37 protein-coding genes and 1 pseudogene (1 of these 38 running past the window's edge) are annotated in these 44,719 nt (G+C 61.7%); 24 read left to right on the top strand and 14 right to left on the bottom strand.

The window, feature by feature from the left end; genetic code table 11:
* Window positions 1-272 precede the first annotated feature (272 nt).
* Genes mutL through ACVOLZ_RS07065 form a run of 3 tightly spaced genes read left to right on the top strand, consistent with a single transcriptional unit; the run spans window position 273 to window position 4,011 of the window.
* Window positions 273-2,138: a DNA mismatch repair endonuclease MutL gene (gene mutL, locus ACVOLZ_RS07075; RefSeq protein ID WP_481515564.1), complete on the top strand. Its 1,866-nt coding sequence runs from the start codon at window positions 273-275 to the stop codon at window positions 2,136-2,138.
* The gene (locus ACVOLZ_RS07070; protein ID WP_481515563.1) at window positions 2,138-3,079 is read left to right on the top strand and encodes a DUF1684 domain-containing protein; all 942 of its coding nucleotides are present in this window, start codon (window positions 2,138-2,140) and stop codon (window positions 3,077-3,079) included. Before mutL ends, ACVOLZ_RS07070 begins: the two co-directional genes overlap by 1 nt.
* Window positions 3,076-4,011, top strand: a complete 936-nt coding sequence (locus ACVOLZ_RS07065) for a TraB/GumN family protein (protein ID WP_481515562.1) — start codon at window positions 3,076-3,078, stop codon at window positions 4,009-4,011. The genes ACVOLZ_RS07070 and ACVOLZ_RS07065 overlap by 4 nt, the downstream gene beginning before the upstream one ends.
* 172 nt (window positions 4,012-4,183) lie before the next feature.
* On the opposite strand, the gene phaR is transcribed toward ACVOLZ_RS07065, so the two are convergent.
* From phaR to gluQRS, 3 genes are all read right to left on the bottom strand, one after another.
* Window positions 4,184-4,711, bottom strand: a complete 528-nt coding sequence (phaR, locus tag ACVOLZ_RS07060; protein ID WP_481515561.1) for a polyhydroxyalkanoate synthesis repressor PhaR — start codon at window positions 4,709-4,711, stop codon at window positions 4,184-4,186.
* A gap of 160 nt (window positions 4,712-4,871) precedes the next feature.
* Window positions 4,872-5,612: an acetoacetyl-CoA reductase gene (gene phbB, locus ACVOLZ_RS07055; protein ID WP_481515560.1), complete on the bottom strand. Its 741-nt coding sequence runs from the start codon at window positions 5,610-5,612 to the stop codon at window positions 4,872-4,874.
* 55 nt (window positions 5,613-5,667) lie between these two features.
* A complete protein-coding gene (gluQRS, locus tag ACVOLZ_RS07050) occupies window positions 5,668-6,555 on the bottom strand; it encodes a tRNA glutamyl-Q(34) synthetase GluQRS (protein WP_481515559.1) in 888 nt (295 codons plus the stop codon).
* Between the two features lie 92 nt (window positions 6,556-6,647).
* On the opposite strand from gluQRS, the gene htpX reads away from it, so the two are divergent.
* Window positions 6,648-7,514, top strand: a complete 867-nt coding sequence (gene htpX / locus ACVOLZ_RS07045; protein WP_481515558.1) for a protease HtpX — start codon at window positions 6,648-6,650, stop codon at window positions 7,512-7,514.
* 237 nt (window positions 7,515-7,751) lie between these two features.
* Complete coding sequence (locus tag ACVOLZ_RS07040; RefSeq protein ID WP_481515557.1) at window positions 7,752-8,525, top strand: hypothetical protein; 774 nt, start codon at window positions 7,752-7,754, stop codon at window positions 8,523-8,525.
* On the opposite strand, the pseudogene ACVOLZ_RS07035 reads toward ACVOLZ_RS07040, so the two are convergent.
* A pseudogene (locus tag ACVOLZ_RS07035) lies at window positions 8,526-9,754 on the bottom strand (IS701 family transposase).
* A 330-nt stretch (window positions 9,755-10,084) separates the two neighbouring features.
* Between ACVOLZ_RS07035 and ACVOLZ_RS07030 the strand changes: the two are divergent.
* From ACVOLZ_RS07030 to ACVOLZ_RS07010, 5 genes are all read left to right on the top strand, one after another.
* The gene (locus tag ACVOLZ_RS07030; protein ID WP_481515556.1) at window positions 10,085-11,377 is read left to right on the top strand and encodes a beta-barrel domain-containing protein; all 1,293 of its coding nucleotides are present in this window, start codon (window positions 10,085-10,087) and stop codon (window positions 11,375-11,377) included.
* Window positions 11,364-13,472: a peptidase domain-containing ABC transporter gene (locus ACVOLZ_RS07025; protein WP_481515555.1), complete on the top strand. Its 2,109-nt coding sequence runs from the start codon at window positions 11,364-11,366 to the stop codon at window positions 13,470-13,472. Before ACVOLZ_RS07030 ends, ACVOLZ_RS07025 begins: the two co-directional genes overlap by 14 nt.
* 243 nt (window positions 13,473-13,715) lie before the next feature.
* Window positions 13,716-13,925, top strand: a complete 210-nt coding sequence (locus ACVOLZ_RS07020; protein WP_481515554.1) for a hypothetical protein — start codon at window positions 13,716-13,718, stop codon at window positions 13,923-13,925.
* A 321-nt stretch (window positions 13,926-14,246) separates the two neighbouring features.
* Complete coding sequence (locus ACVOLZ_RS07015; protein ID WP_481515553.1) at window positions 14,247-15,275, top strand: ATP-grasp domain-containing protein; 1,029 nt, start codon at window positions 14,247-14,249, stop codon at window positions 15,273-15,275.
* Window positions 15,272-16,108, top strand: coding sequence for a DUF6624 domain-containing protein (locus ACVOLZ_RS07010; protein WP_481515552.1), 837 nt, complete (start codon window positions 15,272-15,274; stop codon window positions 16,106-16,108). Before ACVOLZ_RS07015 ends, ACVOLZ_RS07010 begins: the two co-directional genes overlap by 4 nt.
* Window positions 16,109-16,146: 38 nt before the next feature.
* Here the strand turns inward: ACVOLZ_RS07010 and ACVOLZ_RS07005 are convergent, their stop codons facing one another.
* Both ACVOLZ_RS07005 and ACVOLZ_RS07000 read right to left on the bottom strand, forming a co-directional pair.
* On the bottom strand, window positions 16,147-16,806 hold the full coding sequence (locus ACVOLZ_RS07005; protein WP_481515551.1) for a transposase: 660 nt from the start codon (window positions 16,804-16,806) through the stop codon (window positions 16,147-16,149).
* 868 nt (window positions 16,807-17,674) lie between these two features.
* The gene (locus ACVOLZ_RS07000; RefSeq protein WP_481515550.1) at window positions 17,675-18,502 is read right to left on the bottom strand and encodes an inositol monophosphatase family protein; all 828 of its coding nucleotides are present in this window, start codon (window positions 18,500-18,502) and stop codon (window positions 17,675-17,677) included.
* Window positions 18,503-18,621: 119 nt separating this feature from the next.
* Between ACVOLZ_RS07000 and ACVOLZ_RS06995 the strand changes: the two genes are divergently transcribed.
* The 3 genes from ACVOLZ_RS06995 to ACVOLZ_RS06985 are packed head-to-tail and all read left to right on the top strand — an operon-like array spanning window position 18,622 to window position 22,511.
* Entirely contained in the window at window positions 18,622-19,389 is a 768-nt protein-coding gene (locus ACVOLZ_RS06995; RefSeq protein ID WP_481515549.1) for an RNA methyltransferase, read from the top strand.
* A 60-nt stretch (window positions 19,390-19,449) separates the two neighbouring features.
* Window positions 19,450-20,367 carry a phosphate/phosphite/phosphonate ABC transporter substrate-binding protein gene (locus ACVOLZ_RS06990; RefSeq protein WP_481515548.1) on the top strand — a complete coding sequence of 306 codons (918 nt, stop codon included), beginning with the start codon at window positions 19,450-19,452 and terminating at the stop codon, window positions 20,365-20,367.
* Window positions 20,364-22,511: a putative bifunctional diguanylate cyclase/phosphodiesterase gene (locus tag ACVOLZ_RS06985; protein ID WP_481515547.1), complete on the top strand. Its 2,148-nt coding sequence runs from the start codon at window positions 20,364-20,366 to the stop codon at window positions 22,509-22,511. The genes ACVOLZ_RS06990 and ACVOLZ_RS06985 overlap by 4 nt, the downstream gene beginning before the upstream one ends.
* A 42-nt stretch (window positions 22,512-22,553) precedes the next feature.
* On the opposite strand, the gene epmB is transcribed toward ACVOLZ_RS06985, so the two are convergent.
* Window positions 22,554-23,582 carry an EF-P beta-lysylation protein EpmB gene (gene epmB / locus ACVOLZ_RS06980; RefSeq protein WP_481515546.1) on the bottom strand — a complete coding sequence of 343 codons (1,029 nt, stop codon included), beginning with the start codon at window positions 23,580-23,582 and terminating at the stop codon, window positions 22,554-22,556.
* Window positions 23,583-23,682: 100 nt separating this feature from the next.
* Between epmB and efp the strand changes: the two genes are divergently transcribed.
* From efp to ACVOLZ_RS06955, 5 genes are all read left to right on the top strand, one after another.
* Window positions 23,683-24,249 carry an elongation factor P gene (gene efp / locus ACVOLZ_RS06975; protein ID WP_481515545.1) on the top strand — a complete coding sequence of 189 codons (567 nt, stop codon included), beginning with the start codon at window positions 23,683-23,685 and terminating at the stop codon, window positions 24,247-24,249.
* Window positions 24,250-24,547: 298 nt separating this feature from the next.
* Entirely contained in the window at window positions 24,548-25,885 is a 1,338-nt protein-coding gene (locus tag ACVOLZ_RS06970) for a TRZ/ATZ family hydrolase (protein ID WP_481515544.1), read from the top strand.
* Between the two features lie 43 nt (window positions 25,886-25,928).
* Window positions 25,929-26,651 (top strand): bifunctional 2-polyprenyl-6-hydroxyphenol methylase/3-demethylubiquinol 3-O-methyltransferase UbiG, encoded by a 723-nt coding sequence (ubiG, locus tag ACVOLZ_RS06965; protein WP_481515543.1) that lies wholly within the window; start codon window positions 25,929-25,931, stop codon window positions 26,649-26,651.
* On the top strand, window positions 26,648-27,337 hold the full coding sequence (locus tag ACVOLZ_RS06960) for a phosphoglycolate phosphatase (protein ID WP_481515542.1): 690 nt from the start codon (window positions 26,648-26,650) through the stop codon (window positions 27,335-27,337). The genes ubiG and ACVOLZ_RS06960 overlap by 4 nt, the downstream gene beginning before the upstream one ends.
* Before the next feature lie 19 nt (window positions 27,338-27,356).
* Window positions 27,357-28,037, top strand: a complete 681-nt coding sequence (locus ACVOLZ_RS06955) for a phytoene/squalene synthase family protein (protein WP_481515541.1) — start codon at window positions 27,357-27,359, stop codon at window positions 28,035-28,037.
* Between the two features lie 395 nt (window positions 28,038-28,432).
* Here the strand turns inward: ACVOLZ_RS06955 and ACVOLZ_RS06950 are convergent, their stop codons facing one another.
* From ACVOLZ_RS06950 to yidD, 3 genes are read right to left on the bottom strand one after another with little or no spacing between them, the layout of a single operon-like run.
* Window positions 28,433-29,284 carry a M23 family metallopeptidase gene (locus ACVOLZ_RS06950; protein ID WP_481515540.1) on the bottom strand — a complete coding sequence of 284 codons (852 nt, stop codon included), beginning with the start codon at window positions 29,282-29,284 and terminating at the stop codon, window positions 28,433-28,435.
* The gene (locus ACVOLZ_RS06945) at window positions 29,284-30,630 is read right to left on the bottom strand and encodes a dihydroorotase (RefSeq protein ID WP_481515539.1); all 1,347 of its coding nucleotides are present in this window, start codon (window positions 30,628-30,630) and stop codon (window positions 29,284-29,286) included. The genes ACVOLZ_RS06950 and ACVOLZ_RS06945 overlap by 1 nt, the downstream gene beginning before the upstream one ends.
* 1 nt (window position 30,631) lies before the next feature.
* Window positions 30,632-30,904 carry a membrane protein insertion efficiency factor YidD gene (gene yidD, locus ACVOLZ_RS06940; RefSeq protein WP_481512077.1) on the bottom strand — a complete coding sequence of 91 codons (273 nt, stop codon included), beginning with the start codon at window positions 30,902-30,904 and terminating at the stop codon, window positions 30,632-30,634.
* A gap of 259 nt (window positions 30,905-31,163) precedes the next feature.
* On the opposite strand from yidD, the gene dksA reads away from it, so the two are divergent.
* Window positions 31,164-32,306, top strand: coding sequence for an RNA polymerase-binding protein DksA (gene dksA, locus ACVOLZ_RS06935; protein ID WP_481515538.1), 1,143 nt, complete (start codon window positions 31,164-31,166; stop codon window positions 32,304-32,306).
* Between the two features lie 66 nt (window positions 32,307-32,372).
* The gene (locus ACVOLZ_RS06930; protein ID WP_481515537.1) at window positions 32,373-32,828 is read left to right on the top strand and encodes a nucleoside deaminase; all 456 of its coding nucleotides are present in this window, start codon (window positions 32,373-32,375) and stop codon (window positions 32,826-32,828) included.
* A 24-nt stretch (window positions 32,829-32,852) separates the two neighbouring features.
* Here ACVOLZ_RS06930 and ACVOLZ_RS06925 read toward each other — a convergent pair whose 3' ends face one another.
* Window positions 32,853-33,518 (bottom strand): TetR/AcrR family transcriptional regulator, encoded by a 666-nt coding sequence (locus ACVOLZ_RS06925; RefSeq protein ID WP_481515536.1) that lies wholly within the window; start codon window positions 33,516-33,518, stop codon window positions 32,853-32,855.
* A 678-nt stretch (window positions 33,519-34,196) separates the two neighbouring features.
* Between ACVOLZ_RS06925 and ACVOLZ_RS06920 the strand changes: the two genes are divergently transcribed.
* The 3 genes from ACVOLZ_RS06920 (at window position 34,197) to ACVOLZ_RS06910 (ending at window position 40,907) form a co-directional block, all read left to right on the top strand.
* Window positions 34,197-35,324: a carbohydrate porin gene (locus tag ACVOLZ_RS06920; RefSeq protein ID WP_481515535.1), complete on the top strand. Its 1,128-nt coding sequence runs from the start codon at window positions 34,197-34,199 to the stop codon at window positions 35,322-35,324.
* Window positions 35,325-35,521: 197 nt separating this feature from the next.
* The gene (locus ACVOLZ_RS06915) at window positions 35,522-37,843 is read left to right on the top strand and encodes a beta-glucosidase (RefSeq protein WP_481515534.1); all 2,322 of its coding nucleotides are present in this window, start codon (window positions 35,522-35,524) and stop codon (window positions 37,841-37,843) included.
* Window positions 37,844-38,588: 745 nt separating this feature from the next.
* On the top strand, window positions 38,589-40,907 hold the full coding sequence (locus tag ACVOLZ_RS06910) for a beta-glucosidase (RefSeq protein ID WP_481515533.1): 2,319 nt from the start codon (window positions 38,589-38,591) through the stop codon (window positions 40,905-40,907).
* Between the two features lie 62 nt (window positions 40,908-40,969).
* Here the strand turns inward: ACVOLZ_RS06910 and ACVOLZ_RS06905 are convergent, their stop codons facing one another.
* The 3 genes from ACVOLZ_RS06905 to cysS form a co-directional block, all read right to left on the bottom strand.
* Window positions 40,970-42,205 (bottom strand): MFS transporter, encoded by a 1,236-nt coding sequence (locus ACVOLZ_RS06905; protein ID WP_481515532.1) that lies wholly within the window; start codon window positions 42,203-42,205, stop codon window positions 40,970-40,972.
* On the bottom strand, window positions 42,202-42,639 hold the full coding sequence (locus ACVOLZ_RS06900; RefSeq protein WP_296251620.1) for a SufE family protein: 438 nt from the start codon (window positions 42,637-42,639) through the stop codon (window positions 42,202-42,204). The genes ACVOLZ_RS06905 and ACVOLZ_RS06900 overlap by 4 nt, the downstream gene beginning before the upstream one ends.
* A 200-nt stretch (window positions 42,640-42,839) precedes the next feature.
* Window positions 42,840-44,207, bottom strand: a complete 1,368-nt coding sequence (cysS, locus tag ACVOLZ_RS06895) for a cysteine--tRNA ligase (protein WP_481515531.1) — start codon at window positions 44,205-44,207, stop codon at window positions 42,840-42,842.
* Between the two features lie 164 nt (window positions 44,208-44,371).
* Here cysS and ACVOLZ_RS06890 point away from each other — a divergent pair, with 164 nt between their 5' ends.
* Window positions 44,372-44,719 carry the 5' portion of a hypothetical protein gene (locus ACVOLZ_RS06890; protein ID WP_481515530.1) on the top strand. 210 nt of this gene lie beyond the right edge of the window, so the window shows 348 of its 558 coding nt (coding positions 1-348); it begins with the start codon at window positions 44,372-44,374; its stop codon lies beyond the right edge, outside the window.

Raw genomic sequence — 44,719 nt, 5'->3', positions numbered from 1 at the left:
CCCCCCGCCCCCCCCCGGGGGCGCTGGGTTTTTTGTGCGCCCCCGCCCCCCCCCCCCACCCCCCTCCCGCTCCTGCAACCTTTGCCTGCGCGGCTCCCCCCGCTCCTACAAAAGAATGCCCGGGGTGCTGCGGGCTCTCAGCGGGCAGCGCCAGTCTCGGTGTTCGGGCCATGCTCGGCTATCATCGTCGGCATGCATGAAGTCAGCCTGATCCTCCTCCAATCCTCGTTTCCGTGCCCCGCCAAGGCCCCGCAATGCTCTGGCGGTGCGGCATGAATGCGATCCGTCCGTTGCCGGAAATCCTGATCAACCAGATCGCCGCCGGCGAAGTGGTTGAACGTCCCGCTTCGGTGGTCAAGGAGCTGGTCGAGAACGCGCTCGATGCCGGCGCCACACGTGTCGATATCGACCTGGAAGAGGGCGGCGTACGCCTGATCCGCATCCGCGACAACGGTGGTGGTATCGCCGCGGACCAGCTGCCGTTGGCGGTATCGCGTCACGCTACCAGCAAGATCGCCAGCCTGGATGATCTGGAGTCCGTCGCCACGCTCGGCTTCCGTGGCGAAGCCCTGCCATCGATTGCTTCGGTCAGCCGCTTCACCCTGGCCTCGCGGCGTGCCGATGACGAGCACGGCTCCGCCTTGCAGATTGAAGGCGGCAAGCTCGGCGATGTCACCCCGCGTGCGCACGCGCCCGGCACCACGGTCGAAGTGCGCGAGCTGTTCTACAACGTGCCGGCACGGCGCAAGTTCCTGCGTGCCGAGCGCACCGAACTTGGCCATATCGAAGAGTGGTTGCGCTCGCTGGCACTGGCGCGTCCGGATGTTGAACTGCGCGTTTCGCACAATGGCAAACCTTCGCGTCGCTACAAGCCCGGCGATCTGTACTCGGATGCGCGTCTGGGCGAAACCCTGGGCGAGGACTTCGCACGCCAGGCGCTGCGCGTGGATCACAGCGCCGCTGGCCTGCGTCTGCACGGCTGGATTGCGCAGCCGCAGTACTCGCGAGCCAGTTCCGATCAGCAGTACCTCTATGTCAATGGTCGCTCGGTGCGCGATCGCAGCGTCAGCCATGCGGTGAAGATGGCCTACGGCGATGTGCTGTACCACGGTCGTCAGCCGGCCTACGTATTGTTCCTGGAACTGGACCCGACCCGGGTCGACGTCAACGTGCATCCGGCCAAGCACGAGGTGCGCTTCCGCGATTCGCGCCTGATCCACGATTTTGTCTATCGCACACTGAAGGACGCGCTGGCTGAAACCCGCGCCGGTATGGAACCAGCTGCAGGGCCGGCGCATCCGGCCGATCCGCAGGCACAGGCTGCACCAAGCTATGCAGGTGCAGGCGGCTATCTGTTGTCGCGACCAGGCGGTAGTGCGGGCGGCGGCGGTGGCAATGGCAATTGGCAGGCGCGGCAATCGCCGCTGGGCCTGCAGGTGGCTGATGCGCCATCGGCTTATGCCGCCCTGTATTCGCCGGTTGAGGGCGGTGCCGAGGTGCTGCGCCAGACCGATAGCGGTCCGTCATTGCCACCGACCTCCAACGATGCCGGCGTGCCGCCGCTGGGCTACGCGATTGCCCAGCTGCATGGCATCTATATCCTGGCCGAAAACGCCGAAGGCCTGATCGTGGTGGACATGCATGCCGCGCATGAGCGTATCGGTTACGAACGCCTCAAAAATGCGCACGACGGCATCGGCCTGCACGCGCAGCCGCTGCTGGTGCCGATGACCTTGGCGGTGGGCGAACGCGATGCCGATACCGCCGAGCGTGAGGCGGCCACCTTGGCTGCGTTGGGCTTCGAGGTCACCCGTTCCGGTCCCGGTTCGCTGCATGTGCGCAGCATTCCGGCGCTGCTGGCCAACGCCGAGCCGGAAGGCTTGCTGCGCGATGTGCTCGGCGATCTGCGCGAGCATGGCCAGAGCCGTCGCATCGCAACTGCGCGTGATGAACTGCTGTCGACCATGGCCTGCCACGGCGCAGTGCGCGCCAATCGGCGCCTGACCATTCCTGAGATGAATGCATTGCTGCGCGATATGGAGATCACCGAGCGCTCCGGGCAGTGCAATCATGGCCGTCCGACCTGGGCGCGCTTCTCCTTGGCTGAAATTGATCGCTGGTTCCTGCGGGGGCGTTGATGAAACACGTATTGGGGTGCGTGGCTTTGGTTGCCGCGATGCTGCTCGGTGGCTGCGGCGATGATGCGAAGAATGCAGCGCCAGCGGCGAAGGTCGATCCGGCTTTTGCGCATGACAATGAGCTTTGGCGCGAGCAGCGGTTGACCGAATTGCTGGCCCCGGATGGCTGGACCAGCCTGGTCGGCCTGCATTGGCTGGACCTGAAAGCGCATTACATCGGCAGCGGCAGTACCAGCGGCATCCGTCTGGCGGCAGGGCCGCCGCGCATGGGGATGGTCACGCGGGTAGGGGACGCATGGTTTTTTGCGCCTGAGCCCGGTGTCTCGGTCAAGGTTGATGGGCAGGTGGTGAAGGGTCGTATTCCACTGCATAGCGACCATGCCGAAGCGCCAACGCTGATTCATTTCGACGATGACAAAGGCAACTTGAGCCTGATCGAGCGGGGGCAGCGCTTCGGCTTGCGGGTGAAGCACGCCGATGCTCCCGCACGGGTGGGGTTCACTCATCTGGATTACTGGCCTGCGGATCCGAGCTGGCGTATCACCGCGCGTTTCGTGCCGCACGACGTCAATAAAACCATGCCGATTGTCGATATCACTGGGCTGACCAGCGAGCTGGCCAATGCCGGCGCCATCGAGTTCGAGCGCAATGGACGCACCTGGCGACTGGAGGCATTGGGTGATGTTGGTCGTCCGTTGCAGGTGATCGTCGCTGATCGCACCAGTGGCCGTGGCAGTTACGCGGCCGGGCGTTACATCGATGTGGACGTGCCGGATGCGAAAAGTCAGGTGGTGATCGATTTCAATCGCGCCTATAACCCGCCGTGTGCATTCACTCCGTTTGCTACCTGTCCCTTGCCGCCGCCGGAGAACCGTCTGGACATGGAGATTACAGCGGGTGAGAAGGCCTATACCAAATCCAAGCAGGAGCCGTCGGCATGAGTTGGTTCAAGCGCGTAGGAATGTTGTTGGCAACCAGCCTGCTGGTCGCGAGCCCATTGCTGGCAAGTGCAGCAGTGCCCAAGTCTGCGGCCAAGCAGCCGCCGGTGCCGCTGCTGTGGAAGGTCAGTGGCGCACAGGGCAGTGAATTGTATCTGCTCGGCTCGTTCCATCTGCTCAAGGCGGATGACTATCCGTTGTCCAGCGACGTGGATCGCGCGTTCACCGGCGCACAGCGTTTGTTGTTCGAGCTGTCACCGGAGGAGATGAACTCGCCGCAGCTGGCCACGCAGATGATGCAGGCGGCGCTGCGTCGTGACGGTCGCCAGCTCAAGGATGATCTTGATGCAGCCACTTGGCAGCGACTTGAACGATGGGGTGCGGCCAACAACATGCCGGTCGATCGGCTGGCCGGGCTCAAGCCCTGGTTTGTCGGCCTGACTGTCAGCATCGCGCAGATGACCCAGCAGGGATTGGACCCGAAGTCGGGACTGGATCGGCATCTGATGGACCGAGCCGCGCGCGCCGGCAAGCCTGCCTCAGGACTTGAAAGCGCTGCCTCACAGATCACCATGCTCGACAGCATGAGCATTGACGAGCAGCGTCAGTTGCTGCGTGAAGCCTTGGAGCAGGTGGACAAGGGCGACGAGCAAAGCCGCCAGCTGCACGATGCCTGGCGCCGTGGCGATGACGTGATGTTGTGGCGGGATATGGCTGCGCAGATGAAGCGCGAGTACCCGGGGCTGTATCAGCGGATCAATGTGGATCGCAACAACGCCTGGCTGCCCAGCCTGCAGCAGTGGCTGCAACCTGGACACGGCAATACCTTGGTGGTTGTTGGCGCGTTGCATCTGCTGGGCAGCGATGGCGTGGTCGAGAAGCTGCGCGCGCAAGGCTACAAGGTCGAGCGGATCTGCAGTGCCTGCAAGCGTTGAGTGCTTTTGGTTTCGTAGCTTTTGTGGGAGCGGTGTTAGCCGCGAAGCCACTGAGGTCTGATGCCGCGGGAGCTTCGCGGCTCACGCCGCTCCCACAAACAGCACAAATGTCAGAAAAATCTCTGCGACACAAAGCAAAAGGCCGACGCTTGCGTCGGCCTTTTCATTGCCCTCAGCGGCTGCTGCGGGTCTTGCCACCGGTGCTGCCGGTCGGCGGCGGATCGGTCGGCTTGCTGGTGCCCGTCGGCGGACGCGGGCCGCCAAAGCCGGTGCCCATATTGCGCTGGAATTCCTGCCACAGCTCCAGGTTGCGCTCGGTGAGCTGGTTCATCATCGCCCACGGCGTCTGCCCGAGCAGGTTGCCCATCTGCTGGCGGAACTGCTGCTGCTGGTCCAGGAACACCTGCATGCTGCGCTCCAGGTAGTTGCCCATGAAGCCCTGCAATGAGTCACCGTAGAAACGGATCAACTGGCTCAGCAGCTGGGTGGACAGCATCGGCTCGCCGTCCTGCTCCTTGTCCGCAATGATCTGCAGCAGCACCGAACGGGTCAGGTCGTCGCCACTCTTGGCGTCGCGGACCTCGAAGTCCTCGCCGTCGAGAATCAACTGACGGACGTCTTCGATGGTGATGTAGCTGGAAATCTCGGTGTCGTAGAGCCGGCGATTCGGATACTTCTTGATGATGCGGGTCGCAGCCATTAAGCAGTCACTCGTCACGGTAGGTGCGCAGCATGGCGCAGTGCAGCAGGGCTTGCAACCGCCAAAAGTACAGGTTGCAAGCGTCGGAGAACTCTAGGTTTGTTGCGCAACATGAATCGCCATGTTGTGCAACATGGCGCGGGCTGTCACTGGGCACCTGTCACCAGCCCATGTGGTGGCCGCCGTTGATGTCCAGATTGGAGCCGGTGATCCAGCTGGCTTCCTCGGCAACCAGGAAGGCGACTGCGTAGGCGATCTCCTCCGGCTTGCCCAGGCGCCCGGTGGGGATGTCGGCAATGATCTTTGCCCGCACTTCCTCGGGTACGGCCATCACCATGTCGGTGGCCACATAGCCCGGCGAGATGGTGTTGACGGTAATGCCGAAACCGGCGTTCTCGCGCGCCAGAGAGATGGTGAAGCCATGCATGCCGGCCTTGGCGGCGGCGTAGTTGGCCTGGCCGTACTGGCCCTTCAAGCCATTGATCGAGCTGATCTGGATCACCCGGCCCCAGCAGCGCTTGCGCATGCCTTCGATCACCGGGCGGGTCACGTTGAACACCGAGTTGAGGTTGGTATTGATCACCTCATGCCACTGTTCCGGGCTCATCCGGTGGAAGGTGGTGTCGCGGGTGATGCCGGCGTTGTTGACCAGGATCTCTACCGGCCCAAGTCCGGCCTCGACCGCCTGGATCATGGCGCGGCCGCTGTCCGGGTGCGCCACGTCGCCTTCGAACAGTGCGATGTCATAGCCCTTGCTGCGCATGGTCTGCTGCCACTGCTGCGCCTTTTCGGCGTTGCGGAAGTTGGTGGCGACGCGGTGCCCTTGATCGGCGAGGCGTTGGCAGATGGCGGTACCAATGCCGCCGGTACCACCGGTGACCAGTGCGACGCGCGATGTCATGGGCTCAACTCCAGGGCAGATTGCAGGGCAGTCCCCGATTCTAATGAAACTGCGCTCAGCCCGGGGGCTGTTGCGGGGCTCGAAGCGAGGTTTTTTGCAGCCGGGCTGGCTCAAAGGCGGCTGCAGCATGCTGCAGCGCCTCGGCAACGCTGGCTGCAGCATCCAATGCGGCAGGCTGCTGGCCCAGTGCCGCCCATAGCCAGCGCAGCACCGGTACCGGCTGGGCGCTGTCGACGGGGATGGCGGCCTGCGACTTGGACAGCTTCTGCCCGGCGCTGTCCAGCAGCAACGGCAGATGCAGGTAGTGCGGAGTGGGCAGGCCCAGCGCCTGCTGCAGCAGAATCTGCCGCGCGGTGGAGTCGATCAGGTCGGCGCCGCGCACCACGTGGGTGATGCCTTGCTCGGCATCGTCCACCACCACGGCAAGTTGGTAGGCCCAGCAGCCATCGGCGCGCAGCAGCACCACGTCGCCAACTTCCCGGTCCACATCCTGTTGCTGTCGGCCCTGCAGGGCATCGTCGAAGCTGACATGGCTGCCATCGGCCACGCGCAGGCGGATGGCTGGATGCGGGCGCTGCTGGCTGGCGACGCAGCGGCGGTGGATGCCGTGCTGGCCGGCCAGGTCGGCGCGGCTGCAGTGGCAGGCAAATGCCTTGCCCTGATCCAGCAATTGGGTGATCGCGGCCTGATAGAGAGCGTTGCGTCGGCTCTGGTATTGCACCGGCAAGTCCGAGATCAGCCCGAACGCGCTGAGCGTGGCCAACTGTGAATCGACCGCGCCGGGTACTTCGCGAGGGGGGTCCACGTCCTCTACGCGCACCAGCCATTGGCCGCCGGCATGGCGGGCCAGCAGCCAGCTGCCGAAGGCGGCCAGCATGGAGCCCAGGTGCAAGGGGCCGGTCGGGGAGGGCGCAAAGCGGCCGCGGTAAGGAATAGCTGGCATCGAAACTGAATCGTCGGTCAGATTAATGCTTGAATTCAAGCTGTCTGCGCCGCAAATTGGCTGCATCTCCAATCCTTATGGATCTGTTTCCCATGTTTACCCGTATCGGGCTGTTTCTTCTGACCAACGTTGCTGTGCTGATCCTGGCCAGCGTCGTCATGTCCATCCTGGGCGTGAACTCCTCGCAGATGAGCGGCTTGCTGGTCATGGCGGCCATCTTTGGCTTCGGTGGCTCGATCATCTCGCTGCTGCTGTCCAAGTTCATGGCCAAGCGCGGCACGGGCGCCGTCGTCATTACCGAGCCGCGCAACCAGACCGAGCGCTGGTTGCTGGACACCGTGGCCCGCCAGGCCAAGGCGGCTGGCATTGGCATGCCAGAAGTTGCGGTGTACGACGCGCCTGAGATCAATGCCTTTGCTACCGGCGCCAACCGCAACAATGCGCTGGTGGCGGTCTCCACCGGTCTGCTGCACAACATGAGCGAGGACGAGGCCGAGGCGGTGCTGGGCCACGAAATCGCCCACGTTGCCAACGGCGACATGATCACCATGGCGCTGCTGCAGGGTGTGTTGAATACCTTCGTGATTGTGCTGGCGCGTGTGGTCGGCGGCATCATCGACAGCGCACTGTCGGGCAACCGCGAAGGCGGCGGCCGTGGCTTTGCGTACTACATCATCGTGTTTGTGCTGGAGATGGTGTTCGGCCTGTTCGCGACGATGATCGCGATGTGGTTCTCGCGTCACCGTGAGTTCCGTGCCGACCAGGGTGGTGCCTCGCTGGCTGGCCGGCAGAAGATGATCGCAGCATTGGAGCGCCTGAAGCTCAATCACGGCCAGAGCACCTTGCCGACCCAGATCGCTGCTTTTGGCATTGCCGGTTCCGCTGCCAAGAAGCTGTTCCTGAGTCATCCGCCGCTGGAAGAGCGCATTGCCGCGCTGCGTTCCTCAACGGTGGCCTGAGTCGGGCTTGCTTACGGTTGGCGCTGAAGTCAGCGCAATCCGCAATTGATTGAACACAACGCCCCGCAAGGGGCGTTGTCTGTTTTGGTGTTGATGGCGCAGCTGCGTCCTTGCAGTTGACTGCGGACGGAGGCAGCAGTTCTGTGATTTGCCGTCTGTAGAATCCAGACTCCGGGCTTCTACCCCCATGGCTTTATGTCTAGGCTGTAGGCATGGCCGAACAGCGGGGAGTGGATCGTGCAGGATGCGCACTATTGGGTGATGGAGTTCTGGAATGGGCTGAGCGTGCTGGATCTGCTTGTCGGCTCGGTGCTTGGAGCGGTTCTGGGGCTGGCGTTGGGGGTGGCCGCGTGGATTGCATTGGCGCGCGGCGGCGGTCTCGCGCGACGGAGGCGCTGGCATCACTGGCTGATTGCCAGCTATGTGGTGGTTCTGCCGCTGTTGTTTGCCTTTGTCGGGCTGCAGTTGGGCTTGGTCGCAGGCGGGCAGCGCGCCTTGTACAAGCAGGTCGATCATTTTCAGCCGCATCTGCAGGCTGCAACCGAGCATTGGCTGGTTGATTTCGAGAACTCGCTGGACACGCCGGAGCTGGAGGCGATGCTGCGGGACGATGTCTCCGCGCACGATGCTGCGCGCATCGCGGTGGAGTCCTACCTGAGCAAGCATCGGTTGGCGGATATCAGCATGCTCAATGGCGAGAGTTTGCCTCAACGTTGGGGGCGCAAAGGCATCGAGCACCTGCGCAGCGAGGTGATGTTGCAGTGGGTGGAGGACAGCCTGGTCGAGGAGGTCGGGGGCCGCGGTGGGCTGGATGAATCCGTGTTCCGCGAGGTGCTGGGCATGCGCATGAGCGAGTTGCTGCATACCAAAGGGGTCATCCGCCTGCTGAAGGCGCAGATCAGTTCGATGATGCCAGGCATCTATTTCGGATTGTTGCTGCCGCTGCTGATCGTTATGGCGCTGGTGTTGCTGGAAATCTGGTTGGCTGCCCGCCATGGCTGGGGCCGGTAGCTAGCGCCCGGGGCCGCGAATGTTCCTGGAAGGGTAGGTGACCGACAGGTTGGGCTGGTCGCAGCTTGTCTGGGGGAGCGAGCTCAGCCGTGAATCGGGTAAGGCAGATTTCGGGCGTTGTGAGGGTTTTTTTTGATGTGCCCCACGTAAACGCTCAGCGACCAAGTACCCATATGCGGCGATGCAAAGGGTGGCGTGATTGTGAAAGCCAAGCCAACCGCGTCCTTCGTAGTGGTCCAGTCCGAACTCCCGCTTCAAGTCCTGATAGTCGCATTCAATTCGCCAGCGGGCCTTGACTGTGGTTACCAAATCCTTGCACAGGGTGCTTGCCGGCAGGTTGGACAGGAAGTATCTGGTTGGCTTGATCTCGTCTTTGGGCCATTCAATCAAGAGCCACTCCTCCTGGCGCAAACGATCACCCTGTGCTGCGCGTACACGCAGGGCGGCGAAGCGTCCCGACAACGTCGTGTTGCTACCTTCCCGTCATGACACCGTCTTGAAGGCGCGCCAAGTCAACGACAACGCAAGAGCCTCCACAGACTGCGGCTGACGATCAGCTGTGCGGCGATGGCGAACCGGAGGACGGCCTTGACCCTTCCACAGCGTTGGTGGTTCGGGCGTCAGCCCCGGTGGCCAGACCTTCACGCTCGAGACGATGCCTACCGCATAGTCCAAATCCAACCCAATCAGTCCATCGCGCCAAGCCGTATTGCTGCCATAGGCTGCATCGGCCAAGACCGTGCCACGCCCAACTCCAGCAGCATTCGCTGCATGTATCTGCGCCAGCGCAATCTCCGGCTTGGTGGCGAATTGGACCTCCTTGGGAACCCCTGCCTTTTCCAGGCGCGTTGCATCACAAGCCCAGGCCTCAGGCAGATACAGTCCAAAGGCAATTGGAACGCTTGCCGCAGGCGTCGCCAATGACAGGCTCACCGCTACCTGGCAGCTGTCTTGCTTGCCGATCTCGCCGCAGTACTGGCGGGCTACACCTACCGAATGTTGTCCTTTCTTCCGAAAACCGGTGTCGTCAACGACCCAGTACACCTCGTTCTTCAGATCCAGCCGCGCCCCAACATGCTGGCGAACTTGCTCCAACACTGCCGTATCGGACCACTCCGAAATCCGCTGCAATAGCCTCGTAAGCCCGTCGCACGATCAGCGTGACCGAGTGTTGCCGATAGTCCATCCAAATATGCAGAGAAACGAGTCTCGTTGTTAACTGTAGGCATGACGATCCCTGCGCTTGGAAAACTACGTGGAGAGTAGCCCATTTATTACACGGTAGGACTAGCCGGGTATCCACGAAACACGGGCTTGATCAAAACAAATCGGACCCAAAAATGCGCATGAAGAGTGCCCTCGAAATCATATGTTAGGAGTACTTTCTAGGAGCCATATTGGATACTTTCGCAACCTAAATTATCGTTCGGTGTGCGCTGACCTGGTCGCAGTTTCTCAGGATTTGGTGGACTGCCTTTAACGCATTCCGTTGCGTACAAGCGTGTTCATGGTCAATGGGATTGATTCGCTGTCCAGAGTCATGGTGAAAAGGGGCGAGGATGCGTTCCAGCTTGTTTCGAAACGAAGTTCTTTCTGCACGTCAAGCCGAGTGGCTGGGCTCGATTCGCGCTCAGGCGCCACGTCCAGGCTGGCTCTTTTTCGGGTTTGCCCTGTCTGCGATGGCATCCGTTCTGGCATTGCTCGTCTGCGGTCATTACACCCGCCATGAGCAGGTTGGCGGTGTTCTGGTACCCAGCGGCGGTCTGTTAACAATTATGCCTGTTGATGCCGGTGTGGTTGAGCGAGTGCTGGTGAAGGAGGGCGATAGAGTGCGAGCTGGCCAGTCGCTTGTGGAAATATCGGGAGAACAAGGTAGCGCGGCTCTAGGCGATACGCACGCCGCCATCGAGATGCAGTTGCAGCTTAAACGTGATCGGCTGAAAGCGGATCTTGTCGAGCAACAGAGTCTTGCTCAGCTACGACAGATGGATCTGTTCGCTCGACGCGCAGCATTAAAATCGCAGATAGAACAGCTAGATGGACAAATTGCTATCCAGATCCAACGGGCCAGTGGCGCCAGGGCCCTCTACACGGAATGGTCAAAATATGTCGCTAGCGGCGTCATCAGCAAATTTCAGGTGCTGCAACAGAATGACGTTGCGCTGCAGAATGAGGCACAGGTCATGCAGTTGCAGGCGCAACACTTTCAGTTGAAGCAGCAGGCTGAAGAACTGCGGGGCATGCTTTCCCAACTACCTGCTAGTAGCGCCGTTAGCAAGAATGATACAGATCGGCAAATGGCCGAAGTAGCTCAATCGTTAGCCGAGAATGCTGTGCGACGGGAGGCAGTGTTGCGTGCAACTGCAGATGGCACTGTGGTCACAGTGCTGGTGCATCCTGGTCAGGCGGTTACATCGCAGCAGTCTGTTTTGACCGTTCTTCCCAACACATCCACGCTTATAGCTGAGCTTTGGGTGCCTCCAGAATCCATCGGATTCGTTCGGAAGGGTGAGGCTGTTGTGATTCGCTATCAAGCGTATCCATATCAGAAATTCGGCCAATACAGAGGCTATGTGAGCGAGGTTTCGCGGAGCGCCGTCTCTGCAGCGGAAATCAGTCGCCTGATAGGGCAGGACAGCAAGGAGCCGCGGTTCCGAGTTCGCGTGGCCTTAGACAGCCAGCACGTACTGGTTTACGAACAGAACGAACCTCTGAAGCCAGGGATGACACTGGATGCCGACATCCTGCTGGATCGCCGCCGCCTGATCGAATGGGTGCTTGAGCCGCTTTCGGGATTTGCCGCGCGCATGCGAGGCCGGGCCGTGGCGGATAGGGGGCATGGAGATGGCTGACGGCAGTGGCTCCCACTTTTCCTGGGGCCATCGACGGCAGTTGTCGCTGGTTCTGCAAACCGAAGCGGCTGAATGCGCCTTGGCCTGTTTGGCTATGGTCGCCCGTTATCATGGATACGACACGGATCTCCCGAGTCTGCGGCGCAGGTTCAGCACCTCGCTGAAAGGTACGAATCTGGTGAATCTGGTCAATATAGCTCATGCGCTTGGATTTGAAGCACGCCCCCTACGCGCAGAGCTGAACTATCTGATTGACGCACAGATGCCTTGCATTCTGCATTGGGACCTGAGTCACTTCGTGGTTCTGCATCGTATGACCCGCAAAGGTGCAGATATCTACGATCCCGCACATGGGCGTTATTGCATGCCTCATGTGGAGCTCAGCAAGCATTTTACCGGAGTGCTCTTGGAGTTGGTGCCTGGAGTGGACTTTGTGCCCGTTGAAGAACGGCAGCGAATATCACTACAGGCTCTCGCTGGAAAGATAGTGGGCCTCGGGCGTACGCTCACTCAGGTCATGGGTTTGGCGCTGGTGATTGAAGTGCTGGCTCTGCTATTGCCGTTTCAAATGCAGTGGGTGGTCGATCAGGTTCTATTGTCGTCCGACAAGAACTTGCTGCTGGTAGTCACGCTTGCATTCCTGATTGTGACTGTCCTGCAGATGGGCCTCACCCTAGCCCGAGCATGGATCATCAGCTGGCTGGGGGCCACGTTGAATGCCCAGTGGACCACCAACCTGTTCAGTCATCTGCTGAACCTACCACTGGACTACTTCGGGAAACGGCACATGGGTGATGTGGTGTCACGCTTCAATTCAGTGCAGACAATTCAGAACACGTTGACGGGTAGCTTCGTCGAGGCGGCACTGGATGGTCTTATGGGTAGCTTAGCGTTGATCATTCTTTTCTACTACAGTGTGCCGCTGACGCTTTGGATTATTGTGGTTTTTGCAGCTTATGCTCTTACGCGCTGGGCGTTTTATCGAAAGCTCTGGATGATCAACGAAGAACAGTTGGTTTACGGAGCCAAACAGCAAACGGAACTGATGGAATCCGTGCGCGGCGTTCAGGCGATCAAGCTGGCGAACAAACAAAGTGAACGTCGGGCCCGCCTGGCAAACGCCACTTTTGAATCGGCTCATCGCACCATGCGGACTCAGCGTATCGCTCTGGCATTTGGAGCTATCAATCAGGGGCTGTTTGGGATCCAACGCGTTGTATTGATCGCGCTTGGTGCCTACTTAGCCATGAATGACGCATTTTCTGTTGGAATGCTGGTCGCGTTCGTAGCTTATGCCGATCAGTTCTCAAGCAAAATTGGCGGTTTGGTCGATAAGATTGTTGACTTCAGGATGCTGCACCTGCATGCCGAGCGCATCGCAGACATTGCGCTCACCGAGCCTGAGCCCCATGCACAGGGAACGTACAGCGGCGATGAAGCTGCATCGAGTGTCAGGTTGAAGAATCTCGGCTTTCGCTATGCCGAAAGTGAACCTTGGATATTCCGGAATTTGAGCTTGACTGTCGAAGAAGGAGAGTCGATAGCAATCGTAGGGAGTAGTGGTTGCGGCAAGAGCACGCTCGCCAAGATCATGTTGGGTCTCCTCAGTCCGCAAGAAGGACAGGTGGAGATTGGCGGGATGACGATCGCCACTTTGGGTCAAGCGCGCTATCGATCCATGTTTGCGGCGGTAATGCAGGATGATCAGTTGTTCACAGGAAGCATTGGAGACAACATAGCTTTCTTTGATCCGCAGGCGGGGCTACCGGACATTCAACGGGCCGCGCAATCAGCTGCCATCCACCAGGAAATCGTCGCCATGCCAATGGGCTACGAAACAATGGTTGGAGATATGGGCTCAACTCTTTCAGGCGGACAGAAGCAGCGCGTGCTACTAGCCAGAGCGCTTTATCGTAACCCAAGGATTCTGGTGTTGGATGAAGCAACCAGTCATCTGGATGCAGGCAACGAATTTGCGGCGAATGAGACCATCCGAAAAATGAGGATCACTCGAATCGTCATCGCGCATCGAAAGGAAACCATCGATCAAGCGGATCGGGTTTTTGACCTCTCCAGCTGTTCTGGATCAGCTTGAGATAATGAGGAACGGCGGCCGCTGCCAGTGCAGCGAGTAGCTCGTGATGGCCTGGGACGGATGATCCATGTGGGGCTCAAGCGCGGGAGAACTCAACGCTATGGATAATTGATGTTGTCTTGAGCTTCGCTCAATGTCTGTTTCCTGTTCATATCAAGCGGGCATTGAGCGGCGCTTATGGCGCTGCTGAACGGAGTGAGGCCGGTGAGATCGGTCTCATTTTACAATCCAAAGGAGAGTATTGTGAAAAATACTGATGTGAATCCGGTTATGCACAAGTTCGCCAGAGAGATTGAACTGGAAGAGATGGCCCTGGTTTCTGGTGGGGATACCGTGGGGTCTTCAGGTCCCAAGCAACACGCTGCTTTCATTGAGACGCTTAATGAAACCGGCAGTGGTCCGGATACGGTGAACGGAAAGCCCGGGACCGGCTGGACCGAGACTTACGGGTGATGATTCATTGTTGATGCGAAGAAGCACTGCCGGCTGTTTGGAGGTAAAAAATCCAGATGGCCGGCTCTAAGTAAATGCTCGGGATGGAACATTTCCATCGAATTTCATGTTGGCGTAATTCTGTGTGAATGAAGAAGTGGGCGCAATTTCAATTGTTCATGACGGTTTGGTGGCGGTGCCCAGTCATGTGCTTGCCTTGGGTTTGGTTGTGGGAGAAATGGCTTGGAAAAGCGCGATTGCTTAATAATTTCCGCTGAGTCGGATTACCATGCGTGCGCGGTGAGGTATGCCGTTCGTGCTGCCGGAGGAGTATGTGAAATTTTGGATACGACAAAGCTGATACATCAGGCGTTGCCAAGCGCACACATCTCTATTTCCAGTGGGGGTTTGGTTGTTGGCGGAGTTGTGCCAGCTTTTGGGCGTAAGTCTATCTGGGTGCGGAGGATGTTTCGAGTCAAGGATTTGGATGGACTTTCTCCTGTCTATACGAAATACGTTTACAACGAGGCGACGGAGTTTGAAAGCAATATTGTCAAGGGGTTGGAGTCCAAGGCGGAAACCATGTGGGTAAACAGGGTGTCGAGCGTCAACGTCGCAGAACTCAAATCCCATCAGCTCTCCGTTGCTTTGCAGTGTGGCCTGAACGTGCCGGCTACGCTGATCGCGGCGGATCCAGGGCTGATAAGGGAGTTCTGTGGAAGGCTTGGCACTGTGGTCATAAAGCCATTTAGTCCGCACAGTTGGCTGAGTAGGGAGGGTAATAAAAAATGGATGGCGTTCGCAAATAAAATTACGCTTCGAGATATTGAATCATGCGATGATGCTGAGCTACGTGCTGCGCCTTGCATATACCAAGAGTACGTTCAGACCGTTGCAGATATCAGAGTTGGCGTGATCGGAGAGGAGGTTTTTGCGCTTGAAATGCGGCACGGTGTTCCGGGGAAAATAGATTTCAGGACTATGGAAGACGGGGAGCTTTTCTATCGGCGGTGCGAGGTTCCACGCGACATTGTTCGTGGGCTCCAGGAGCTTATGCAAAGGCTCGACGTGACCATAGCCAGTGCGGATTTTATACTGGACGATACTGGGCAATGGAATTTCATAGAGCTCAACCCATCCGGTGCTTTTTTGTTTCTTGAGGATAGGTGCCCGGACATCGGGATACTTTCAGCGACAGCTTCTTTCTTGAGCTACGGCTTCGTCAAGAGGGACTGTGAGAGGGAGTTTCCTTGCTTGGCTTCCTTTGTCGGGTCTCCGGAATATGAAAGCTGGATGTTGGAGAAGGCGCGGTTCGACAATCTGTGCAAGGATAGAGGGAGCGTTACTTTCTTGGATGAGGTCGGGAGATGAAAGTCTACTTGAGCATGGGGCAGGAAGTATTTTTTCTTATTCTTGTTCTTCTTTTTCCAATGAGACTGCAAGCAAGCGGATATTCTGAGTATGAAAATTACAGGATATGGCAGCTGCGAGTTGCCGCGGCGGAATATGCTTCGCTGAGGGCGCAAGAACTGTGCGAATGGTCCCCTGGCTCATCGATTGTTTATGCAGATCAGTTCTTGTTGAGTAAAAACGTGAGTAATGATGGGTTGCTTATGAATATCATGGCAATGCTCAGATTGGATCAAAATGCAAGGGCCATTTCCGACGCGCGAGGGGATAGAGACCACATATCTTCTAGTAAGGCTCAGGAAGTGGACGCCGAGAATTTAGTGCGGCTAAAGAGCATTTTTGCAAGGTACGGATTTCCGACCATCGAACAAGTGGGCGAAAGTGGTGTCGATGCGATGATGCTGATGGTCGCTCACGCAGATGCCGACTTGGAGTTCCAGAGATCTGTTCTCTTGAACATGGAAGAAGAGGTGGAAAAGGGGGTGTTGCCTGCTGTTTACCCTGCGGCGCTGAAAGCCATACGACCACGGATAAGTCATGGAGAGACGGCTCGGGCCGGTGTTCGGGACACTAAATTGCCTGATGCGAATGCGGATTCGTCGGGTCCCATCAACGAGAAAGTGCGCAGCAGCCCTCGCCAGTGCTATCACCATAGGCGGAGTGACATCATTGACTCGTACATTCGTAGCCGATACGTCCTGGCACCAGAGGTCGTCTCGTTGGGGGTCGGGGCGAGTCGAATGCCCGGTAACGCAGCTACAGCGCGGGATAGCCAAATGACGGTTCGTCCTTGATCATCGCCTTGATCGGCTCTACGAGCTCGGCGTTGACCTTAGCCTGCGCTTTGGCCGGCTCGCAGCACGTTGTAGCTGGCAGGGGCGACAGTTTTTTCGACGCGGATTTTCAGCATGTCTTGCCGTAGGCGATGACTGTCAACCTTGTGCGGGTATGCTGGTGTGTACTTCAACGTGCGAAAGAGCGATTCGGAGTACGGGTTGTTGTTGCTCACGCTCGGTCGACTGAAGGACGGCAGGATGCCAAGATTTTGCAACGTAGCGAGCATGGTGGCTCCCTTCATAGGACTGCCATTGTCTGCATGTAGCCCCAGCGCATCACGTACAACGCGTTCGCGTCGGCTCGCTTTGGTGATCAGCTGCGCGGCGTGGCTGGCCAGTTCATCATGGTGCACTTCCCAGCCAACAATCTTACGGCTGTAAATGTCGAGCACCATATACAGCCGGTAGAACGCACCTTTGATCGCGGCCGTAAGATAGGTGATGTCCCAAGACCACACTTGGTTGGGAGCACGCGCGATCAGGGCCTTGGGTTTTGCTACTTCCGGGCGCTTTGTGTACGTCCGCGTCGAGCCGCTTGGCCGCGCTCGCGCAGCGCCCGGTACATGCTGGAGTCGGAGGCAATGTAGATTCCCTGATTGGCCGGACGCGGCACAATCTGCGCGGGCGGCAGTCTCTGGTGCTCCGGCCGGTTGCATGTTTCGACTATCGTTTCCTTTTCAGCATTATCCAATGCATGCGGGCTGTGCTTGACCGCGCCCTTGCGCGCATCAATCAGACTCTCCGTACCGCGTCAGCGGCGCAGCGTCCTGCTCACTATTCCCGCCACCGCACAAGCTTCATCGCCCCGCGCGCCGCAGATGATAGCTTCATCAATCAACGTCACGGCCATCTGTTTGGCCGACTCGGAAATCAAACGTCCTCGTCGGCACCCTAGATGGCCCGGACTTTTTTTGAAAGGGTCAGCAGGGCTGCCGCCTCCGCCAACGCCCGCTCCTAGCGAAGATGCTCCTTCTCAAGATGCCGCATCCGCTTGCGCAACACCGTTGCCTCGGCACGGGAAGTGGACGTATCGGCCGTGAACATGGACTCGCCGCAGTCCAGCTTCCAGGCATCGAGTTGCTCCAGGTATATCCCTTTCTCACGACACCAGGCCGCACGCTAATGCTGAAGCGCAGATCGGCTCAGTAATGTTGGATTTCTACTTTGGCCTGCTGTTGCCGCTGCTTATCGCGCTGGCGCTGGTGCTGCTGTAGATCTGGTTGGCCGCCGGCTATGGCTGGGTCATCAGCCGGTGCCCGGGACGGTGGTTGTCTTTGCTATGGCCCTTGGCTGGCTTGCCGCTCGCCGGCGCAGGCCGGCTCTGGGGGGCCGGCGTCAGCCGCGAAGCTGGCGGCCGCTCAAGCTGCTGCAGCCGGTGTCATCTGACGAAGTCTTTGATTCGCGGCTGACGCTGTAAAAAAAATCCGATGCCAAAGGTTTGGCATCGGATTCCGGGTGACTCGGTGTTTATGTTAACGACATTGCCCGCAAGGGTGTCGTTGGCAGCTCGATCAGTACGTTGAATCAGAACTTCGGATCGAACTCGGCGGCGTAGCCGGTGTTGACGAGGACCTTCTGCAGGGCTTCGCACACCTTGATGTTGCCAGCCACGACCTGCTGGGTCTCCGGGCCGCGCGAATCCATGCGGTCCAGCGGGGCGCCGCGGTAGTTGCAGACCTTGCCGCCGGCTTCGCGGACCAGCAGCACGCCGGCAGCGATGTCCCATGCCTTCACGCCGGCTTCGAAGTAGGCGTCGGCGCGGCCGCAGGCCACGTAGGCCAGGTCCAGCGCAGCGGAGCCGGTGCGGCGCACGTCTTCAGCCTGCACCAGCAGGGTGTCGACGGTCTTGAGCTGGCTGCTGGCACGGCTGCGTTCGCGCGGGGCGAAGCCGGTGTGGATCATTGTGCCTTCCAGGTCCTTGCGGTCAGACACGCGCAGGCGACGGTCGTTGAGCACGGCGCCATTGCCCTTGGAGGCGGTAAACAGTTCGTTGCGTAGCGGGTCGAAGATCACCGCATCGATCGGCTCGCCGTTTTCAACCAGGGCGATGGAGACGCAGTAGTGCGGGAAGCCGCGCAGGTAGTTGCTGGTGCCATCCAGCGGGTCGATCACCCACATCATGCGGTTGACGCCCTGGAGGCCGCCTTCTTCGGCATAGATGCCGTATTCCGGATAGGCGCGCTTGAGTTCCTTGACGATTACTTTCTCAGCGTCGGCATCGACTTCGCTGGCGTAATCCATCCGACCCTTCTGTACCACGTTGAGGGCTTCAAGCTTGTTGATGTTGCGGAGCAGGACGTTGCCGGCGAGGCGAGCGGCCTTGACCATGACGGTTACGGCGGGTTTCTGCATGGCTAAAGGCTCCCGTGAGGGCAGAGATCGGATTGGCGGGGGAAAAGAGCAGGTCCGGCGCACAGGCCGGCCGCGCAGTTTACCATCTACAGCTGTCTCGCTCCTGATTTTTTAACGCCATGTCTGTTTCCGCTCATATTCGATTCGTCCTTGTTGGCACTCAGCACCCCGGCAACATCGGCGCGGCGGCCCGTGCGATGAAGACCATGGGGCTGGCACGGCTGGTGCTGGTGGCCCCGGAAAAGCCCTTGGACGAGGACGCCTTCCGGCGCTCGGCCGGCGCCGAGGACGTGCTCGGCGACGCGCCGGTACTCGCCACCCTCGCTGAAGCCGTTGCCGATTGCCGCCTGGTATTGGGCTGCACCGCGCGCTCGCGGCGGGTTCAGCTGGAAGAACTGCTGCCGGAAACTGCCGGCCAGCGCGCCGTGGCCAAGGCCGGCGAGCCGGCCGAAGTAGCCTTTGTGTTCGGTCGCGAGCGCACCGGCTTGACCAATGAAGAACTGCAGCTCTGCCATGCCGCGGTGCATATCCCGTCCGATCCCGAATTCAGCTCGCTGAACCTGGCCGCTGCCGTGCAGGTCCTGGCCTACGAAGTGCGCATGGCGGCGTTGGAATCGCAGCCCGGCGCGGCAGTGCCGGTGTCGGTTGAGGCTGGTCAGGACGAAGCGCCGGCCAGCCACGCCCAGTTGGAAGGGATGTTCGGCCAGTTGGGCGACACCTTGGACCAGATCGACTTCCACAAGGGCCGTGCGCCGGAATCGGCCATGCGCAAGCTGCGGCGCCTGTTCATGAAGGCCGAGTTGTCCGAGCAGGAGGTTCGGCTGATGCGCGGCATTTTGTCCGATGCCCAGCGTATGGCCCGCCTGGCCTCGGCGGGCAAAGGCTGAGGCCGGCGTCACGCTTTGCTAAAAGCGGTACTCTGTGGGGATGGATTAGGGGGTGTCGTTTTGGGTGTCTTGCGATGGCTTTGGGGAGCCGCACTGACACTGGCTGCACTGCAGCCCGTAGCGGTGGGGGCGGTTGATCGTTCGGTGTTGGTCTTGGGGCGGATCAGTGATGATCCGAAGTCGCATTACGACCAGCTCAAGCCACTACTGGACTATGTGGTGCCGCGCATGCGCGACGTCGGGATCGTCGAAGGACGCATCCTGATGGCCAAGGACGCGCAGCAGATGGGCAGCTATCTACGGCGTGGTCGGGTGGATTGGGTCACCGAAACTTCCGGCACGGCGATGGCGTTGGGCCAGCGGGCGGGCGCCAAGCCCTTGCTGCTGACCGAGCGCAATGGCGTGGGCACGTATCACAGCGTGTTCTTCGTGCGCCGTGACAGCCCGGTCACCACGCTGGAGGGTTTGCGCGGACGCACACTGGCAATGCAGAGCGTGCTGTCTACCAGTGCCTATCTGGTGCCGGCCATGGAGTTGCTCGACCACAACGTGCGGCCTGAAATCCTGCTCGACCCGCGTGACACACCGGTCGAGGACTCGGTGGGCTATGTGTTTGTGCGATCCGAATTGAACATCTCCACTTATGTGCACAAGCGCGTGGTGGATGCCGGGGTGATCAGCAGCATCGACTGGAGCGACAACCAGGCCATGCCGCCAGCCTTCCGCCAGGACATGCGGGTGCTGTACCGCAGCGAGCCGATCCCGCGTGCGGTGGAAATGGTGCGCGCGGACCTGGACCCGGCGGTGCGTGACCGGCTGCAACAGGTACTGCTGCAGGCCAGTAGCGACCCGGTGGCCGGGCCGGCGCTGGCCAAGTTTTTTGGCACTACAGGCTTCCACCCGGTTGACCCGGACAACCTGCGCGCGCTGGAGCGTCTGCGTCGCGGCCTGGCCCGGATCCGGATGGAGGTGGAATGAGCAAGCCACGGTTTGGATTGCAGGCCCGTTTCCTGGCCGCCAGTGCAGTGGTGCTGCTGGTGGTGGTGGCTATCGTCGGGCTGATGCTGGTGCGTCAGGCGGCCGCCCAGCGCGAGGCCTTGCGCAACAGCGGCGAGGTGCTCAGTCAGGTGTTCGACCAGGGCGTGCGCGAGCGCGGCGCGGCCTTGGCCAATGCCTTGGCCGATACGCTGGTAAATCCGCTGTACTACTCCGATCTGGCCGCTATCGGTGCGGCAGTGCGTAATACCGCGCGGCAGAAATCGGTCAGCTACGTGCTGGTGTATGACCCGGACGGACGGCTGATCCACGATGGTTCGTTCGACGTGGCCGGTTATGGCCAGCCGATGAATGATCCGCTGGCCAAGGCGGCGGTGCGTTCGCTCAAGCCGCTGGTGCAGGAATCGCCATCGATACTGGAAGTGGATGTGCCGCTGGCGATTGGTGACCAACCGCTGGGCGGGCTGCGCGTAGGCATGAATCTGGCGCCGGTGCGAGCCCAGGAGGCCCGGTCCATGCAGGCGCTGGAGCAGCGCATGCAGGAGACCCAGCGGCGGGAGCTGGGCTGGGCTTTGGGCCTGATGCTGCTGTTGCTCGGTTTCGTCTGCGTGATGGCGTTCTACGTGCAGTACACGCTGGTGCGGCCGATCCGCTGGTTGGGCGTGGCGGCGCAGCGTATCGAGCGCGGCGATTACCTGATCGAGGCGCAGGCGACCCGCCGCGGTGATGAGGTCGGTGAGTTGCTGCGTACCTTCGACCGGATGAGCCAGAGCATCGCCAGGCATGATCGTGACGTGCGGCAGATGGCCTATACCGATGCACTCACCGGTTTGACCAATCGGCTCGCTTTCCGTGAAGCCTTGGACCACCGGTTGCTGCGTGCGCAGGCGGCTGGGCGCGGATTGGCGCTGTTGTTCATCGATATTGACGAGTTCAAGCGCGTCAATGACACGCTGGGGCATGAGGCCGGTGACGACGCCTTGCTGCAGTTTGCGCAGCACATTTCGGTGGCGGTTGAGCAGATCGGCGGCGACGATGCCTTGCTCGCCCGGTTTGGCGGTGACGAGTTCGTTATCCTGATCAGCCAGGGCCAAAGCAGTGCCGCCGAGATCGCCAAGCGGCTGGCAGAGCGGCTGGTGATCGATCTGGGCAAGCCGCTGCAGGTGCAGCAGCGCGAGATCTTCCTTGGCAGCTCGATTGGTATCACCTTGTTCCCGGAGGACGCGGTGGATGCCACCGCCTTGCTGAAGAACGGCGATATCGCCATGTATCAGGCCAAATTGGCCGGCAAGAACTGCTTCCGTTACTACAGCCTGGCCATGGATCATGCGGTGGAGCGGCGTCTGCATCTGGAGCAGGAGCTGCGCGGTGCCTGGGAGCGCAACGAGCTGCGTCTGGTCTACCAGCCCATCTTCCGTACCCGTGACCGCATGTTGTGTGGCGTGGAAGTGCTGCTGCGCTGGGATCACCCGGCGCTGGGTGCGATCCCACCGTCGGTGTTCATCGACGTTGCCGAACAGAGTGGCCTGATCCAGATGATCGGCCCCAAGGTGCTGCGCGCTGCCTGTGAGCAGGCCCAGCGGTGGCCGCGTAATTCGTTGGGCGAGGAGCTGTTCATTTCGGTCAACGTTTCACCCAAGCAGCTACGCAATGGCGACCTGCTGCAGGAGGTGGAAAGCAGTCTGCTCGGTTCCGGGTTGGCTGCGTCACGCCTGCATCTGGAGCTGACCGAGACCGCGGTTATCGGCGATGAGATGTTGGCTGTGTCGTTGCTGGAGAAGCTTCATCGTGCTGGGGTGAAGGTGTGGCTGGACGATTTCGGCACCGGCTTCTCCGGGCTCAGTCACCTGCGCCAGGTGCCGGTGGACGGGGTCAAGATTGACCGCAGCTTTGTTGCCGATATGGAGCGCGATCCTGATGATCTGGCACTGACCACGGCGATCATCGCCATGGCCCATGCGCTGGGCATCACCGTGGTGGCCGAGGGTGTTGAGCAGGAGGCGCAGTTCGAACTGCTCAGCCAGCGCGGCTGTGATCTGGTCCAGGGTTACTGGCTGGGGCGGCCTCTGGAAGCGGCTGGGCTGGTAAGCTTGCTGGAACGCGGCGCGATGGCGGCGGTGCGCTGATCTGGCCGATTGGCTTGGCCGCCTTGGCGCAGCCGCTCCAGCTTAGAGCGGCCGCTTGCTGGTATCGCCGGCGATCTCGCGTACGAGTTTTGGCACTAGATAACCGGACAGCCGGGCCATCAGCCCGGCGTGCAGGGCCAGCGCCTGCTCGTCGCTGACCTCGAAATGGGCCGCGCCCTGCACCTTGTCCAGCTGGTACAGGTAATACGGCATCACGCCAGCGGCAAAGCTGCGCTCGCTCAATGCTGCGAGTGCGTCCAGCCCGTCATTGACGCCGCGTAGCAGCACCGCCTGATTGAGCAGTTGCGCGCCGGTAGCGCGGATGCGTGCCAAAGCAGCATCCACTTGGGCGTCGAATTCATTGGCGTGGTTGGCATGCAGCACGAAGGCTACCGGCCAGGGCAGGCTGGCCAACCATTGCACCAGGCCATCGTCCACACGCTCGGGCAAGACCACCGGCAGACGGCTGTGGATGCGCAGGCGCTTGATATGCGGGATCGCCGCCAATGCATCGGTGAGCTCGGCCAGCTTGGAGGTGTTCAGCGATAGCGGGTCGCCACCGGACAGGATGACCTCGTCGATGTCCGGGTCGGCCGCGATCGCCGCCACGGCCTCCTGCCAGCCACCCTTGGCGGCGTTCTCGCCGGCGTAGTCAAAATGGCGGCGGAAGCAGTAACGGCAGTTGATGGCGCAGCTGCCGGTGGTTACCAGCAGGGCACGGCCGCGGTACTTCTGGATTACCCCGGTGGCTTTCTTGGCCGCGCCGTCGCCAACCGCGTCGAAGCTGAATCCGGGCACGACCTGCATCTCGTCGGTGATCGGCAAGACCTGCCGCAACAAGGGATCGGCAGGGTCGCCATGGCGCATACGCGCTACGAAACCGCGCGGCACCCGCAGTGCGAACTGCGCCAGCGCATCGGCCGAAACGCCCACCGCTTCAGCATCCAGTCCCAGTACTGCCAGCAGCTCGGCCGGGTCGCGGATGGCTTGGCGCCAGTGCGCCTGCCAGCGGTCGTCGGGCAGGGTCAGGATTGCTTTTTCTGGAGTGAGGGAGGGGGCTGCGGTTATCATTGGCGGTCAGAAAAACAGATGGCCCACCAGATGGCGGGCGTTCCATTCTAATCCGGCCGCCCGCAACACGCGGCGGTTTTGCCAATTCAGGAGTTTCAGCATGGCCAGTTACGGCATGAACGACGTAAAGAACGGGATGAAAATCCTGGTCAACAACGCCCCGGCAGTCATCATCGACACCGAGTACGTCAAGCCGGGCAAGGGCCAGTCCTTCACCCGCGTGAAGTACCGCCTGATCAAGGACGGCCGCACCCAGGAAGTCACCATGAAGTCGACCGACACGCTGGAAGCAGCTGATGTAGTCGATACCGACATGAACTACATGTACAGCGACGGCGAGTACTGGCACTTCATGGACCCGGAATCCTTCGAGCAGGTGCAGGCTGACAAGGCTGGCATGAACGGCGCCGAAAAGTGGCTGAAGGGCGAAGAGTCCTGTGTGGTGACCCTGTGGAACGGCGTGCCGATCGACGTGACCCCGCCGAACTTCGTCGAACTGAAGATCGTCGAGACGGATCCGGGCGTGCGCGGTGACACCTCGGGCGGCGGCGGCAAGCCGGCCACCTTGGAATCCGGCGCTGTGGTCCGCGTTCCGCTGTTCGTCAACCAGGATGAAATCATCCGCGTTGACACCCGTTCGGGTGAATACTCCGCACGCGTCAAGTGACGTAATGGCGCGGTTGCGCAAGCGCAACCGCCTTTGCCATTACGTCATCCCCGCGCAGGCGGGGATCGCTCTGGCTCTGGCATTTGCCTTGGCTCCGGCACTTGCCTTAGCCCGTCATCCCCGCGCAGGCGGGGATCGCTCTGGCTCCGGCACTTGCCTTGGCACGTCATCCTCGCGAAAGCGGGGGAAGGCGGCGCAGGTAACATTGGGCTTCGGGCGACCTTTGGGAAGCTCGAAGCCTTTTTCGCATCCGGCCTTGGCTGGGTGAATACAGCAACAGATCCAGAGGTGAACCGGCGTGAGTGATATCCAACCCCAGCAGTGCGATCTATTGATCGAAGCCGGTTACGTAGTGCCGGTAGAGCCGCATGCGGTGGTGCTTGAAGACCACGCGGTGGCGATCGATGACGGCGTGATCGTGGCAGTGCTGCCGCGTGCCGAGGCCCGCTCGCGTTTCAGCGCAAAGCAGGTCGTTTCGCGCCCGGAAGCGGCGCTGATCCCCGGCCTGGTCAACGCCCATACCCATAATCCGATGACGCTGCTGCGCGGCATCGCCGATGACCTGCCGCTGATGACCTGGCTGCGCGAGCACATCTGGCCGGTGGAAGCGGCGGTGATCGGGCCGGAGTTCGTTGCCGATGGCACCACCCTGGCCATCGCCGAGATGCTGCGCGGCGGCACCACCTGCGCCAACGAGAACTATTTCTTCGCCGACGTGCAGGCCGCCGTGTACAAGAAGCATGGCTTCCGCGCGCTGGTCGGCTCGGTGATCATCGACTTCCCCAGTGCCTGGGCCAAGACCGATGACGAATACTTTGCCCGCGCCACCGAGCTGCACGACACCTGGCGCGGCGACGCGCTGATCGGCACCGCGTTCGCGCCGCATGCGCCGTATACGGTGAACGACGCCAACTTCGAACGGGTGCGGATGCTGTCCGACCAGCTCGACAGCCGGGTGCACCTGCACACGCATGAGACCGCGCAGGAAATCACCGATTCCATCGCTCTGCACGGGCAGCGCCCGCTGGCCCGACTGGATCGACTGGGTCTGGTCAACGAGCGTCTGATCGCAGTGCACATGACCCAGCTCACCGAGGCTGAAATCCACCTGTGTGCCGAGCGCGGCGTCAGCGTGGTGCATTGCCCGGAGTCGAACCTCAAGCTGGCCTCGGGCTTCTGCCCGGCCTGCGCGCTGGTCAAGGCCGGCGTCAATCTGGCGATCGGCACCGACGGCTGCGCCAGCAACAACGACCTGGATATGTTCAGCGAGAACCGCACCGCGGCCATCCTCGCCAAGGCCGTGGCCAACGACGCCACCGCGCTTGATGCTGCAACGACCTTGCGTGCATCGACGCTGGGCGGCGCCCGCGCGCTGGGCTTCGGCGACCGCATCGGCTCGATCGAAGTCGGCAAGCAGGCCGATCTGGCCTGCGTGGACCTGTCGGCGCTGGAAACCCAGCCGCTGCACCATGTGTTGTCGCAGCTGGTCTATGCCGCTGGCCGCCACCAAGTCAGCGACGTGTGGATTGCCGGCAAGCCCAAGCTGGTCGAGCGTCAGCTGGTCGACATGGACATTGCCGCAATCACTGCCAATGCGCGCCAGTGGCGCGACCGCATCCGTACCATCCGCGCCTGACCGCGCAATCGGCCGCCGCGTGCGGCCGCAAGAGGAAACCGATATGAGTGCAGCTTCCACCTCCACCAATTTCGATCAGGCAGAACTGGACAAGTTCGCCGCGCTCGCCACTCGCTGGTGGGACGCCGATGGCCCGCAGAAGCCGCTGCATGCGCTCAATCCGGTGCGACTGAAGTACGTGGCCGACCGCGCATCCCTGCGCGGCGCCAAGGTGCTGGACATCGGCTGCGGCGGCGGTCTGCTCAGTGAAGCGCTGGCGAAAGAAGGCGCGCAGGTGACTGCCATCGATCTGGCCCCGGAACTGGTCAAGGTTGCGCGTCTGCACGGTCTGGAATCCGGCGTAAGCGTCGATTACCGGGTGCAGGCTGCCGAAGATCTGGCCGCTGAACAGCCGGGCAGCTTCGATGTGGTGACCTGCATGGAAATGCTGGAGCACGTGCCGGACCCGGGCGCGATCATCGCCGCCTGCCATCGTCTACTGCGTCCGGGTGGCAAGCTGTTCCTGTCCACCATCAACCGCACTCCTGCGGCCTTCGCAGTGGCCATTGTCGGCGCCGAGTACATTGCCCGGCTGCTGCCCAAGGGCACCCACCACTACCAGGAATTCATCAAGCCGGCCGAGCTGGGTGCATGGCTGCGTGCGGCTGATCTGTCCTTGCAGGACGTCAGCGGCATGGCCTACGAGCCGTGGCGCAACCGCGCCCGCCTGAGCAGTCGCACCGACATCAACTACCTGGCCTACGCGGTCAAGCCGGAACAGGCATGAGTGCCGATTCCTTCCCGGCAGCCGTGCTGTTCGATCTGGACGGCACCTTGCTGGACAGCGCACCGGACTTCGTCGTCACCGCTAACCGCATGCTGCAGGCACGCGGCATGGACGAGGTGACGCTGGAGCAGCTGCGCCCAGCAGTCTCCAAGGGTTCGCGGGCGATGCTGGCGGTTGCCTTTCCATTGATGGGCGAGGCCGAGCGGCATGCGCTGATTCCCGAGTTTCTGGAGATCTACGAAGCACTGATCGGCCAGTACGCGACGCTGTTCGATGGTATCGAAACCATGTTGCAGGCGCTGGAGCAGAACGGCACCACCTGGGGCATCGTCACCAACAAGCCGGAGTATCTGGCACGCCTGATCCTGCCGCAGCTGGGCTGGGAACAGCGCTGTGCGGTGCTGATCGGCGGTGACACCCTGGCCGAGCGCAAGCCGCACCCGCTACCGCTGCAGGTGGCTGCGCAGCAGATCAAGACCGCCGCCAGTGCCTGCGTCTACGTGGGTGATGACGAGCGCGACATCATTGCTGCACGCGCGGCCGGGATGCCGTCGGTGGCGGTGTTGTGGGGCTACCGTCTGCACGGCGATGACCCGCAGGCCTGGCAGGCCGACAGCATCTGTGAGTTACCGCAACAACTTTGGCAGCCCGCCGCATGGCCAGCTACCCAACCGGCTTCGGCCTGATCCAACAACGAGGTTTGATGTGAGCAGTGCGCTGGACAGCTTCCTGGACAAGTGGCGTGAGCGTTGGCCTGAATGGGCCTTTGTGGAGCGCTTTGTCGACGAGGCCGATCGTGAGCGCAGCGTGGCATGGTTCGCGCTGCTGCAGGAATTCGACGACATCTTGAACGCCAGTGGCGACACCACGCCGCAGGACGCCAAGCTGGCGTGGTGGGGCGAGGAACTGCGCAGTTGGGAAGTGCAGCGCTCGCGGCATCCTTTGGGACGCCTGCTGGAGCCGGTACGTGCGCCGTGGGCGCAGTTGGCCGATGCCCTGCCGGGCTTGATCGACGCGCGTGATCGCGTGGCCGATGGGGTGCAGGCACGCAAGGTGTTGGCGCAGTATGCGGCTGCCGCGGCGGCGGTGGAGGCAGCGATGTTCAACAGCAAGCCGTCGCCGGCTGCTGCCGAGGCGCTGACCACACAGATGCTGGCGTTGCGCGTGCAGGAAAATGCTGCGTCGGTGCCGCAGGCCTTCAGTAATGAAATGGAATGGGACAAGGCCCTGCAGGCGGCTTGGCCGTCGCGCGTTTCCGGCCCACGTCCACGTCGTGTCTATGCTGTGCTGGCGCGTGGGCGCCAGCGGGCGCGTATCCGTGGTGGTGAGTACCAGCCCAGCCCGGCGGGTCTGCTGTGGCGTAGCTGGTGGGCTGCGCGGGGCTGAGGCGGTAGGGCGGAGTTTGCAGGAGTCGCTCCCTTCTCCCGTTTACGGGAGAAGAGCCTGTCCCCGCGAAGGCGGGGATGCCCGAAGGGCGGATGAGGGCAGGTTTGCGTTGTTGACTTATCAGCTTCGCGGCTCACGCCGCTCCCACACGTATTGTTGGGAATGCGCCTGTAGTGCCGAGCCATGCTCGGCTGAGGCTCTACTGGTGATGCTTCTGCCGAGCATGGCTCGGCACTACGCTCCCTCCCTTGCGCCGTAGGCGTAGGGGAGGGTTGGGGAGGGGTGCTTTGGGCTGTTGATCCTTGAGCTTCGCGGCTTACGCCGCTCCCACAAACGCTGATGGATTTGCGGGCAGGCTTATGCCGAGCATGGCTCGGCACTACAGTCGCTTGGCGTTATTTGCCGCGCTCCAGCACCAGCAGTGGGTCGATGCGGGTGTCGAACCAGTTCATGCCCCAGTGCAGGTGCGGGCCGGTCGCGCGCCCTGTAGCACCAACCGCGGCGATGTTCTGGCCCTGCTCGATTCTGTCACCGACCTTCACGTCGATCCGCGACAGGTGCAGAAAGTTGGAGCTGATGCCGAAGCCGTGGTCCAGCACCAGGGTGCCGCCGGTCAGATACAGATCCGGACCCGCAAACGTGACAATGCCGGCTGCAGGCGCCTTCACGGGCGTACCGGTAGGCACGGCGATGTCCATGCCGGAATGGCCGCTGCCCGGCTGTCCGTTGTAGACACGGGCATTGCCGAAGCGGCCGCTGATGCGGCCCTGCACCGGCCAGATAAAGGTTTGGGTGAAGTCGGTGCGGTTGTCGTCGCGCTTGCGCGATTCAGTCACCTGCGCCTGCTCACGGGCAATCCGTTCGGCGATTGCCGGTGGCGGATTCACGGTCTTGGGCGGTACGCCGTTGACCCGTTCCACCGGCCAGTCGCGCGCAGTCACCGCAATCGAAACGGTCTCGCTGCCGCCATCCGGGCGCTGCACCTGTACCTGCAGCGGGCCCTTCTCGTCGCGGCCAATGCCTAACACCACGCTGCCATAGCTGCTGACCCGCAGCTCGCGGCCCGCGTAGCGGACCGTGCTGCCGGCCGGCACCTTGCCGATCACCATCGCGCCCTGCGAGGCGCTGGCCGGGAACACGACCCGGTTGTCGAGCAGGTTGCCGATGCCATCCTGGGCCTGCGCGGGCAGGGCGGTGAGCAGGGGCGCTGCCAGCAGCAGCGCACCCATCATCAGGACCGAACGCATCAACGGTCGTAGGTCATGCGCTGGCCGGCTGGTGCGCCCACCAGCTTGCTGCCGTCCCATACCTGCTGGCCATTGACCCAAGTGGAAGCGATGCGCGAGCGGAAGGTGGTGCCCTCGAACGGCGACCAGCCGCACTTGGACAGCACGTCCTCACGCTTGACCGTGAACGCCACGTCCTCGACCAGCACCAGGTCGGCGAAGTAACCCTCGCGCAGGAATCCACGTTCTTCGACGTCGAACAGCTGTGCCGGGGCGTGGGCGAACTTCTGCACCACCTGTTCCCGGGTCAGCTTGCCCTCGTGCACGCGCTCCAGTGCGGCGACCAACGCGTACTGCACCAGCGGCAGGCCGGACGGCGCCTGCGCATAGGGCTTCTGCTTCTCTTCCCAGGTGTGTGGGGCGTGGTCGGTAGCCAGCACGTCGAGCACGTCATCGGCCAGCGCGGCAGTGATGGCCTCGCGGTCGGCCACTTCCTTGATCGCCGGGTTGCACTTGATCAGGTTGCCCTTGGTTGCATAGTCCGGGCGCGCGAAATGCAGGAAGTGCACGCAGGTTTCGGCGGTAATCTGCTTGCGGCTGCCGTCGGCGCGGATCAGTGGGCCCTTTTCGAACAACGCCAGCTCATCGGCGGTGGAGATGTGCAGCACGTGCAGGCGGGTGCCGTGCTTGCGCGCCAGCGACATCGCCAGCCGGGTGGACTTGATGCATGCCTCGCGCGAGCGGATATCCGGGTGCATGTCCGGGGTCAGCGCGTCGCCGTATTTTTCCTGGAACGCCTTCATGTTGGCGTCGATCATCGGCGTGTCTTCACAGTGCGTGATGATCGGGGTCGGACATTCGCGGAAAATCGCGTCCAGGGTTTCCGGGTTGTCGACCAGCATGTTGCCGGTGGAGGCGCCCATGAACACCTTCACGCCCGGCGCCTTTTTCGGGTCGAGTACGCGGATCGCTTCCAAATTGTCGTTGCTGGCGCCGTGGTAGAAGCCGTAATTGGCCCAGGCGCGGCCCTTGGCCAGCTCGTACTTGGCTTCGAGGATGGTCGAATCCAGGGTCGGCGGGTTGGTATTGGGCATGTCCATGAAGCTGGTCAGGCCGCCGGCAACCGCGGCCGCAGATTCGCTGGCGATATCGCCCTTGTGGGTCAGGCCGGGTTCGCGGAAGTGGACCTGGTCATCGATCATTCCGGGCAGCAGCCAGCGTCCGCCCGCGTCCACCACCTGCTCGCCGTCGCGCGGGGTCAGGCCGCTGCCGATCTGCGCGATTCGGTCGTTCTCGATGCGCAGGTCGCCGTCGAAGGTACGGCCTTCGTTGACCATGCGGGCATTGCGGATAAGCGTGGAGGACATGTCAGTGTTTTCCTGTGCAGCGGCAAGAGGGGGAATCGGCACGCTCGGGGACCGGATCCAGTCCGCCCGGGTGGAACGGATGGCAGCGCCCCAGCCGGCGCAGGGTAAGCCAACACCCCCGTAGCGGACCGTGTATACGGATCGCGTCCATGGAGTATTCCGAGCAGCTGGGATAGAAACGGCAGCGCGGCCCAAGCAGGGGGCTGATGAAGCGCTTGTAGGAGCGCAGTACGGCAATGAGGAGTCGGCCGATCACGGTTAAATGATAAGCCACTTGGCAAGCGAGCAGTATTTGTCGCAGGATGCGGGATGGCGCCGGTAAACACTACGTGCTTTCCGCTGCCAGCCAGGGGCGATGGCGCGCCTGGTTACGTTCCGAACTGCGCGAAACGGTCCGGTGACGCCACCGGACCTGTGCTGCACGGGTCGGGCATCCGTTCACATACGGTGCCCGGCGCGGTTGCTGCTGCTGGTCGGGTAGGCTATAAAGGCCCGCTTTCCCGGGCCCCGGGGGAAACAAGGAAGAGCGTTTCGTGGCTGCTAAAAAACCTGCAAAAAAGGCCGTCAAGGTCGCCAAGAAAACCGCCAAACCTGTAGTCAAGAAGGCGGCGTCCAAGCCGGTTGCAAGCAAGTCGGTGGCCAAGGCCGCCAAGCCGGCCGCGAAGAAAGCGCCCGCCACAAAGGCGGTTGCAAAGAAAACGCCGGTCAAGCCAGCAGCTCCTGCCAGCAAGCCCGTAGCCAAGAAGGCTGCGGTTAAGACGGTAGTCGCTAAAAAGGCGGCCCCTGCCAAGAAGGCGGCGGTAAAAAAGGTGACCAAACCGGTTGCCGCGCCAGTTGCCAAAAAAGCAGCTGCGCCGGTTGCCAAGGCCACCAAGCCCGTTGCCAAACCCGTAGTTAAAAAAGTGGCCGAACCAGTGGCCGCCAAAACGCTCAAGACTCCTGTCAAACCCGTGGTCAAGTCCGTACCGAAGCCAGCTGCAAAGCCGGCGGCGGCCAAGTCTGTCCCGGTCGAAGTCGTCAAGACGGCCCCAGCTCCGGCACCTGCGCCGGTCGCTGCCAAGCCGACTCCAGCGGCCAAGACCCCGCAATCCAAGAATCCCGTGCCTGTTTCGAAATCCAACGTCAAAACTCCCGTCAAATCCACCGCTCCTGTTGCTGTCCGTCCGGTCGGCAAGGTTGCAGTCGCTGTCACCGCGCGTTCGACCGCTCCGGCACCGCGCAGCAAGTACAAGGTTGTCGAATACAACATCGACGAGACCACTGGCCGTCCGATCCTGCCGGCTGGCTATAAGCCGTCTGCAGATGAGGAGTACATGAGCACGCTGCAGCAGGAGTACTTCCGCCAGCGCCTGTTGAACTGGCGTGCGGACCTGGTCGAGGAATCGAAGCAGACCATCGAGAACCTGCGCGAGGAAGTGCGTGACATCGGCGATGAAGCCGAGCGTGCTACCCGCGAAACGGAAAATTCGCTGGAACTGCGTACCCGCGACCGCTACCGCAAGCTGATCGGCAAGATCGACAGCACGCTGAAGCGTCTGGAAGCCGGCGACTATGGTTTCTGCGTCGATACCGGCGAAGACATCGGTCTGGATCGCCTGGAAGCCCGTCTCACCGCCGAGCGCACGATTGATGCGCAAGAGCGTTGGGAGCACCTGCAGAAGCAGCAGGGCGACTGATCCTGGCGTAATCATTGCTGCACGAAGACCCCGCCACGGCGGGGTTTTCCTTTTCTGGAGGGCTGCATGTCCACACAAGAAGAATTCATGCGCCGTGCTGTTGCGCTGGCGCGGGCAAATATTGCCGATGGTGGACGCCCATTCGGCGCTGTGTTGGTCAAAGATGGCCAGGTGCTGGCGGAGGCGGCCAACAGCATCCACGCAAGCCACGACCCTACCGATCATGCGGAAATGCGCGCCATCCGCCAAGCCAGTGCATTGCTCGCCACGCCGCGGCTGCAGGGTTGTGTGGTCTATGCCAGTGGCCATCCGTGCCCGATGTGCCTGGCCGCGATGTATCTGTGTGGCATCGAGCAGGCGTGGTTCGCGTACTCCAATGACGAGGGCGAGCCGGCTGGGTTGTCCACGGCGGCGATCTATGCGCGCATGGCAATCGGACCGCAGGCGCCAGCTTCCGGTCTCCAGCCATTGCGACCGGATGGCGAGCAGGGCTTGTATGCCGAGTGGGTAGCGGCGCGCTGAAGTCACTACACGCAGTATTGCAACTCAGCTGATCTGTACGGCCTGTTGCAGGCGCCGTAGGTAGTCCTCGAAATAGCTGCCCAGTGCGATCTTGTTGGGATGGCGAAGCCATAGCAGCTGCAGGCCATCCATCATCGCGATGAGCTCGGCGGCGATCTGATCGGGGTTGATGGAGCCACTTATTTCGCCACTTGCCTGCCCATGGCGCAGGCTGCGCGCAATGTATTGCAGCATCCATTGCGAACGCTGGCGAAACCAGTCCTGTGCAGGGTGATCCTCACTGAGGCTCTCGGCGTTGAGTAGCGAGAAAGCCTTGATCACGCCCGGGATGTCGGCATTGGCACGATTGACCAGGCGCAATTGATCCAGCACCTGCGGCCAGGGAGGCGGCGGTCCCGCTGCGGCATCTTCAAGCGTGTAGTCCTGCGGGTAGCCCGGCAGGCGCGGGCTGCGCTGGTCGCGTACTTCCAACACCGCCAGCAGCATGTCGGTCTTGCTCGGAAAGTAATGCAGCAGGCCGGGCAGGGTGAGGCCTACATCGGCTGCGACCTCGGCGATGGAGGCATTGCTGTAGCCATCACGCGCGAATACGCGCATCGCCGCATCCAGGATCTGTTGACGTCGCTTGTCGCCTTTGGGGGAGCGTCGGCGGGTGCGGCTGGCAGGCGAGGTCTGGGGTGAGGTGGGCAACGTGCAGTCCCGCGTCGGGTGAGTGCGCAGTGTATGCCTGCCGTTCGCGCGCGCCATCTGGTTTGAAACTGTACCCGCGTCACAGTTTTTGACAAACCTACGGAGCGATAGGTTTACTGCCGCGGCGTCGGCGCAACGGCCAAGAGTCGTATCGCTGTAACAACATCCCGGAGGGGGATCGCAATCCGCTCGACCGCACTGTCGCAGTGATTGCGGTGGCCGCGCAACGGCCAACCCCGCCTGATGAAGAACGTGCCGGAAAGGCCGACGTCGGAACACCTGGGTTGGACCAAGGCGTCCCCCCGGTGCATGCCGAACTGCTGTGTTTGCGCGGGCGGCCACGGGTATCGCGCCGGCTGCTCTTCATCAATCTGGGAGAAGTTGGAAATGAACACGTATTGCTGTAACGGGAGGGCCATCATCTTCAGCAGGGTGGTATTGCCCGCGTGTCTTGCACTCGCCGCGTCGACGGCTCAGGCACTGCCTGGTGCCGAGTATGTTGCCGCTCAGCTGCCGGATGAGTCGTCCGCAAGCGAGTCGCAAAGTGGCTCGCCAACGGCGCCGGCGTCACTAACATCCGCGCGTCCGCACTGCCAGGACTACGATGCTTTCGTCAGTCGCGGGTCGGAAGCGCCGATCATCACCACCTGCGAAACGTTGTCTCCGGAACTGTTTGGTTTGCGCCCAAAGCTGTACGACAACGGCTGGATGTTCATGGGTTACTACAGTGCCAGCGAGACCTATGATCTGCGTGGCCAGGAAGCCCGGCCGCAGACCTACAACGGCCAGCGGCCCAGCTTCAGTGGCACCCTGGCGACCATCACAACCTATGACTTGTCGCGACTGGGTTGGTGGGGCAAGAGGTCGCAGCTCACCTTTGAAGTCAATAGTTGGCGCACCGTGTATCGCGACGCTGGTCTCAATGACGACGCTGCAGTCAGCCAGTTGTCGGTTGAACAGGAGTTTGCCGACGGCCGCGTGCGCATCCAGTACGGCTACTACGGAATGCTGGGCCAGTTTGTCGGCTTGTTCCTAGGTGCAAGTACGGCATCTTCCGCGCTTGGCCCCACCAGTATCATTCCCAATCTTGCTGGTATGGCAGCCTTCAAGCCCGTGCCTGGCATGGACATCCGGCTGTACTCGAAGAGTGGCCGCTTCTACGACCACTTTGGTGTGGCGCGCTCGCAAAGCCCCGAGGGTTATCTGGCTGACAGCGAAGCAAACCCCACTGGGTTGAAGTGGAGCGTTGCGGATACCAAACCGATCTACGTCAACGAGCTCGGCTATCGAATTGCCTCCAGCGCGGATACCCGCATGACCTGGATACGCCAAGGCACGGTTTACAACCGTACGCTCTACAGCGACTTCCGCAATCCAGACAGCAAGGGCAGCAACCGCGCCTTCTATCTGGTGGCCGACCATCAGTTCACCCAACCCGATACATCGGCTCCCTACCGCGGTTGGTATTTCAACCTGAAAGCCAACTACGCCCCGGCCGAGCACAACATTTTCAGCTCCGACTACGCGCTGACCTTATACAGCCTGGCACCGTTCGCCAAGCGACCGGGTGACATGGTGTCGCTGGGCTATACCCGGACCGAGGTAAGCGACGACGCACGCCGCTACCTTGGTGCCCAGGGCATGGACCCGGTGCACTTCAGCTCAACCGCTTCGGCGTCATACGCCTTGCGCGCATTCCGTGGCATCTACTGGGTCAACACCTTGAGCTATACGCGCAATCCGGTAGTGGCTACGCGGCACCCGGATGCAGCGAATCTGCAGAGCCAGCTGACTTTCTCGTTCTGAGTCCTGTCTGGCCACACATGCTGGCTGGGTGTTCGCAATGCAGCAAGCCCGCTGCGAAGGAGGCGAATGCAGCGACGCTGAGGTGTTGCCTGCAGGTTCACCGAGATGACTATCACGCGCCGCGTGGATGCGGGCGCGTCACTTCCATAGATGCAGTGCCCAGTGCTGTTGCACTGGCGTAAACCGGAGTATGCGATATGGCAAAGATGCAGAACACGTTGGCTCCAGCGCCCCTGTTGATCAGCATGGCGGCGACCGTGTTGGTGATGAGTCCGGCCCAGGCCAAGGAACTTCCTCAGTTGGGCAAGGAGCCGCTTGCACAGGTGGTGGCAGCGATGACCTTGCAGGAGAAGGTTGAACTGGTTACCGGCCAGGGCATGAATTTCCCTGGTCTGCCGGATGACATGCAGGCGCCTGTAGTGGGCGCCATTGAAGACAAGGTCGCAGGTGCGGCGGGTGCAACCGTGGCCGTGCCACGGCTGGGCATTCCGTCATTGGTACTGGCCGATGGTCCGGCTGGCGTGCGTATCGCGCCAACCCGCAAGGACGCGCCGGGCAAAAGCTTCCATGCCACGGCATTTCCGATTGGTAGTGCCCTGGCCAGTTCCTGGGACACTGCCTTGGTGCGCAAGGTGGGCGCAGCGATTGCCGACGAGGCAGCGGCCTACGGTATTGATGTGATGCTGACGCCGGCGCAGAACATCCATCGCTATCCATTGGGTGGGCGCAACTTCGAGTATTACTCCGAAGACCCGGTAGTCAGCGGTGAGACCGCAGCGGCGTTGGTGCAAGGCTTGCAGCAGCGCGGTGTGGGTGCGTCGGTGAAGCACTTCGCGGTCAACAACCATGAGTGGAATCGCAACACCATCAATGCAAAGGTAGACGAGCGGACGTTGCGCGAGATTTACCTGAAGGGCTTTGAGATTTCCATGCGCAAGGGCCAGCCATGGACGGTGATGTCCAGCTATAACAAGCTCAACGGCAGCTACACCTCGGAGAGCCCCTGGCTGCTGACCGATGTGCTGCGCGCGCAATGGGGTTACCAGGGCGTGGTGATGACGGATTGGTTCGGTGGGCAGGATGCGGTTGCACAGATGCGGGCCGGCAACGAACTGTTGATGCCTGGCACCGGCAAGCAGCGCAAGGCGATTCTGGCGGCGGTGGGTGATGGCACGCTGGACGAGGAGGTGCTGGATCGTAACGTCATCAAAGTGCTGGAGTTGGTGTTGCACAGCCGTGCATACAGGCAGCTCCCGCATTCGGATCAACCTGATCTGCGGGCGAACGCGGAGGTCTCGCGCAGTGCCGCTACCCAGGGCATGGTGCTGTTGAAGAATGAAGCTGCGACCTTGCCACTACCTGCCGCGGCGCGGCTGGCCTTGCTGGGCCATGGCAGCTATGAGGTTATTGCCGGCGGCACCGGCAGCGGCGACGTCAACAAAGCGTATGTGATCAGTTTGCCGCGCGGCTTGGAAAATGCCGGTTTCAGCAACGCTGGCGGATTGGAGCAGGCGTATACGCGCTACATCAGCGATGAGGTGGCCAAGCTGCCCAAGACCGAGTGGTACCTGAGCAAGCCGCGCATTGCCGAGCGTGTGGTGAGCGAGGCGGAACTGCAGCAGCTGGCGTTGCAGCAGGACGTGGCGGTGGTGACCATTGGTCGCGGTTCGGGTGAGTTCGTCGATCGCAAGGTCGATGGCGATTTCACCCTGACCGAAGCCGAGCACGCTTTGCTTGAACGTACCGCCAATGCTTTCCATGCCCAGGGCAAGAAGCTGGTGGTAGTGCTCAACATCGGTGGCGTGATCGAGACCGCCAGTTGGAGCCGGTTTGCCGATGCCATCCTGCTGGCGTGGCAGCCGGGCCAGGAGGCGGGCAATGCGGTGGCTGATGTACTGTCCGGCGCGGTGAATCCCTCCGGCAAGCTGGTTGACACGTTTGCCGTGCAGTTGAGCGACTACCCCGCAGGCAGGGGCTTTCCCGGCAAGGAACTGCTGGGCCCGGATCCGAACGCGAAGTCGTTTTTTGGCCAGGTTGCCCGTGCTGCCGAGGTCGAATATGGCGACGGCATCTGGGTGGGCTATCGCCACTTCGATACGCGCAGGGTAGAGGTGGCCTATCCGTTTGGCTTCGGGCTGTCTTACACCACGTTCGGTTACAGCGACCTGCAGGTTGATGCCAGTCAGCCGGGTTTGGTGCGTGCCAGCGTCAAGGTCACCAATACCGGCAAGGCCGCCGGGCGCGAAGCAGCACAGGTCTACGTGAGTGCACCGCAGGGCGCATTGGAAAAACCTGCGCAGGAGCTGCGTGCGTTCGCCAAGACCGGGGAGCTGCAACCCGGGCAATCGCAGGTGCTGCAGTTCGAGATCGATGGCAAGGACCTGGCTTCGTTCGATGCGCGCCTGGGCCGTTGGGTGGCCGATGCGGGTACCTATAGCCTGCGTGTAGGTGCGTCATCGCGCGACATACGTGCGCAGCAGGTGTTCGAGAAGCAGCAAGCAAGCGAGTACGCGCCTTGATGCTGTCCGCTGTTTGAGGTGCAGCCGGGGTTGGTGCAATGCCTGCCCCGGTTTTGATCCGCGTGAAGCTTGCGCAGATGGTTCTGGTTGCGCAGCTGCTGGCCTTTCATGCGGTTGTCTCGCCTTGAGCGGGACCGACTACTCCAGCAGTCGAAAGGCCCGGTGGGCGCGCCTGGCTCCGCACCGGTCTGGTGCTCCCGCGGGATACGAGCCGCACAGTGCGGGCTTCATTGTGCGTGGCTGGTTGCAGGCGGCGCGCAAAGCACGGGAGCAGTCAGCGCCGGTGAGCATGAGGTAAGGGCCTGCGCCTGCGTCTGAAGTTACAGGTGTGTGGGGCGGCGGGCAGGTTTGTGCTGGTTGGCATGGTTCTCAACTCAGGGGTACCAGGAATGGAAGACGGCCTTGAAAGCGATAGGTGCGCCAAGCGTGCCATCTACCGGCTAATTGCCTTGGGTCAGGCGTGCGACCCAGTGCCCGCCGTTGCGTGCACCGATGCAAAGAATCGACAAGGTCGGTTGACGTTCGCAGTCTGCGAGGAAACCCGAGCCTCCGTCGAGATGTCCGCGATTGTTGTTGCTGCAACGTAGGCACTCGTTGGTGATTCCAACGGCAGGTGTCTGCAGCTTCACCGTGGTGGCAATAGCGCGTTGCCGGGAGGGAACGCGTCACTTTCAAGCGCATATCGCCCTGCATTGCAGCAGGGCAGCAACATGGAGTCTCCAGAATGCTAGTAACAAAAAAAGAAATGAAGTGTCCGCTGCCGACCTTGATAGGATTGGCGGTCAGTCTTTCCGTGGCTGGGCAGCTGCAGGCCAACACGTTGCCACAACTTGGGCACGCTCCCTTGGAGCAGGTGGTCGCTGCACTGACGCTTGAGGAGAAGGTTGGACTGGTGACCGGTCAGGGCATGGTAATAGACATACCTGGGTTGCCCGAGAATTTTCAACCGCCGGCCATCGGTGCTATTGAAGACAAGGTGCCCGGCGCGGCAGGTGCTACGGTAGCGGTGCCGCGCTTGGGTATTCCCTCGGTGGTGATGGCGGATGGACCGGCCGGTGTGCGCATCTCTGCTACGCGCAAGGACGCGCCAGGCAAAACCTTCCATGCCACCGCATTTCCGGTTGGTACTGCGTTGGCCAGTAGCTGGGATATGCCGCTGGTGCGTGAAGTGGGCTCGGCCATTGCCAATGAAGCGGCAGCGTACGATATCGACGTAATGCTTACTCCAGCACTGAATATCCATCGCTATCCGCTGGGTGGTCGCAATTTCGAGTACTACTCGGAAGATCCCTTGCTCTCTGGTGAAGCTGCGGCGGCGCTGGTGCAGGGCCTGCAGGACCGTGGTGTTGGAGCGTCGGTCAAGCACTTTGCCGCCAACAACCATGAGTGGAATCGCAATGCCTTGAATGTGAGGGTGGACGAGCGTGCGTTGCGCGAGATCTACCTCAAAGGCTTCGAGATATCCATGCGCAAGGCGCAGCCTTGGACGGTGATGTCCAGCTATAACAAGATCAACGGAAGTTTCACTTCGGAGAGCAGCTGGTTGTTGTCCAACGTGCTGCGCGACCAATGGGGTTACCAGGGCCTTGTCATCACTGATTGGTTCGGTGGGCGCGATGCCGTTGGCCAGATGCGTGCGGGCAACGAGTTGCTGATGCCGGGCACGAAGCAACAGCGGAAGTCGTTGATGAAGGCAGCCACCGACGGAACGTTGGATACAGGTGTGCTTGATCGCAATGTAACCAGGGTGCTGGAGCTGGTACTGCGTAGCCGTGCGTTCAAGCAGGAGCCGCATTCCGATGCGCCCGACCTGCGGGCCAGCGCAGTGATCGCGCGGCGTGCGGCGACCCAAGGCATGGTGCTGCTCAAGAACGAGGGGGCTGCGTTGCCGCTTGCCACATCGACGCGGCTTGCCCTGCTCGGCGCCGCCAGCTACCAGATTGTTGCCGGTGGTACCGGTAGCGGTGATGTAAACAAAGCGTACTCGGTCAGTTTCAACAAGGGGCTGCAGAGCGCGGGATTCAGCAATGATGGCGTGCTTGCTGAGCGCTACGACCAGCATGTGGTGCGGGAATTGGCCAAGTTGCCACCGACCGGGGGGTTCATGACGCCGGAGTCAATTCCGGAGCTTGCGATGGACGTTGGCTGGCTGGAGCGCTTGGCACAGCAGCGTGACGTCGCGGTGATTACGATCGGCCGCAACTCCGGGGAGTCCGCTGATCGCAAGCTGGAAGAGGATTTCCTGCTTGCAGCCGATGAACGCAGCTTGTTGGAAAATACCTCCCGTGCCTTCCGTGCCAAGGGCAAGAAGGTGGTTGTGGTACTGAACATCGGTGGTGTGATCGAGACGGCTAGTTGGAGTGGTTTGGCCGATGCGATTCTGCTGGCCTGGCAGCCGGGCCAGGAGGGTGGTACCGCCGTCGCCGAGCTCCTGTCTGGCAAGGTCAATCCTTCAGGCAAGCTCACCGATACATTCGCCCTCGGTTTGGCTGATTATCCAGCGGCTGCGAGCTTCCCCGGCAAGGTTCTGTTGGGGCCGGACCCGAACGTCAAAACGGGTATTGAGATGTTCGACGCTTTGGCGCGTGAAGCCGAGGTGGAATATGGCGACAGCATCTGGGTCGGGTATCGCCACTTCGACACGCGCAAGGCTGCAGTGGCATATCCGTTCGGTTTTGGTCTTTCGTACACGACGTTCGGCTATAGCGAACTGAGGGTGAATCTAGGCGACGATGGTCGGCTGCGCGCCAGCGTCAGAGTCACCAATACCGGCAAGGTTGCCGGGCGCGAGGTGGCACAGGTCTACGTAAGTGCACCGCAAGGTGCGTTGGAAAAGCCTGCGCATGAGCTGCGTGCATTCGGTAAGACCGGCGAGTTGCGGCCCGGGCAATCGCAGGTGTTGCAGTTCGAGATCGCAGGAAAGGATCTGGCCTCGTTCGATACCAGCCGCGGCCGTTGGGTCGCCGATGCGGGCACTTACAGCTTGCGTGTAGGCGCTTCATCGCGCGATATCCGTGCGCAACAAGCCTTCGAGAAGCCGCAAGCCAGCGACTACGCACCTTGATGTGATCGTCAGACATGGAAGATCCGGGGCAGGCGCGCCGCTTGCCCCGGTCTCGCATCTGCTTACAAGTCCTGCAGGTTGTCCAGCTTGCGCAGCTTGGGTGCCTTCCATGCGGTAATGCCTGCCACGCCGAGTACCGCACAACCGCCAATAACCACCGCGGTTACCAAGCCCAGCAGACGCGCCATGCTGCCGCCGTAGAACGCACCCAGTTCATTCGACGAACTGATGAAGATGCCGTTGATCGACGACACTCGGCCGCGCATTTCATCGGGGGTCACCAGCTGCATGATGGTCGAGCGCACCACCACCGAGACGCCATCGCAGGCGCCGTAGAGCACCAGGATGGCGGCAGACAGCCAGAAGCTCCTGGACAGGCCAAAGGCGATCACGCACAGGCCGAAACCGGCCACCGCGAACAGCAGCACGCGCCCGGCATTGCGCCGCAGTGGATGCCTGGCCAGCCACAGGCCGACTGCGATTGAGCCCAGTGCCGGTGCCGCGCGCAGGATGCCCAGACCTTCCGGGCCGTAGTGCAGGATGTCCTGGATGAAGGCCGGCAGCATCGCCACCACGCCGCCCAGCAGCACCGAGAACATATCCAGCGCCATCGCGCCAAGCATGATCTGGTTGGACAGCACGAAGCGCGCGCCTTCGGCGATGCTGGCGAAGATTGGTGCGCGGGTCTGCGGCGGGGCGGGTTCGCTGACTTTGAGCGAGGCCAGCGCGATCAGCGCCAGTACCGCCATCGTCGCCGCCACGCCATAGGACAGGCCCTTGCCGCTAACGGCGACCAATACGCCGCCCAGCGCAGGACCAATCACCATGCCCATCTGGAACACCACCGTGCCGAAGCCTGCGCCGCGCGCGAACTGCTCGCGCTTGAGCACGCGCGCGAACAAGGCGTTGTAGACCGGCGACAGGAAGGCGCGGACCATGCCGGTCAGTGCCACCGCCAGATAGATCGGCCACACGCCTTTGACTGGCAGCCAGCCGGTGGCCACGGCTACCAGCATCATGGCGGTGGCGATCAGCCCCAGGCAGGCGGTCATGCCGAGCTTGCGGCGCGGCAGGTGATCGACCAGATAGCCGGCAAACGGTGCCACACAGAAATAGGGCAGCACCTCGGCCAGGCCGATCAGGCCCAGCGAGAATGGATTGCGGGTGACTTCATAGATATGCCAGCCGACCGTGACCGCGACGATCTGGTAGGACAGCATGCCGGCGATGCGGTAGAGCAGCAGTTGGACGTAGCCGGGCTGGCGCAACAACTCGGAGATGGAACCGTTGTTGCTCACTGTTTTGCTTGGGCGGTGTCGCGGATGAAGGCCAGCATCGCGGCCAGGCCATTGCTGCGGGTCGGTGACAGGTGCTTGGCCAGGCCAATGGCGGACACGTAGTCCGGATCGGTGGCGAGGATCTCAGTCGCCGAGCGGCCGGAGTACACGCGCAGCGCCAGATAGATCAGGCCCGAGACAATCGCCGAGTCGCTGATCGCATGGAACACCAGTTTGTCGGCGTCGCCTTCAGGCACGATCCAGACCATGGACTGGCAGCCGAGCAGGCGGTGTTCTTCGGTCTTCCATTCCTCCGGGAAGGCGGGCAGCTTGCGACCGAGGTCGATCAGGTACTGGTAACGCTCGGACCAGTCACCGAAGAAGGAAAACTCCTCGGCAATGGCGGCCTGGGCTTCGGCGGGAGTGGGTTCGAGCGGGAAGGGGGAGTTGATCATTGTTTGTCCTGTGCTTGGCCGGTCGCCCAAGGAGCGATGGCTTTTGTTTGGGTCGGGGCGTTGCTGCCCTCACCCCAACCCCTCTCCCGCACGCGGGAGAGGGGCTCAGTGCGCCGCTAGCCGACGCTATGTGTGGAATTGCAGCTTCCGCTTAAGCCCCTCTCCCGTTCACGGGGGAGGGGTTGGGGTGAGGGGAAGCTTTACCCGCGCTTCCAGCGCACGCCTTGCGGCGTGTCTTCCAGCACGATGTTCTCAGCAGCCAGCTGGTCGCGGATGGCATCAGCACGGCCGAAGTCGCGCGCCTGCTTGGCGGCGATGCGTTCATCGATCAGCGCTTGGATACGTGCATCGTCACCGGCTTCAGCGCCACGCCCGAACCACTCGGACGGTGCCTGCTGCAGCAGGCCAAGAGCGAGGCCTGCGCCGAGCAGCTCGCGCTTCAGGCGCGTCTTGTCTTCGCTGGACTCGGCCTTGCGTGCTTCACTGGCGATACGGGCCACTTCAGCCAGCGCCAGCGGCGTGTTGAGGTCGTCGTCCAGCGCTGCCTCGACGCCGGCCGGAATCTCGCCTTCAACACTGACATCAACCAGGTCACGCAAAGTGCCGTACAAACGATCCAGCGTGCGCACCGACTGCTCGATCAGCGCATCGGACCATTCCAGCGGCTGCCGGTAGTGCGCCGACAGCAGCGCATAGCGCAGCGCTTCCGGCGGGTGCTGGCGAACCAGGTCATGCACGCGCTCGATATTGCCGATCGACTTGCTCATCTTGGTACCGCCGAAATTGAGCATGCCGTTGTGCAGCCAGAAGCGCGCAAAGGTCTGCCCGCCGTGGGCGCAGACGCTTTGCGCGATCTCGTTCTCATGGTGCGGGAACTGCAGATCGACGCCGCCGGCATGGATGTCGATGGTCGGGCCCAGATGCGCGGCAGCCATCGCCGAGCACTCGATATGCCAGCCCGGCCGGCCGCGGCCCCAGGGCGATTCCCAGCCCGGCAGGTCGTCGCTGGAGGGCTTCCACAGCACGAAGTCGCCGGCATCACGCTTGTACGGGGCCACTTCGACGCGCGCACCGGCCAGCATTTCGTCCGGGTCGCGGCGCGAGAGCTTGCCGTAATCGGCGAAGCTGCTGACCGAGAACAGCACATGGCCCTCGGCGGCGTAGGCGTGATCGGTGCTGATCAGCTGCTCGATCATGGCGATGATCTGCGGCATATGCGCGGTGGCTTCCGGCTCGATCTCCGGCGGCACCACGCCGAGCGTGGCCATGTCCTCGCGGTAGGCGGCGGCAAAACGGTCGGTGATGGCCGAGATCGGCACACCCTGGTCCTTGGCCGCGGCGTTGATCTTGTCGTCAACGTCGGTGATGTTGCGCGCGTAGCGCAGTTTTCCGTAACGGCGACGCAGCAGGTCGGCAAGCACCCCGAACACCACCGGGCCGCGCGCATTGCCGATATGTACATAGTTATAGACCGTGGGGCCGCACACATACATGGTGGGGGCGGCGGGGTCGAGCGGAGCAAACGGCTCCAGCTGCCGCGTCAGGTTGTTGTGCAGGCGCAGGGTCATGGCAATCCGGGGGTAAACGAACCCGCCAATTCTAGCGGTCCGGGCCGGGTCGGGCATCCCCGGGCTGGGCAATACGCGTACGGATGGGTAATGTTCAGGCCCGGGGCAGCTGTGCTGCCTACACTAGTACCCGTCACCCGCGCCTTGTTCCTGCCGATATCTTGATGAAACCTGCTCCATTGGCGTCGACGATCTGCCTGTTGGCTGGTGCCGCCGTGCCCGCGCTTGCGCAGGAACCGGAGCAGCGCAATCGCGTGGTGATCATGGAAAACGTGCGCTACGACTATGCGCAGGTGCTCAATGTCGAACCGGTCTTCCAGACCCTGCGTGCAAGCCGTACCGAGGAGCACTGCGAGCCGGTGTCGACCCGCACGCTGGCGCCGGTGCAGGTCAAGGGCGAGGAAGACAAGGGCGGATTCCGCCGCTTCTGGGACTCGGTGCGGGGCATGTTCAGCCAGCACGAAGGGCAGGCACAGGAAGAAGAGATGGCGCTTGCTCCGCAGGGTGCTGGC

It is taken from the genome of Stenotrophomonas sp. STEN020 (genome assembly GCF_056760195.1).
The sequence above is the reverse complement of the archived record's forward strand: the minus strand, read 5'-3'. Positions and strand labels throughout refer to the sequence as shown.

Excerpts from the sequence above, each read along its gene's own strand:
- mutL (WP_481515564.1), top strand. The coding sequence starts at position 273 with ATGAATGCGATCCGTCCGTTGCCGGAAATCCTGATCAACCAGATCGCC.
- ACVOLZ_RS07070 (WP_481515563.1), top strand. The coding sequence starts at position 2,138 with ATGAAACACGTATTGGGGTGCGTGGCTTTGGTTGCCGCGATGCTGCTC.
- ACVOLZ_RS07065 (WP_481515562.1), top strand. The coding sequence starts at position 3,076 with ATGAGTTGGTTCAAGCGCGTAGGAATGTTGTTGGCAACCAGCCTGCTG.
- phaR (WP_481515561.1), bottom strand. The coding sequence starts at position 4,711 with ATGGCTGCGACCCGCATCATCAAGAAGTATCCGAATCGCCGGCTCTAC.
- phbB (WP_481515560.1), bottom strand. The coding sequence starts at position 5,612 with ATGACATCGCGCGTCGCACTGGTCACCGGTGGTACCGGCGGCATTGGT.
- gluQRS (WP_481515559.1), bottom strand. The coding sequence starts at position 6,555 with ATGCCAGCTATTCCTTACCGCGGCCGCTTTGCGCCCTCCCCGACCGGC.
- htpX (WP_481515558.1), top strand. The coding sequence starts at position 6,648 with ATGTTTACCCGTATCGGGCTGTTTCTTCTGACCAACGTTGCTGTGCTG.
- ACVOLZ_RS07030 (WP_481515556.1), top strand. The coding sequence starts at position 10,085 with ATGCGTTCCAGCTTGTTTCGAAACGAAGTTCTTTCTGCACGTCAAGCC.
- ACVOLZ_RS07025 (WP_481515555.1), top strand. The coding sequence starts at position 11,364 with ATGGAGATGGCTGACGGCAGTGGCTCCCACTTTTCCTGGGGCCATCGA.
- ACVOLZ_RS07010 (WP_481515552.1), top strand. The coding sequence starts at position 15,272 with ATGAAAGTCTACTTGAGCATGGGGCAGGAAGTATTTTTTCTTATTCTT.
- ACVOLZ_RS07005 (WP_481515551.1), bottom strand. The coding sequence starts at position 16,806 with ATGCAACCGGCCGGAGCACCAGAGACTGCCGCCCGCGCAGATTGTGCC.
- ACVOLZ_RS07000 (WP_481515550.1), bottom strand. The coding sequence starts at position 18,502 with ATGCAGAAACCCGCCGTAACCGTCATGGTCAAGGCCGCTCGCCTCGCC.
- ACVOLZ_RS06995 (WP_481515549.1), top strand. The coding sequence starts at position 18,622 with ATGTCTGTTTCCGCTCATATTCGATTCGTCCTTGTTGGCACTCAGCAC.
- ACVOLZ_RS06985 (WP_481515547.1), top strand. The coding sequence starts at position 20,364 with ATGAGCAAGCCACGGTTTGGATTGCAGGCCCGTTTCCTGGCCGCCAGT.
- epmB (WP_481515546.1), bottom strand. The coding sequence starts at position 23,582 with ATGATAACCGCAGCCCCCTCCCTCACTCCAGAAAAAGCAATCCTGACC.
- efp (WP_481515545.1), top strand. The coding sequence starts at position 23,683 with ATGGCCAGTTACGGCATGAACGACGTAAAGAACGGGATGAAAATCCTG.
- ubiG (WP_481515543.1), top strand. The coding sequence starts at position 25,929 with ATGAGTGCAGCTTCCACCTCCACCAATTTCGATCAGGCAGAACTGGAC.
- ACVOLZ_RS06960 (WP_481515542.1), top strand. The coding sequence starts at position 26,648 with ATGAGTGCCGATTCCTTCCCGGCAGCCGTGCTGTTCGATCTGGACGGC.
- ACVOLZ_RS06950 (WP_481515540.1), bottom strand. The coding sequence starts at position 29,284 with ATGCGTTCGGTCCTGATGATGGGTGCGCTGCTGCTGGCAGCGCCCCTG.
- ACVOLZ_RS06945 (WP_481515539.1), bottom strand. The coding sequence starts at position 30,630 with ATGTCCTCCACGCTTATCCGCAATGCCCGCATGGTCAACGAAGGCCGT.
- ACVOLZ_RS06930 (WP_481515537.1), top strand. The coding sequence starts at position 32,373 with ATGTCCACACAAGAAGAATTCATGCGCCGTGCTGTTGCGCTGGCGCGG.
- ACVOLZ_RS06915 (WP_481515534.1), top strand. The coding sequence starts at position 35,522 with ATGGCAAAGATGCAGAACACGTTGGCTCCAGCGCCCCTGTTGATCAGC.
- ACVOLZ_RS06910 (WP_481515533.1), top strand. The coding sequence starts at position 38,589 with ATGAAGTGTCCGCTGCCGACCTTGATAGGATTGGCGGTCAGTCTTTCC.
- ACVOLZ_RS06900 (WP_296251620.1), bottom strand. The coding sequence starts at position 42,639 with ATGATCAACTCCCCCTTCCCGCTCGAACCCACTCCCGCCGAAGCCCAG.
- cysS (WP_481515531.1), bottom strand. The coding sequence starts at position 44,207 with ATGACCCTGCGCCTGCACAACAACCTGACGCGGCAGCTGGAGCCGTTT.